At 65.9% G+C, this 53,858-nt stretch carries 64 protein-coding genes (2 of these 64 only partly in view); 45 read left to right on the top strand and 19 right to left on the bottom strand.

The genetic code is table 11. The annotated features are described in order from the left end of the window. On the bottom strand, window positions 1-937 hold the 5' end (the start) of the coding sequence (ptsP, locus tag AC5P8U_RS08870; RefSeq protein ID WP_495214100.1) for a phosphoenolpyruvate--protein phosphotransferase. Its footprint begins 1,577 nt before the window's first position; the window shows 937 of its 2,514 coding nt (coding positions 1-937); the start codon lies at window positions 935-937; its stop codon lies beyond the left edge, outside the window. Between the two features lie 157 nt (window positions 938-1,094). Here ptsP and AC5P8U_RS08865 point away from each other — a divergent pair, with 157 nt between their 5' ends. The 4 genes from AC5P8U_RS08865 to AC5P8U_RS08850 all read left to right on the top strand — a co-directional run bounded on the left by AC5P8U_RS08865 (window position 1,095) and on the right by AC5P8U_RS08850 (window position 3,692). After that, window positions 1,095-2,078 (top strand): LacI family DNA-binding transcriptional regulator, encoded by a 984-nt coding sequence (locus AC5P8U_RS08865; RefSeq protein ID WP_495214099.1) that lies wholly within the window; start codon window positions 1,095-1,097, stop codon window positions 2,076-2,078. 54 nt (window positions 2,079-2,132) lie between these two features. Further along, a complete protein-coding gene (locus AC5P8U_RS08860) occupies window positions 2,133-2,819 on the top strand; it encodes a hypothetical protein (RefSeq protein ID WP_227836717.1) in 687 nt (228 codons plus the stop codon). A gap of 45 nt (window positions 2,820-2,864) precedes the next feature. Further along, window positions 2,865-3,311, top strand: coding sequence for a Rap1a/Tai family immunity protein (locus AC5P8U_RS08855; RefSeq protein ID WP_495214098.1), 447 nt, complete (start codon window positions 2,865-2,867; stop codon window positions 3,309-3,311). Window positions 3,312-3,458: 147 nt separating this feature from the next. Next, a complete protein-coding gene (locus AC5P8U_RS08850; protein WP_111007731.1) occupies window positions 3,459-3,692 on the top strand; it encodes a metallothionein in 234 nt (77 codons plus the stop codon). A gap of 15 nt (window positions 3,693-3,707) precedes the next feature. Here AC5P8U_RS08850 and AC5P8U_RS08845 read toward each other — a convergent pair whose 3' ends face one another. The 3 genes from AC5P8U_RS08845 to AC5P8U_RS08835 all read right to left on the bottom strand — a co-directional run bounded on the left by AC5P8U_RS08845 (window position 3,708) and on the right by AC5P8U_RS08835 (window position 5,189). Beyond that, on the bottom strand, window positions 3,708-4,259 hold the full coding sequence (locus AC5P8U_RS08845) for a cysteine hydrolase family protein (RefSeq protein WP_005416582.1): 552 nt from the start codon (window positions 4,257-4,259) through the stop codon (window positions 3,708-3,710). Between the two features lie 3 nt (window positions 4,260-4,262). Further along, on the bottom strand, window positions 4,263-4,901 hold the full coding sequence (locus AC5P8U_RS08840) for a DUF6766 family protein (RefSeq protein WP_227836715.1): 639 nt from the start codon (window positions 4,899-4,901) through the stop codon (window positions 4,263-4,265). A 99-nt stretch (window positions 4,902-5,000) separates the two neighbouring features. Then, complete coding sequence (locus tag AC5P8U_RS08835) at window positions 5,001-5,189, bottom strand: hypothetical protein (RefSeq protein WP_005409707.1); 189 nt, start codon at window positions 5,187-5,189, stop codon at window positions 5,001-5,003. Window positions 5,190-5,337: 148 nt separating this feature from the next. Between AC5P8U_RS08835 and AC5P8U_RS08830 the strand changes: the two genes are divergently transcribed. The 8 genes from AC5P8U_RS08830 (at window position 5,338) to AC5P8U_RS08795 (ending at window position 11,227) form a co-directional block, all read left to right on the top strand. Further along, window positions 5,338-6,501, top strand: a complete 1,164-nt coding sequence (locus AC5P8U_RS08830) for a zinc-dependent alcohol dehydrogenase (protein WP_495214097.1) — start codon at window positions 5,338-5,340, stop codon at window positions 6,499-6,501. A gap of 10 nt (window positions 6,502-6,511) precedes the next feature. Next, window positions 6,512-7,009, top strand: a complete 498-nt coding sequence (locus tag AC5P8U_RS08825; protein WP_072167064.1) for a hypothetical protein — start codon at window positions 6,512-6,514, stop codon at window positions 7,007-7,009. A gap of 109 nt (window positions 7,010-7,118) precedes the next feature. Next, entirely contained in the window at window positions 7,119-8,060 is a 942-nt protein-coding gene (locus AC5P8U_RS08820; protein ID WP_188241008.1) for an acyl-CoA dehydrogenase, read from the top strand. Then, window positions 8,048-8,806 (top strand): PIG-L deacetylase family protein, encoded by a 759-nt coding sequence (locus AC5P8U_RS08815; RefSeq protein ID WP_088497170.1) that lies wholly within the window; start codon window positions 8,048-8,050, stop codon window positions 8,804-8,806. The genes AC5P8U_RS08820 and AC5P8U_RS08815 overlap by 13 nt, the downstream gene beginning before the upstream one ends. Further along, the gene (locus tag AC5P8U_RS08810) at window positions 8,803-9,390 is read left to right on the top strand and encodes a class I SAM-dependent DNA methyltransferase (RefSeq protein WP_065196295.1); all 588 of its coding nucleotides are present in this window, start codon (window positions 8,803-8,805) and stop codon (window positions 9,388-9,390) included. Before AC5P8U_RS08815 ends, AC5P8U_RS08810 begins: the two co-directional genes overlap by 4 nt. After that, on the top strand, window positions 9,387-10,076 hold the full coding sequence (locus tag AC5P8U_RS08805; protein WP_495214096.1) for a glycosyltransferase family 2 protein: 690 nt from the start codon (window positions 9,387-9,389) through the stop codon (window positions 10,074-10,076). The genes AC5P8U_RS08810 and AC5P8U_RS08805 overlap by 4 nt, the downstream gene beginning before the upstream one ends. Window positions 10,077-10,261: 185 nt before the next feature. Beyond that, window positions 10,262-10,690: a BLUF domain-containing protein gene (locus AC5P8U_RS08800; protein ID WP_447900059.1), complete on the top strand. Its 429-nt coding sequence runs from the start codon at window positions 10,262-10,264 to the stop codon at window positions 10,688-10,690. A gap of 138 nt (window positions 10,691-10,828) precedes the next feature. Beyond that, entirely contained in the window at window positions 10,829-11,227 is a 399-nt protein-coding gene (locus AC5P8U_RS08795; protein WP_072167058.1) for a BLUF domain-containing protein, read from the top strand. Window positions 11,228-11,242: 15 nt separating this feature from the next. Here the strand turns inward: AC5P8U_RS08795 and AC5P8U_RS08790 are convergent, their stop codons facing one another. Beyond that, window positions 11,243-11,635: a response regulator gene (locus AC5P8U_RS08790; RefSeq protein ID WP_072167057.1), complete on the bottom strand. Its 393-nt coding sequence runs from the start codon at window positions 11,633-11,635 to the stop codon at window positions 11,243-11,245. 307 nt (window positions 11,636-11,942) lie between these two features. On the opposite strand from AC5P8U_RS08790, the gene AC5P8U_RS08785 reads away from it, so the two are divergent. From AC5P8U_RS08785 to AC5P8U_RS08775, 3 genes are all read left to right on the top strand, one after another. After that, window positions 11,943-12,182: a hypothetical protein gene (locus tag AC5P8U_RS08785; protein WP_447896929.1), complete on the top strand. Its 240-nt coding sequence runs from the start codon at window positions 11,943-11,945 to the stop codon at window positions 12,180-12,182. A 158-nt stretch (window positions 12,183-12,340) separates the two neighbouring features. Further along, entirely contained in the window at window positions 12,341-12,862 is a 522-nt protein-coding gene (locus AC5P8U_RS08780; protein WP_069138513.1) for a ferritin-like domain-containing protein, read from the top strand. Between the two features lie 39 nt (window positions 12,863-12,901). Continuing rightward, window positions 12,902-13,810, top strand: a complete 909-nt coding sequence (locus tag AC5P8U_RS08775) for a manganese catalase family protein (RefSeq protein ID WP_495214094.1) — start codon at window positions 12,902-12,904, stop codon at window positions 13,808-13,810. A 121-nt stretch (window positions 13,811-13,931) separates the two neighbouring features. Here the strand turns inward: AC5P8U_RS08775 and AC5P8U_RS08770 are convergent, their stop codons facing one another. Continuing rightward, window positions 13,932-14,261: a KGG domain-containing protein gene (locus tag AC5P8U_RS08770; protein WP_111007728.1), complete on the bottom strand. Its 330-nt coding sequence runs from the start codon at window positions 14,259-14,261 to the stop codon at window positions 13,932-13,934. Between the two features lie 303 nt (window positions 14,262-14,564). On the opposite strand from AC5P8U_RS08770, the gene AC5P8U_RS08765 reads away from it, so the two are divergent. The 3 genes from AC5P8U_RS08765 to AC5P8U_RS08755 are packed head-to-tail and all read left to right on the top strand — an operon-like array spanning window position 14,565 to window position 16,523. Continuing rightward, window positions 14,565-15,032 (top strand): BLUF domain-containing protein, encoded by a 468-nt coding sequence (locus AC5P8U_RS08765; RefSeq protein WP_088497443.1) that lies wholly within the window; start codon window positions 14,565-14,567, stop codon window positions 15,030-15,032. Beyond that, complete coding sequence (locus tag AC5P8U_RS08760; protein WP_495214092.1) at window positions 15,029-15,796, top strand: DUF72 domain-containing protein; 768 nt, start codon at window positions 15,029-15,031, stop codon at window positions 15,794-15,796. Before AC5P8U_RS08765 ends, AC5P8U_RS08760 begins: the two co-directional genes overlap by 4 nt. Further along, window positions 15,789-16,523: a DNA-formamidopyrimidine glycosylase family protein gene (locus AC5P8U_RS08755; protein WP_495214124.1), complete on the top strand. Its 735-nt coding sequence runs from the start codon at window positions 15,789-15,791 to the stop codon at window positions 16,521-16,523. Before AC5P8U_RS08760 ends, AC5P8U_RS08755 begins: the two co-directional genes overlap by 8 nt. Window positions 16,524-16,562: 39 nt before the next feature. Here AC5P8U_RS08755 and AC5P8U_RS08750 read toward each other — a convergent pair whose 3' ends face one another. Next, complete coding sequence (locus tag AC5P8U_RS08750; protein WP_005416567.1) at window positions 16,563-17,060, bottom strand: YciE/YciF ferroxidase family protein; 498 nt, start codon at window positions 17,058-17,060, stop codon at window positions 16,563-16,565. A gap of 248 nt (window positions 17,061-17,308) precedes the next feature. Here AC5P8U_RS08750 and AC5P8U_RS08745 point away from each other — a divergent pair, with 248 nt between their 5' ends. The 3 genes from AC5P8U_RS08745 to AC5P8U_RS08735 all read left to right on the top strand — a co-directional run bounded on the left by AC5P8U_RS08745 (window position 17,309) and on the right by AC5P8U_RS08735 (window position 20,636). Beyond that, window positions 17,309-17,485: a DUF3606 domain-containing protein gene (locus AC5P8U_RS08745; RefSeq protein WP_065426543.1), complete on the top strand. Its 177-nt coding sequence runs from the start codon at window positions 17,309-17,311 to the stop codon at window positions 17,483-17,485. A gap of 13 nt (window positions 17,486-17,498) precedes the next feature. Further along, on the top strand, window positions 17,499-20,048 hold the full coding sequence (ligD, locus tag AC5P8U_RS08740) for a DNA ligase D (protein WP_495214090.1): 2,550 nt from the start codon (window positions 17,499-17,501) through the stop codon (window positions 20,046-20,048). 138 nt (window positions 20,049-20,186) lie between these two features. Continuing rightward, the gene (locus AC5P8U_RS08735; protein WP_088497447.1) at window positions 20,187-20,636 is read left to right on the top strand and encodes a BLUF domain-containing protein; all 450 of its coding nucleotides are present in this window, start codon (window positions 20,187-20,189) and stop codon (window positions 20,634-20,636) included. Between the two features lie 9 nt (window positions 20,637-20,645). Here AC5P8U_RS08735 and AC5P8U_RS08730 read toward each other — a convergent pair whose 3' ends face one another. Next, window positions 20,646-20,876 carry a hypothetical protein gene (locus tag AC5P8U_RS08730; protein ID WP_495214089.1) on the bottom strand — a complete coding sequence of 77 codons (231 nt, stop codon included), beginning with the start codon at window positions 20,874-20,876 and terminating at the stop codon, window positions 20,646-20,648. A gap of 222 nt (window positions 20,877-21,098) precedes the next feature. On the opposite strand from AC5P8U_RS08730, the gene AC5P8U_RS08725 reads away from it, so the two are divergent. Beyond that, window positions 21,099-22,592 carry an FAD-dependent oxidoreductase gene (locus AC5P8U_RS08725; protein WP_495214088.1) on the top strand — a complete coding sequence of 498 codons (1,494 nt, stop codon included), beginning with the start codon at window positions 21,099-21,101 and terminating at the stop codon, window positions 22,590-22,592. A gap of 27 nt (window positions 22,593-22,619) precedes the next feature. Here AC5P8U_RS08725 and AC5P8U_RS08720 read toward each other — a convergent pair whose 3' ends face one another. The 3 genes from AC5P8U_RS08720 to AC5P8U_RS08710 all read right to left on the bottom strand — a co-directional run bounded on the left by AC5P8U_RS08720 (window position 22,620) and on the right by AC5P8U_RS08710 (window position 23,695). Next, window positions 22,620-23,042, bottom strand: a complete 423-nt coding sequence (locus AC5P8U_RS08720; protein WP_019336571.1) for a low affinity iron permease family protein — start codon at window positions 23,040-23,042, stop codon at window positions 22,620-22,622. Continuing rightward, window positions 23,039-23,293 (bottom strand): hypothetical protein, encoded by a 255-nt coding sequence (locus tag AC5P8U_RS08715; protein ID WP_495214086.1) that lies wholly within the window; start codon window positions 23,291-23,293, stop codon window positions 23,039-23,041. Before AC5P8U_RS08715 ends, AC5P8U_RS08720 begins: the two co-directional genes overlap by 4 nt. Window positions 23,294-23,416: 123 nt before the next feature. Next, window positions 23,417-23,695 (bottom strand): hypothetical protein, encoded by a 279-nt coding sequence (locus AC5P8U_RS08710; protein WP_111128470.1) that lies wholly within the window; start codon window positions 23,693-23,695, stop codon window positions 23,417-23,419. A 177-nt stretch (window positions 23,696-23,872) separates the two neighbouring features. Between AC5P8U_RS08710 and AC5P8U_RS08705 the strand changes: the two genes are divergently transcribed. After that, window positions 23,873-26,557, top strand: coding sequence for an excinuclease ABC subunit UvrA (locus AC5P8U_RS08705; protein ID WP_495214085.1), 2,685 nt, complete (start codon window positions 23,873-23,875; stop codon window positions 26,555-26,557). Here AC5P8U_RS08705 and AC5P8U_RS08700 read toward each other — a convergent pair. Next, window positions 26,554-26,802: a hypothetical protein gene (locus AC5P8U_RS08700; protein WP_227836711.1), complete on the bottom strand. Its 249-nt coding sequence runs from the start codon at window positions 26,800-26,802 to the stop codon at window positions 26,554-26,556. The genes AC5P8U_RS08705 and AC5P8U_RS08700 overlap by 4 nt on opposite strands. Window positions 26,803-26,989: 187 nt before the next feature. Between AC5P8U_RS08700 and AC5P8U_RS08695 the strand changes: the two genes are divergently transcribed. The 3 genes from AC5P8U_RS08695 to AC5P8U_RS08685 all read left to right on the top strand — a co-directional run bounded on the left by AC5P8U_RS08695 (window position 26,990) and on the right by AC5P8U_RS08685 (window position 28,096). Beyond that, window positions 26,990-27,205, top strand: coding sequence for a hypothetical protein (locus AC5P8U_RS08695; protein ID WP_072167045.1), 216 nt, complete (start codon window positions 26,990-26,992; stop codon window positions 27,203-27,205). Window positions 27,206-27,263: 58 nt separating this feature from the next. Then, on the top strand, window positions 27,264-27,533 hold the full coding sequence (locus AC5P8U_RS08690; protein ID WP_088497450.1) for a hypothetical protein: 270 nt from the start codon (window positions 27,264-27,266) through the stop codon (window positions 27,531-27,533). Window positions 27,534-27,796: 263 nt separating this feature from the next. Continuing rightward, window positions 27,797-28,096 carry a hypothetical protein gene (locus tag AC5P8U_RS08685; RefSeq protein ID WP_353762378.1) on the top strand — a complete coding sequence of 100 codons (300 nt, stop codon included), beginning with the start codon at window positions 27,797-27,799 and terminating at the stop codon, window positions 28,094-28,096. A gap of 43 nt (window positions 28,097-28,139) precedes the next feature. On the opposite strand, the gene AC5P8U_RS08680 is transcribed toward AC5P8U_RS08685, so the two are convergent. Further along, complete coding sequence (locus tag AC5P8U_RS08680) at window positions 28,140-28,451, bottom strand: hypothetical protein (protein ID WP_026346984.1); 312 nt, start codon at window positions 28,449-28,451, stop codon at window positions 28,140-28,142. Window positions 28,452-28,688: 237 nt separating this feature from the next. Beyond that, on the bottom strand, window positions 28,689-29,642 hold the full coding sequence (locus AC5P8U_RS08675) for an alpha/beta fold hydrolase (protein WP_353079987.1): 954 nt from the start codon (window positions 29,640-29,642) through the stop codon (window positions 28,689-28,691). 168 nt (window positions 29,643-29,810) lie between these two features. Between AC5P8U_RS08675 and AC5P8U_RS08670 the strand changes: the two genes are divergently transcribed. The 8 genes from AC5P8U_RS08670 (at window position 29,811) to AC5P8U_RS08635 (ending at window position 37,349) form a co-directional block, all read left to right on the top strand. Beyond that, entirely contained in the window at window positions 29,811-30,380 is a 570-nt protein-coding gene (locus AC5P8U_RS08670) for a TetR/AcrR family transcriptional regulator (protein WP_072167042.1), read from the top strand. 62 nt (window positions 30,381-30,442) lie between these two features. Then, window positions 30,443-30,919: a nuclear transport factor 2 family protein gene (locus tag AC5P8U_RS08665; protein ID WP_021202431.1), complete on the top strand. Its 477-nt coding sequence runs from the start codon at window positions 30,443-30,445 to the stop codon at window positions 30,917-30,919. A gap of 79 nt (window positions 30,920-30,998) precedes the next feature. Then, window positions 30,999-31,583, top strand: coding sequence for an SEL1-like repeat protein (locus AC5P8U_RS08660; RefSeq protein ID WP_095377603.1), 585 nt, complete (start codon window positions 30,999-31,001; stop codon window positions 31,581-31,583). Between the two features lie 253 nt (window positions 31,584-31,836). Further along, the gene (gene paoA / locus AC5P8U_RS08655) at window positions 31,837-32,484 is read left to right on the top strand and encodes an aldehyde dehydrogenase iron-sulfur subunit PaoA (RefSeq protein ID WP_241885109.1); all 648 of its coding nucleotides are present in this window, start codon (window positions 31,837-31,839) and stop codon (window positions 32,482-32,484) included. Then, a complete protein-coding gene (locus AC5P8U_RS08650; RefSeq protein ID WP_495214084.1) occupies window positions 32,481-33,431 on the top strand; it encodes an FAD binding domain-containing protein in 951 nt (316 codons plus the stop codon). Before paoA ends, AC5P8U_RS08650 begins: the two co-directional genes overlap by 4 nt. Beyond that, entirely contained in the window at window positions 33,431-35,635 is a 2,205-nt protein-coding gene (gene paoC, locus AC5P8U_RS08645) for an aldehyde oxidoreductase molybdenum-binding subunit PaoC (protein WP_495214082.1), read from the top strand. The genes AC5P8U_RS08650 and paoC overlap by 1 nt, the downstream gene beginning before the upstream one ends. Window positions 35,636-35,643: 8 nt before the next feature. Then, entirely contained in the window at window positions 35,644-36,705 is a 1,062-nt protein-coding gene (locus tag AC5P8U_RS08640) for an XdhC family protein (RefSeq protein WP_495214081.1), read from the top strand. Then, window positions 36,681-37,349, top strand: coding sequence for a nucleotidyltransferase family protein (locus AC5P8U_RS08635; protein WP_447896919.1), 669 nt, complete (start codon window positions 36,681-36,683; stop codon window positions 37,347-37,349). The genes AC5P8U_RS08640 and AC5P8U_RS08635 overlap by 25 nt, the downstream gene beginning before the upstream one ends. A gap of 61 nt (window positions 37,350-37,410) precedes the next feature. On the opposite strand, the gene AC5P8U_RS08630 is transcribed toward AC5P8U_RS08635, so the two are convergent. Together AC5P8U_RS08630 and AC5P8U_RS08625 are read right to left on the bottom strand one after the other, a co-directional pair. Then, a complete protein-coding gene (locus AC5P8U_RS08630) occupies window positions 37,411-37,881 on the bottom strand; it encodes a hypothetical protein (protein ID WP_495214080.1) in 471 nt (156 codons plus the stop codon). Continuing rightward, the gene (locus AC5P8U_RS08625) at window positions 37,882-38,238 is read right to left on the bottom strand and encodes a hypothetical protein (protein ID WP_188241035.1); all 357 of its coding nucleotides are present in this window, start codon (window positions 38,236-38,238) and stop codon (window positions 37,882-37,884) included. Between the two features lie 585 nt (window positions 38,239-38,823). Between AC5P8U_RS08625 and AC5P8U_RS08620 the strand changes: the two genes are divergently transcribed. Further along, window positions 38,824-39,348, top strand: coding sequence for a transporter (locus tag AC5P8U_RS08620; RefSeq protein ID WP_065196272.1), 525 nt, complete (start codon window positions 38,824-38,826; stop codon window positions 39,346-39,348). A 60-nt stretch (window positions 39,349-39,408) separates the two neighbouring features. On the opposite strand, the gene AC5P8U_RS08615 is transcribed toward AC5P8U_RS08620, so the two are convergent. Continuing rightward, the gene (locus tag AC5P8U_RS08615) at window positions 39,409-40,164 is read right to left on the bottom strand and encodes a tetratricopeptide repeat protein (RefSeq protein ID WP_445391122.1); all 756 of its coding nucleotides are present in this window, start codon (window positions 40,162-40,164) and stop codon (window positions 39,409-39,411) included. A 167-nt stretch (window positions 40,165-40,331) separates the two neighbouring features. Here AC5P8U_RS08615 and AC5P8U_RS08610 point away from each other — a divergent pair, with 167 nt between their 5' ends. From AC5P8U_RS08610 to AC5P8U_RS08575, 8 genes are all read left to right on the top strand, one after another. Then, window positions 40,332-41,048 (top strand): hypothetical protein, encoded by a 717-nt coding sequence (locus AC5P8U_RS08610; protein WP_252744706.1) that lies wholly within the window; start codon window positions 40,332-40,334, stop codon window positions 41,046-41,048. Between the two features lie 272 nt (window positions 41,049-41,320). Then, window positions 41,321-41,905, top strand: a complete 585-nt coding sequence (locus AC5P8U_RS08605; protein ID WP_088476134.1) for a fimbrial protein — start codon at window positions 41,321-41,323, stop codon at window positions 41,903-41,905. 60 nt (window positions 41,906-41,965) lie between these two features. Next, window positions 41,966-42,706, top strand: coding sequence for a fimbrial biogenesis chaperone (locus AC5P8U_RS08600; RefSeq protein ID WP_197638671.1), 741 nt, complete (start codon window positions 41,966-41,968; stop codon window positions 42,704-42,706). Between the two features lie 35 nt (window positions 42,707-42,741). Beyond that, window positions 42,742-45,423, top strand: a complete 2,682-nt coding sequence (locus AC5P8U_RS08595) for a fimbria/pilus outer membrane usher protein (protein ID WP_495214078.1) — start codon at window positions 42,742-42,744, stop codon at window positions 45,421-45,423. Next, complete coding sequence (locus tag AC5P8U_RS08590) at window positions 45,420-46,475, top strand: fimbrial protein (protein WP_143592547.1); 1,056 nt, start codon at window positions 45,420-45,422, stop codon at window positions 46,473-46,475. Before AC5P8U_RS08595 ends, AC5P8U_RS08590 begins: the two co-directional genes overlap by 4 nt. 1 nt (window position 46,476) lies before the next feature. Then, window positions 46,477-46,971 (top strand): fimbrial protein, encoded by a 495-nt coding sequence (locus tag AC5P8U_RS08585; protein WP_088497465.1) that lies wholly within the window; start codon window positions 46,477-46,479, stop codon window positions 46,969-46,971. 8 nt (window positions 46,972-46,979) lie between these two features. Then, window positions 46,980-47,459, top strand: a complete 480-nt coding sequence (locus tag AC5P8U_RS08580; RefSeq protein WP_143592548.1) for a fimbrial protein — start codon at window positions 46,980-46,982, stop codon at window positions 47,457-47,459. A 62-nt stretch (window positions 47,460-47,521) separates the two neighbouring features. Beyond that, complete coding sequence (locus AC5P8U_RS08575; protein ID WP_088497467.1) at window positions 47,522-47,965, top strand: fimbrial protein; 444 nt, start codon at window positions 47,522-47,524, stop codon at window positions 47,963-47,965. Window positions 47,966-48,048: 83 nt separating this feature from the next. Here AC5P8U_RS08575 and AC5P8U_RS08570 read toward each other — a convergent pair whose 3' ends face one another. Beyond that, complete coding sequence (locus tag AC5P8U_RS08570; protein ID WP_172412151.1) at window positions 48,049-49,242, bottom strand: TIGR00341 family protein; 1,194 nt, start codon at window positions 49,240-49,242, stop codon at window positions 48,049-48,051. Beyond that, a complete protein-coding gene (locus AC5P8U_RS08565; RefSeq protein WP_172412152.1) occupies window positions 49,239-49,424 on the bottom strand; it encodes a hypothetical protein in 186 nt (61 codons plus the stop codon). The genes AC5P8U_RS08570 and AC5P8U_RS08565 overlap by 4 nt, the downstream gene beginning before the upstream one ends. A gap of 273 nt (window positions 49,425-49,697) precedes the next feature. On the opposite strand from AC5P8U_RS08565, the gene AC5P8U_RS08560 reads away from it, so the two are divergent. Continuing rightward, window positions 49,698-52,358 (top strand): ATP-binding protein, encoded by a 2,661-nt coding sequence (locus AC5P8U_RS08560; protein WP_111007719.1) that lies wholly within the window; start codon window positions 49,698-49,700, stop codon window positions 52,356-52,358. 157 nt (window positions 52,359-52,515) lie between these two features. Continuing rightward, on the top strand, window positions 52,516-53,858 hold the start of the coding sequence (locus tag AC5P8U_RS08555) for a hybrid sensor histidine kinase/response regulator (protein ID WP_353079995.1). The gene runs 1,900 nt beyond the window's last position; only the first 1,343 of its 3,243 coding nucleotides appear in the window; it begins with the start codon at window positions 52,516-52,518; its stop codon lies off the right edge, out of view.

The raw sequence follows: 53,858 nt of genomic DNA, 5'->3' as shown, positions 1-53,858 counted from the left end.
CGCCGCCCTCGCCAAGCGGGGCAGGACGGTCGGCGACTTCCGCCTGCGTGCTGGCCAGCACATGCACCGGGCCGATCGCCAATCCGGGGCTGGCGCCGATGCCAATGATCGTTGCCTGCGCTTCGGGTGGTTTCCACCCGGCGACAGGGGCTGCTGCCTTGTGCTGGGCTGCACGCTCGGCATCAGCCCTTTCCTGTGCGACCAATCCATCCATGACCTTGCGCAGCGCAGCCAACAGCGCGGGGGCATCGGCGCCCTCGGCAGAAACACGCACGGCATCGCCCTCACGCAGCCCGAGCTGAAGCAGCGCTACCAGACTCTTGGCATCGGCCGCCTGATCGCCTGCGCGGACCTGCGCGCGGGCCGCGAAGCCGCGCGCCGTCTCGGCCCAGCGCGTGGCAGGACGGGCGTGCAGTCCGTTGGGGTAGGCGATGGTCCATTCGAAGCGCTCGGCCAGATCCACCGCTGGCGCGTGGGTGGCGGCAATCGCAACATCGCCGGCCAGCGCGTTCATGATCTCATCCGCCTCGGTGGTGGTGAACAGCCGCTGCAGCGTGGACTCGTCCTGGATCAGCCGGGTCAAGCGGCGCAGCACCGTGATGTGGGTATCCGACTGGGCAGCGATGCCGACCACCAGACGGGTGACCTGTCCCGGGTTCCATTCCACGCCTTGCGGCAACTGCAGCACGGCGATGCCATCGCGGTGCACCAGATGGCGGTCCTCGCCAAGCCCGTGCGGGATTGCTACGCCGTGTCCAAGGAAGGTGTTCGCCAGCGTTTCGCGCCGCCCCATGCTGGCTTCGTACCCCGGCGCCACGCAGCCGGCCGCGACCAGCATCTGCGCGACCTGGGCAATGGCATCGGTCTTGTCCTGCGCCCGCGCGTCCAGGCGGATCAGTTCCCGGCTGGCCGGGGAAGGGAAGGTCTGGGGCGACAAAGGGGGCTCCGCGGAAGGGGTGGCTGGGACGTATTGGGAACGTTCCCACTCGCCATTTCAATGTGCAGTGCACAAAAATCCAATAGTCCTTTGGCGCTAACATGGTGCTGGAGGGCCGTCCGGCCCAGAAAAGCGCTCGATTCCGGGAACGTTACCAGTGAGCATCAGCATCAATGACGTCGCACGCGTGGCGGGGGTATCCAAGTCCACCGTGTCGCGGGTGCTCGGCGGCGGCCCGGTCAGCGAGGCCGTGCGCGGCCGGGTGGAGGCGGCGATCCGCCAGACCGGATATCACCCCAACCTGCAGGCAAGACGCCTGCGCGCCCGGCATACCGGCATCATCGGCCTGATCGTGGCCGATATCCGCAACCCGTTCTTTACCGCGCTGATCCGCGCCGTGGAGGAAGTCGCGTACCGGGAAGGCCTTCGCGTCACCCTCTGCAACACCGATGAGGACCCCGAGCGCGAGGCGCTGTATCTGCAGTTGATGCACGAGGAACGCATCAGTGGGCTGATTTTTGCGCCCACCCGGACCACGGTGGGGCGGCTGGACCGGCTCACGCTGGATTACCCCACGGTCCTGGTCGATCGTGCCGCACCCGGTGGCTCGATCGACAGCGTGGTCCTCGACAACGCAGCGGCGATGGCGGGCCTGGTCGAACACCTGGCCGAGCGCGGCTATTGCCGCATCGGTGGCCTGTTCGGCAGCACCAGTACCACGGCGGCCGAACGCCGCGACGGCTATATCGCTGCAATGCGTAGGCACGGGCTGGAACCGGACTACCGCGAGGTAGAGCCCACGGCCGAGGCCGCCATCGCAACGGTCGAGCAGTGGTTGACCAGTCCTTCGCGTCCCGATGCGCTGGTCGCCAGCAACAGCCTGCTGCTCATGGGCGCATTGAAAGCGGCCCGCAGCGCTGGGCTTGCGATTCCAGGAGAGCTGGCGCTGGCAGGCTTCGACAATGAGCGATGGACCGAACTGGTCGAACCCGGGGTTACCGTGGTCGAGCAGCCGGTTGAAGAGATGGGGCGGGCCGCGATGTCGCTGCTGCTGGAGCGCCTGCGCATGCCGGATCTGCCGGTACGCAGACTGGTGATGACGGGAAGATGCGTGGTGAGAGGGTCAACGGCTGCGCGATAGTCCGGCGCCGCGTCTGCGGCAGTAGCAGTCGCAGTCCATGAGGCTGGCACTGGGGTGTTGGCGGGTCGCGCGTTGTCTGCTAAAAGCCATCTGGACACGCAGACCGGATGGGTCATCGCCTTGTCAGAGCCTTATTCAGCGCTGTTGCGCCTGCAGTTGCGCCACGAAGATCTCTCCAGATGGCTGGCGGCGCCCCTGCCTTCGCCATCCCGATGGTCCGACTGGCGATGCATCGCCGGGCCGTGGCGCTTGCGCAACGGTGAATGCCTGGCGTCTTCAAGCGACGAGGCGTTGGATGAACTGCTCATAGACTGCCAGGCCCTGCTGGCCCGCCACCCCGACAATCGCGCCGCATTGAAGGCCTTCCTTGCATCCGCGCAGGCCGAGAATATCCAGGTTGCCGCCTATGACCGCACTGGTACGCACTTTGTTGCGGGATCGCTGACGTATTCGGAAAGCCTCTACGATCTCATCGCGTTTCTGGCTGTGGCACGGGGCGCGGCCGATTTCCTGAAGGCGGGCGACCACGGGGTGGCACTGGTCCACGACTATCTCTGGGCAGAGGAAGGTGAGCGCGAGACCGTTGCCGCGATTGCCCTGGCCGGCCAGGGGGAATCCGGATTCCTTTCTTCCACGGACCTGGATACCGCTGCCGCGCCCTTCGACGCCTTGGTGGACGCCATGCTGGAAGCTGAGGACGACCCGGCGTTTCAACCACGCAACCAGCTTGATCAACTCTGACCGGCACCGCGTGGAATCCAGAAAAACGACAGCCAGGACCCCGATATGAAAGGACATCACGCCCGCCTCACGCACCGCCGCATGCGTTGGCTCCTGACACTGTGCCTCGGCGCCCTCGTGGGACCCGCCGTGGCAGGCACAACGCAACCGGAACGCACCTGGTTTGTCAGTGGTGCGGAGCTCATCACGCTGCTGCAGGGCAAAGGCGCTGACGGGTTCTGCGATGGCGAACACTGCCGGGGGCTGTCCAGCGCCCGGGCCAGCAGCTATATCCTGGGTGTCGCCGATGCCAGCCGCGGTCAGTGGTGTGGGCAGGGCCGGATCCTTCCGCATGAACTGGTCGATCAGGTGTCTTCCCAGCTCCGGCAGCTGCCCCGCGAGCGATTGCAACAGGATGCGTCTCCCCTGGTTGTCGAAGGGCTGCGCGCGGCGTTTCCCTGTGGTCGCGGCACATCGCCTGGTGGCAGTGCCGAGCCCGGCAAGGCACGCTGAGACGCGTGGGCTGGGCGTTGGCAACGCGGGCTGCAGCCTGCGTAATGAACACATCGGTGTTCTGCACGCTGGCGACACGATGCATTCACCACCGCCGACACCCGCGCCCGCGACACTGCATCCTCCTTTCTCCGCATGAGGTGCCCCATGGCTACCTGTGATGTCTGCGGCAATGACTACGACAAGAGCTTCACCCTCCAGCAGGGTGGACGCAGCGGCACCTTCGATTCGTTCGAGTGCGCCATCCATGCGTTCGCACCGCGCTGCGCACATTGCGACTGCGCGATCATCGGGCATGGCGTTGAAGGAAACGGTCAGATCTTCTGCTGCGCACATTGCGCCGGTCACGCCGGTGTAAAGGGAATCGCAGACCGCGCCTGAGCCCGCTCCGGCCGGTCATGCCGGGACCAGCGAGGCGAGCCGTGCGACCCGGGCTGCACCCGAATCGGCGAGCAGCGCCATCGCACGCTGTTTCCGCGCCGGCGTCCCCGCCACGGCCTCCCGTGCCACCACTACGTCGAATTCCCTGGCGTTGGCGTCCAGCGCGGTAGCCAGGACACATGAATCGGCCGTCATCCCGCTGAGCCAAAGGCTGCGCACGCCAAGCTTGGCCAGCAGAATCGGCAACGGGCTGGCCAGGAACGCCGAATGCTTGGGCTTGAGCACGAAGTAGTGACCGGGCAGGGGAGAGAGGAGGTCGGCAATCCGCCCGGCCGGTCCTCCATCCCGCTGGCACTGTGCTACCTGTTGGCGGAAGTCACGCTTCCAGTCCGAGAAATTGTCATTGGCGTAGATGACCGGCCATCCGTGGCCATCAAAGTGGTCTCTCAAGCGTCGGATCTGTGCGGCCGCCCGCTCCGCTGCTGGCGCCAGCGCCTGCGCGCCTGGGAAGTCGAAGCGACTGAACATATCGATGATCAGCAAGGCGGTTGACGGAGCATTTCCCATGGTTCAATCCCCTGTCTGCGCGTGCGGAGCTTCGACCGGCTTGGATTGCGGTGAGTCCTTCTGCCGCAGGAAGATCGTAAGTACAACCAGGGACAGCACCGCAAGAAACTCACTCTGCCAGTTCTGCATCGATTCGAACCAGAACGTGCTGCTGCCCAGATGCTCCAGGAAACCCGGCACCGGCAACCCCTGCAGCTGCTGCTCGACCTGCTCGGCGCGCCAGCTACCCAATGCATGCAATGCAAAACTGAGCAGGAACAACAGCCCGAAGGCAATCGCAAGCGAGTGACCGTAAAGCACCTTCCATGCGCCGCCGCGACGAACCGGCCACGGCGCAGGGCCCGGCTCGACGCGGTTCTGCTCCTGCGCCGGGTCCAGGGGCCGGGATTCGGCCGAGCCACGCTGGCGCAGGGTGACGGTCAGAAGAACGTACATTCCCATCTGCAGGAACTCGCTCTCCCAGTTCTCGAATGTAGCGCTCACGAAATGCCCGGTCGCCAGGTAGTGCCAGAGGTCGATCGCCGCGCGCCCGTGCTGCGTCAACTCCTGATTGTGCACGTCATGTCCCGCAACTGCCTGCCCGACAATGAAGACGACAGTGAGTGCGAGCAGTACCAGCGAGAGACCGTTGCGTTTCCACATGCAACACCTCTTTCAGCCTGACCAGAAACCGTGCATGCAGCTTGCGCCGGCAGCGCACCATGACGCGTGAACCCGGCGCATCCAGGATGTGAGGCGGCCTCAACGCTTGCCCGTCGGATCGGGATCGGGACGCTCGTAGTCCTCGGGTACGGCCTTGGGGCCATCGCCGTCGTCCGGCATGTCGTGCTCCTTCCACTTCGCTCGATCATTGCGCCGCTTGTCCGGCGTGTGTGCTTTCGATTGATCGTCCACGTCTGTTGTTGGATTGAAAGGCAGCTTGTCGTTCATGGTGAGCTCCTGTGGCGGGTGTTCGCAGCGTGCCCCGGGCCGGGTTAACACCACGACGCCGCGGAATGAACGCTGCGCACACCTGGATGTCACCGGGGCAGGAGGACGTCCCTGCAATGCTGTCCTTCCGATCTTCTGGAGAAGCACGATGCAGGCATTGACCTATCACGGCCGCAAGGATGTGCGCGTCGAGACCGTGCCGGACCCGGTGCTGGCAGCTGAGGACGACCTGATCCTGAGGGTTACCGCCACCGCCATCTGTGGCTCGGACCTGCACCTGTACAGGGGCAAGATTCCCGATCTGCACGACGGCGATGTGCTGGGGCACGAATTCATGGGCGTGGTGGAAGAGGTCGGCAGCGGCGTAACCCAGGTGAGGCAGGGCGATCGCGTGGTGATCCCTTTCGTGATCGCTTGTGGCGAGTGCTTCCACTGCCGGCTGGCCGAGTATGCCGCCTGCGAGACCACCAACCCGGGCAAGGGCGCTGCGCTGAACCAGAAGGGCCTTCTGCCCCCGGCGGCGTTGTTCGGATACAGCCATCTGTATGGCGGCGTGGCAGGCGGACAGGCCGAATTCGTGCGCGTGCCCAAGGCGAATGTGGGCCCACTGCGCATCCCGGAAGGCGTGGCCGACGAACAGGTTCTGTTCCTGTCGGACATTCTGCCCACCGGCTATCAGGCCGCGCTGAACGCAGGGGTCAAGCCGGGCTCGACAGTGGCGATCTTCGGTGCCGGTCCGGTTGGGCTGATGAGCGCGGCCTGCTGCCGGCTGCTGGGAGCGGAGACCATCTTCATGGTCGACCATCTTCGCTACCGCCTGGACTACGCGCGCCGTGCCTATGGTGTGACGCCGATCGACTTCAAGGAGATCGAGGACCCGGCCGACTACATCCTGACCCAGACCAGTGGGCGCGGCGTGGATGCCTGCATCGAGGCCGTCGGTTTCGAGGCCGAGGGCAGTGCCCTGGAGTCAGCGCTGACCGCCGTGAAACTGGAAGGCAGCAGCGGCGTGGCCATCCGTCAGTGCATCGCAGCCGCCCGCCGCGGCGGCGTGGTCAGCATTCCCGGTGTCTATGCCGGTTTCATCCACGGGTTCCTGCTGGGCGATGCGTTCGACAAGGGCCTGACATTCAAGATGGGGCAGACTCACGTGCAGGGACTGATGCCGGAGCTGCTGGACGCAATCCTGGAAGGAAAGCTGGATCCGGGGGACATCATCTCGCACCGGATGCGCCTGGCCGACGCGGCGCAAGGTTATGCGATGTTCGATGCCAAGGACGACGACTGCCGCAAGATCGTATTGACTCCCTGAGCAGGCCGTCATGAGTTGGATTGTCATGGCATGTGTCTACGCAGTCTGGCTGGCCGCCGGTGCGCTGGACTTCCACTTTCACCGGCGTACCGACCTGCCGCACACGTCCGCGATGCGCGAGAGCCTGCTGCATGGGCTGCAGCTGCTGCTCATCGGCAGCGGCGTGCTGGCGTGGCTCGTGCTGGAAAGCACGTGGTTGCTCGTCACGCTGCTGGCAGTCCTGGTCATCGCGCACGCAATCGCCGGCTACCTCGACACTGTCAGCGCGGACGGGCGGCGACGCATCAGCCCGGCCGAGCAGCACGTGCACAGTGTGCTCGACGCCGCTCCCTGGGTGCTGCTGGGCGGGGTGGCGTGGCAGGCCGAACCTCGATGGGCAGTCAATGTGGCACCGGCAGCACCGGCGCTGTGGGGGTTCGTACTGCTGCCGGCGCTTGGCCTGGTGGTGTTGCCCTGGCTGTGGGAGCTGCGCCAGTGCGTGCGTGCCAGCGAACAGCGCCAGCGGTGAGCGCGTGAGGAACACTGCGCCGGGTATTCATGTGGCCGCCACACCGCCAAGACAGTGATGTGACCGCAGGGCGCCTACGTTCATGACCTATCTTCATTGCAGATCGGCCATGCAGGATGTGACGTTGCCTTCTTCGCTGTTCAACCGCGCGCGCCAGGTTCTCGCCCAGCAGCCCGCACTGCCTTTGCCCGGAAGTGGCCACACGCTGCAGCGTTGGCGGGCGCTGGCGGCGTGGGGGGCAGAGGACCTCTGCCTGGCCAAGGTACTGGAAGCGCATTACGACGCCCTGGCGATCATTGCCGAGCTGAACGCGCCTATGGTTGCTGAGGGGCAGCTGCTGGCGGTGTGGGCCGCAGAAGGCCCAGCCAACACCCTGCGCATCGACGCCGGCGGTGGACTGTATGGTGACAAGCCCTGGTGTTCAGGCAGCGCGTGGGTGGATGCGGCACTGGTAACCGTGCGGAACACACACGGCGTGTGGCTGTGCCATGTGGCGGCGGAGCATTGGTGCACGCTTTCGGGTGAGCCCTGGCCGGCGGCTGGCATGGCCGGCATTCCGTCCACGACGGTGCGCTTCGACGGCGCACCGATGACGATTCTGGGGCCGCGCGACGCCTACCTGCAACGGCCGGGCTTCTGGCATGGCGGAGCCGGTATCGCGGCGGTCTGGTTTGGCGCAGCGGTGGCACTGGCTGAACGCATGCGGCCGGCCTGCAGCGACGGCAACCGCGCACGGCTGCTGGGTGCAGCGGACCTTGCCCTGGGGCCGGCTGCGGCGCTGCTTCGCGAAGTGGCCGCGCGCATCGACGACGCGCCCCAATCGGCACATCGGGAAGACGTAGTGCGGCTGCGCTGCGTGGTCGAGCGGGCGGCGACGCGCGTCCTGGACCTTGCAGGTCGGGCGCTCGGTCCGGCGCCGATGTGCCTGGAAGACGGGCACGCCCGCCGCTGGGCGGACCTGACGGTGTTCCTCAGGCAGTGCCATGCCGATCGCGATTGGCAGTGGCTGGGTGAGCAGCGGGCAGCCGAGGAGACCGCATGGGCGCTGTAGCCAGCACACCCCTGCAAGGACAGGGAACTCAGGAACAGGCCTGGCTGCGCTGCGATTGGCTCTGGCAGCAACCGTCCACGCCCGCCCGCTCGCTGTGCGCCGACCATCACCGCCTTGTGGTCGTTGCGCCGCATCCCGACGACGAGATCCTTGGCTGTGGAGGGCTGCTCCATCAAGCCGCGGCACAGGGCATGGAGATTGGCGTCATTGCCGTGACCGATGGTGAAGCGTGTTATCCGGGTGAACCGTGGTGGACACCGGACCGCCTGCGGTCGGCGCGTCGGGCAGAGCTTGCAGCGGCGCTGGCGGAACTTGGGATTGCAGCCGACGCGACGTTTCATCTCGGCATCGGCGATGGCGCGGTCAGCAAGCACGAACAGGGCCTGCAGGACCGGCTGCAGCAGCACCTGCAGCCGGGCGATCTGGTACTGGCGCCCTGGCGCTTCGATGGGCATCCCGATCACGAAGCGGCAGGGCGTGCAGCCTGCCGCGCCGCGCGCGCAGTGGGTTGCCGTCGCCTGGAGTACCCGGTATGGGGCTGGCACTGGCTGGATCCGGCCTGCGCGCATATGGCGTGGGAGTTCCCGCAGCTTGTCGACATTTCCGCAGTGGCGTCGGTGAAACGAAGTGCGATCGCCCGGTTCCGGACGCAGACGGGCAACGTGCCGGGCCTGAACAGCCCGCCGGTGCTGCCTTCCCATGTACTGGCCCGATTTTTCCGCGATTACGAGGTATTTCTGGCATGAGCGCGCAACCGTACTTCGATGAACTGCATGAGCAGGAAGACCCTTTTGGCTACCGCAGCCGGTGGTATGAAGAACGCAAGCGTGCGTTGCTGCTGGCCAGCCTGAGCCAGCGCCAGTTCAATCGTGGCTGGGAGCTGGGGTGCTCCAACGGCGTGCTGACCGAGGCCCTGGCGGCCCGCTGTGAGCGCCTGCTGGCCACCGACATCAGCCCGCGCGCAGCGTTCCGGGCCCGCCGCAACCTGGCCCACCTGCCGCACGTGCAGGTCCACTGCGCCAGCCACCCCGAGCAATGGCCGCCGGGGCGCTTCGACCTGATCGTCTGCGGTGAGATGGGCTACTACCTGGGGACGAGCGCTCTTCGCGAGCTGCGTGCCGGAATCGATCAAGCACTTCGTGACGACGGATTGCTGGTCGCGTGCCATTGGTTGCCCTCGTTCCCCGGGCGGGTGAGCCGGACCGAAGTCGTGCATCGGTGCCTGGGCCACGGCCTGCACGAAGCCTTCCACTATCGCGATGCGGACTTCGTGCTGCAGGGCTGGACGCGCGGCACGCTGTCACTGGCCCGCAACGAGGGCCTGCGGTGATAGGCGTTCTGGTCCCCGCGCACAACGAGGCAGCCAGCATGGCGCGCTGCCTGCAATCGATCCGAAGGGCGGCCCTGCACCCGGGCCTGGGCGGCGAAGCGGTCGAAGTGGTGGTTGCACTGGACGCTTGCTCGGATGCGACGGCGTCCATCTGCCATCAACAGCGCGTCGGCATTGTGCGGCTGGATGCACGCTGCGTGGGGATTGCCCGCGCAGCGGCCGCCGTCGAGCTGCTGGGGTGCGGCGCCAGGTGGCTGGCCAGCACCGACGCCGATAGCGAGGTCCCTGGCGATTGGTTGGTTGGACAACTGGAGCAGCCGTGTGACGCCTTCTGCGGACTGGTGGACATTGCGGCGCGCTGCCCGTCCGAACATCGCCTGCGCAGGGTATTCCAGGGGCGGCAGCAGTGGGGGGAAGGTCACGGGCGCATCCATGGTGCCAACCTGGGTGTCTCTGCCCATTTCTATCGTGCGGTCGGCGGTTTTCCTGCCTTGCGCTGCGGGGAAGACGTTCAGATCGTGAGGGCGCTGCAGGCCTGCGGCGCGGATATACGCTGGGCCGGTGCTCCCGTCGTCTTCACCAGTGCGCGTCTGGAAGGGCGCGCCGCAGGGGGATTTTCAGCCTATCTGGCGGAGATGGGAGCGGCGGGTGCCCCTGCCGTGCTGACCGGGCCGGCCATTGCGTAAAGACCCGCCGTTCTGCCGTTCTGCCGCACTGCAGCATGCGGTCGCGCCGTCAGTCATCTCCGATCCAGCCCGAATCCATGAAACCCGTGCACATGGGCCCATGCGTGACGCGCTCCCTGTACGCGTTTACGGCGTGTGAACGCTGTCGGCTCTAGATTGATCGGCTGGGAGAGTAGGAGCAGCCGATGCCGAACAGCGCGATTGTCTACGCCAGCCGGGCTGTCCCCGGGTTCACGCCGGAACGCCTGGCTGCACTGATGGAAGATGCGGCCCGCTTCAATCGATCAGCGGGCGTGACCGGGGTCCTGTTGTTTGACGGGCAGCGCTTCCTGCAATACATGGAAGGCCCGGCCGACGGGCTGGATGTTGCCTTCTCCCGCGTAAGCGGCGCCCGCAGCCACACCGAACTGACCGAACTCGGGCGTGGCCGTGTCGGGCAGCGGCGGTTGCCGTTCTGGCCAATGCGCTGCCTGTCGGTCAGCGCGGGCGAGCTGCAGATGATCGCCCTTGCGGACTGGAGCGGTTTCATCCAGCGGGCGGTAACCAGCCAGAACGAAGCCGAGGCGATGCAGAAGCTGCTCGCAATCGTTGAGCCCTACGCGAACGCCGCTTGAAGTCCGGGACGGGTGTTAGCGTAGTGTGCAGCCGAGGAGAGGCGGCGGTGCCTCAGCGCCTGAAGGCCCTCATCGCCGCCTACAACGGGACAGCGATCATTGCCGTGCAGGAAACCTCCTGCGCCAGAAGGAACGAATGTGCCCCTCCGCGCGATCGCCTACGCAAGTGAGGCGATACCGGGGCTTTCCATGGACCATGTGGACGACCTCGCCAGGGCCGCCGCCGGCTTCAACTTCGAAGCCTGCGTTACCGGTGTGCTTCTTTACGATGGGCTCCGCTTCCTTCAGTACATCGAGGGACCGGAAGACAGCATCAACGTGGTGTACAGCCGAATTCTCAGTGCCCGCAGCCATCGCGAGCTGATCGAACTGGGCCGTGGCAGGGTTTCAGGCCGATTCTTTCCTGATTGGTCGATGCGGTTGCTGTGGGTTGAGGCCTCCGAGATCCGCAGCGTGGCGCGTGGCAACTGGGACGGGCTCTCCCGTGGTGGTGCGCTGCGCCAGCTGAGCCTGGTGGTGGCCCCGCACCTGGGTTGACCGCTGCAGTCGGGGTCAGCGTGCCGAAGAGGGTGCGCAGGCGTCGCCCACCACGCGCCGCACAGTCTCCTGCAGCTGGTCGACGTGGAACGGCTTGGCCACGAAGGCGGCGCGGCGGTGGCGCTGCGGCACCAGCTGGTCATAGACCGCAGAGACGAACAGAAAGGGGATGCCAAGTTCGGCCAGGCGATCAGCGACTGGAAACACCACGCCGTCACGAAGCTCGACATCCAGCACGGCGCCGTCGAATCGCTGGGTGTCCAGCAGTCCCAGCGCGTCGAACACGCTGTAGGCGTGCGTCACCTGGTCGCCTGCGTCCTCAAGTGCATGTTCCATCAGTGCTGCCAGGTCGAGCTGGTCTTCCACCAGCAGCAGGTTGCATCTGCGCTGGCTCATTCCGGATTGCATGTGTACAGCCTGTATTGCTTCGGGAGTGCCAGTCTGTGCTGTGCAGCATCAATACGGCGCGTGCGGCTTGTCAGCCCGGCGCGAAGCCCGTGAAGCGCGCCTCCAGCACCGTCGAGGCAGCGTGCAGGGCCGGATGGAGCTCGTTGACGGCGCCTTGGCACGTGGCATGGATACTGCCGCCGTCCCCCGCATTGGAGCTTCTCTCATGCCGCTATCCGGAACCGATTCTGCTTCTCCACGCGTGCTGCGTGTCGAGTGCATGCCGCTGGACTGCGGTGGCACTGCCATCGTAGTGGAACTGGACCGCATGCCTGAACGCACGTGGATGAAGTCGCTCAAGCGGGCGCTGCAGGCCGACGATCTCCTGGAGGGCGCGCACGCCAAGTTCGATGGGCGCTTCGTGTATGTCGTGGGCGTGGAGGGCGGCGCTCATCGTATGCAACATCGTGTGGTACAGGCGCTGGTGGCAACGGACGCTCCGCGCGCGTCGGGTGGCAGCCTGCAAGGTCGAGCCGGCGGCGCGGCACTGTCCAGCCCGATGCCCTGATCGCGGAGCGGGGCCAAACCACAGTCCCTGCATGTTATCGCCGCATCAGGGCCGCGTGCAGCGGCCACCTCCAGCGGTTCACACCGCCCGACAAGGCGGTGATCGCCAGCGCTTCACCATGTTCTCCGGAGGCATGTCGCCCCAGACCGGAGATCGAAATGGCAGACCACAACGACACCCGACGCGAACGCCTGCTGAAATGGCTGCAGGATGCCTACGCCATGGAACAGGAAGCGGAGACCATGATGAAGGCCATGGCTTCGCGGATCGAGAACTACCCCCAGCTTGCTGCCCGGATCGGCCAGCACGTCCAGGAGACACAGGGGCAGGCCGCTTCCCTGCGGGAGTGCATCGAGGCGCTGGGAGGAAGCGTGCCCACCGCAAAGGGATTGTTCGCCAGCATGACCGCCGCCATCCACGCCGCTGGTAACACCCTGATGGAAGACGAGGTGGTCAAGAGCGTGGGCCTTTCGTTCGGCTTCGAGAACACCGAGATCGCCACGTACCGGGCGCTGGTGATCGCTGCCGAGCGCGCCGGCGCGCCCGACATCGCGGCGGTGTGTGGCCAGATCCTGCAGGAAGAGGTTGCCATGGCGCGCTGGCTGGAGGACCACCAGGACGGCCTGGTCGGTGCGTTCCTCAACCGTGACGAAACGCCTGGCGCCCAGGCCAAGCGTTGACCGCAAAGCCAGCCCACGCCAGCCACTGGAGAAATCCTCATGTTCTTTCATCACAAGAAACTGATGTATACCGTGCGCGTCCGCGAATCCAATCCGCAGCTCGCCAGCCTCATGCTTGAGCAGTTCGGTGGCCCGCAGGGCGAGTTGGCCGCCGCGATGCGCTACTTCACCCAGGGACTTGGCGAATGCGATCCCGGGCGCAAGGACCTGCTGATGGACATCGCCACCGAGGAGATCAGCCACCTGGAGATCATCGGCACCATCATCGCCATGCTCAACCGCGGGCCCAAGGCAATCCAGTCCGAAGCGCTTGCCGAGGCCGAGGACATGCGGCTGCTGGGCCAGAACAGCACCAGCCACACCGAACAGATCCTGTACGGCGGCGGCCCGGCGCTGGTCAATTCCAGCGGGGTGCCGTGGACAGCCGCCTACATCGACTCGATTGGTGACCCCAGCGCCGACCTGCGCTCGAACATTGCGGCCGAAGCGCGCGCCAAGCTGGTGTATGAGCGCCTGATCAACGTCACCGACGACCCGGGCATCAAGGATGCGCTGCGCTTCCTGATGACCCGCGAGATCGCCCACATGAAGTCGTTCGAGAAGGCGCTGCACAGCATCCAGCCCAACTTCCCACCGGGCAAGCTGCCGGGGGATCCTGCGTTCACCGATCTGTACATGGACATGTCGCAGGGCGACGGCGCCGACGACCTGCAGGGCAGCTGGAACAGCGGCGAGCTCTGGGAGCGGGTCAGCGACCGCGGGGCACAGGCTGCGGTGGACGGTGGCGACGGCAGCGGCACGGTGGACCTCGATCCACGCGAACAGGCCGCGGTGCAGGCCATGACCCTGCGCACGCTCTCCGACCCGGAAGCGCGGCCGACCACTGGGGCCGAGCTGGGGGCCGGCCCGGGCGCGGGCGCACTGGACCTGCCGCCACGCGAGCCGTGAAAAACCTGGGGCGCCCACCTGCGGCGTCCCAGTTGAAACGCCCGTGAGTGACGCGAGGGCGCACGAAAGTGGGCGGACATCACGTCCGCCCACGAAGGGGTACATCGGGTTTCAATGCCGATCAGCGCTGCTGGCCACCGCGGTTGTTGCCGCCGCCACGTTCCTGCTGTTGCTGCCCGCCTCCCTGGTTGCCGCCCTGGTTGCCACCACCGCGACTGTTCTGGCCGCCTTCGCGGCCGATGTCAGCCATGTGCTGGCGGTCCTGGCTCACTGCTTCGCCGCCCTTGCGGCCGGCTTCGCGTGCTTCTTCCGAGCTGAATTCATGGGCGTTGCCTGACTCGTGCGCGGCACGTCCACCCTTGGCGGCGATCTCGCGCTGCTTGTCCTCGTCCATCGAAGCGAAACCGCGGTTGCTGTTGCCCTGGTTCTGGTTCTGGTTCTGGTTGGCCATGGAAAGTCTCCTTGGGTTCAGCCGCCCGATTGGCGGCAGCGACCATCTTCCAGATCCGGCGCTAGATGGCGGTGGCATGGCTGCCAACGTGGCGTCATCCGGAAGCCCGCGATTCCTCATCCTGCCTCCACGAACCATGGTGCACGCGTGTGCGCACAGGCAGACACTTCTTCCGCAACCCAACCGCGCGTCAACGCGATGCGGATGGGCCACGCGACAGTTCGACGCAGCCTCCACACCGATCTCACCGCGCGTACGATCCGCGTGGCTAAGGTAGAGCCGTCTGCAACAACCGGTGGTGCCATGCCTTTTCGAGCAATTGCCTACGTAAGTGAAGCCTCCCGCAACCTGACGGAACAACGGCTGCAGCAGCTTGTGGCGGAGGCGGTGCAGTTCAACGAATCCGTCGATGTGACCGGCACACTGCTGTTCGATGGCTCGCGCTTCCTGCAGTACCTGGAAGGCCCGGAGGCAGGAATCAAGGCCGCTTACACGCGTGTTTTGGCCGCCAGCAGCCACAGTGGGATCGTCGAACTGAACCGGGGCAGGGTGGGGCGTCGACAGTTTCCGCACTGGCGGATGCGCAGCGTGCGGGTGGACGAGCTGGCGCTGGGAAAGATCGCCATCTCCGACTGGACCGGCTTCGTGCGCAGCGCGTCGGCGCTGCAGTCGGGCACCAGTGCCCTGGATCGACTGCTGTCGGTTTCGCAGTCGCACACGGAGGCAGCTGCGGCCAGCATCACCGAACCGGACGGGCAGCTGGCACGATGAAGGCCACAGCCGCCCCGGTTGCGCCCGCCCCACCACGCGTCGGTTGTGCGGGATGGTCGCTGCCGCGGGCGGATCAGGAAGCGTTCGGCGCGGGCGACAGCCTGCTGCAGCGCTATGCCACACGCCTGTCGATGGTGGAGATCAACTCGTCCTTCTATCGACCGCACCAGCCCAGGACTTACGCGCGATGGGCCGCGAGCGTTCCGGAGGGCTTTCGGTTCGCGGTGAAGCTCCCGCGCGAGATCAGCCATGAGCGTCGGCTGCGCGATGCAATGCAACCGCTCGAACAGTTCCTTGAAGGCGTGCTGGCGCTGGGCGGAAAGCTCGGTCCGTTGCTGCTGCAGTTGCCGCCCAGCCTGGTGTACGACACGATCACGACCGAAACCTTCCTGCGGGGCCTGCGCGCACGCACGCAAGCCGACCTGGCGTGCGAGCCGCGCCACCCGAGTTGGTTCACGCCGGAGGTCGATGCGCTGTTGAGCGCGCATGGCGTTGCACGGGTCGCCGCGGATCCGGCACGTGTGCCGGCGGCAGCGATCCCCGGCGGTGACCGCACGTGGAGCTACTGGCGCTGGCACGGCCAACCGCAGATCTATCGCAGTGCGTACAGCGAGCAGACCCTGGCGAAGCTGGCGCAACGGCTGCAGCGCGAAGCCGATGGGCAACGACCCGCCTGGTGCGTACTGGACAATACCGCACTCGGCCACGCCACCCGCAACGCCCTGGGCCTGCAGGCGCTGCTGCAGGAGAACGCCCATGCCTGAAGGTCCTTCCATCGTGCTGTTGCGGGAAGCGGCGAGCCATTTCAAGGGGCACGTGGTCCGCACCGTGTCCGGTAACAGCCGCATCGACCTGTCACCGCTGCAGGGCCGCCGGGTCAAGGCGGTCCGCAGTTGGGGCAAGCACTTCCTGCTGGAGTTCAGCCGCCACACGCTGCGCATCCACCTGATGATGTTCGGCAGCTGGCGCATCGACGAACGGAAGCCAACCCCGCCGCGTGTATCCCTGAGGTTCGACAATGGCGAGCTGAACTTCTATGCGTGCTCCGTGCGGCTGATCGAGGAGCCGTTGGACGATGTCTACGATTGGCGCGCGGACGTGATGAACGAGGCCTGGGATCCAAAGCTGGCCCGGCGCAAGTTGAAGGCCATGCCGGATGTCATGGTCTGTGATGCGCTTCTGGACCAGACCGTCTTCGCCGGCGTGGGCAACATCATCAAGAACGAGGTGCTGTTCCGGATAGGCGTGCATCCGGCCACCCGGCTGGGCGACCTGCCGCCACGCAGGCTTACCGCCATGATCGAGCAGGCCCGCGCCTACAGCTTTGATTTCCTGGAGTGGAAGCGCCGTTTCGAGCTGAAGAAGCATTGGCAGGTGCACACGAAAAAAGTCTGCCCTCTGTGCGGTGGCCCGATCAGCAAGCTCTACATGGGGACCACGCTGCGACGCACGTTCTTCTGCCCGAATGATCAGGTGCTGTACGGGTCCTGAGGCGACCATCCGTGGCCGCCTGGCTCCGCGGTGCGCCGGTCAGGCGGCCTGCGCGGCCTTGGCGTTGCCGCCGCCCTTGGCCAGCAGGGTCAGCTTTTCGTCGGTGGCCTTCTCTTCCTCCAGCGTCTCCAGCAGCAGCGGCAGGGCATCCTTGTAGCCCAGCTGCTTGGCCAGCGCGGCGATGGTGCCGTAGGACGCAATCTCGTAGTGCTCGACCTTCTGCGCGCCGCCGATCAGGGCCGCATCCCGCACCGGCCCCTTGTCGATGCTGTCGATCACTTCCTTGCCTTCTTCCACCAGGCCCTCCATCGCCGCACATTTGATGCGCTTCAGGCGAATGCCAAGCACCTCCACCACCTGATCGATGCGTTCGATCTGGCCCTGCGTTTCTTCCAGGTGCGTTTCGAACGCTGCCGCCAGGTCCGGGTTCTCGGCCGCACGGGCCAGGCGCGGGAGGGCCTTGGTCAGCTGCTTCTCGGCACTGTAGATATCCGAGAGTTCGTGGATGAACAGGTCTTCCGCCGTCTTGATAGCCATACTGGGCTCCGCAGTGAGTGGAGTGCCCAGCGTAGGTTCTGACCGGTTGCGATCGAGCAGGGGCCAAGTGAAGGCGGCATGGGAACGTCCACGCGAACTCTGCGCGCTGTCTTCACGATGCAGGATCTGTCGGCGTCTGTTGCCGCCGATGCATCCAGCCTTCGCCATGGCTTCACAATGGCATCGCTTCGTGCCCATGCACCGGCCGGTACGGTCACTTCACGCCCGATCACGCGTGGAGACCCCCCATGAGCGATGACAAGAAGAACACCGGCAGCCCGGACCGGGATCGTATCAACGTCAACGAAGATTACGAGCTGCAATACTGGACCGCGACGCTGGGTGTGTCCGCCGCAGAACTTCGTGCCGCTGTCGCTGCGGTCGGCCCCACCGCCGTTGCGGTCCGCAAGCATCTGGGAAAATAGCGCGGAGTTGCCCATGTCCCTGGTCGAGTACCGCCGCAAGCGTCGTTTTGACCAGACCCAGGAGCCCGAGCCGGGCAAGGCGCTACCGAAAGGCCAACGCGCCATCTTCGTGGTGCAGTTGCACCATGCCAGCCGCAGGCACTACGACTTCCGCCTGCAGGTCGGCGACGCGCTGAAGAGCTGGGCCGTGCCCAAAGGACCCAGTTACGACCCGAAGGTCAAGCGCATGGCGGTGGAGGTGGAGGATCATCCTGTCGACTACGCGAGCTTCGAAGGCGAGATCCCCAAGGGCCAGTACGGCGGTGGCCATGTCGCCCAGTTCGACCACGGTGTATGGGCCACGCAGGGCGACCCGGAAGCCCAGCTTGCCAAGGGTCATCTGCGCTTCGAGCTGTTCGGTGCCAAACTGAAGGGCGGATGGCATCTGGTCCGCTCCGGGAAGCCGGCGCGCCAGCCGCAGTGGCTGCTGTTCAAGGACGACGACGAATTTGCCGGCGATATCGAGGCGGACGATCTGCTGGCCGATGTCGCTCAACCCCCTGCAGAGGATCTGAAGCGGTCGGGTGCCGGCAAGGCTGCAAAGAAAAGGCTCGCCACAGTACCCGCCAGGCGCACCCGGCCAAAGAACTGGGCGAAGAAGGCCCTGGCGCTCAGCAGGGCAAGAAAGGCCGCAGCGCCGTCCGGTCCATTCGAACCACAGTTGGCCAAGCTGGGAGACGCGCCGCCCCAGGGCGGGCAGTGGGTCCATGAGATCAAATGGGACGGGTACCGCATCCTTGCCACGGTCGCCGAGGGCAATGTGCAGCTTTGGTCCCGGAATGCACTGGAGTGGACCGGCAAGATCCCCGAGATACGTGACGCTGTGGCGGCGCTGGGCCTCACTTCAGCCGCACTGGACGGCGAGCTGATCGCCGGCGCTGGCACCAAGGAGGACTTCAACCTGCTGCAGGCCACGCTCTCCGGCGAGCGCCAAGGCGTGCTGACGTATGCACTGTTCGATCTGCTGCACCTCGATGGTGTGGATGTCGCTGATGCGCCCTTGCTGGAGCGCAAGGCCTTGTTGCAGTCCGTGCTGGAAGGACAGGGCCGCCCGTTGGCGTTCAGTTCGCATGTGCAAGGTGATGGCGATGAAGCCTATCGCGTGGCCGGCGAGCAGCATTTCGAAGGCATCATCTCCAAGCGCGCCGACCGCAGCTACCACAGCGGCCGCAGCGAGGATTGGCGCAAGACCAAGCAACTGGCCAGCGACGAATTCGCGGTGGTCGGATATACCGCGCCCAAAGGCAGCCGCACCGGCTTCGGCTCACTGCTGCTGGCCCGGCCGGATGCGAAGCATGGCTGGCTCTACGCCGGCCGCGTCGGGTCCGGGTTCTCGGACGAACTGATCGGTGACATCAGCAAGCGCATCAAGGGCGGTGGCGGCCGCAAGCCGACCGCCTACGTGCCCACGCAGGACACCGACCTGCGCGCTGCGACCTGGTTCGAGCCACGTTTCGTGGTCGAGGTCTTCTACCGCGGGATCGGCGGGCAGAAGCTGTTGCGCCAGGCGTCGCTGAAGGCGGTGCGGGCCGACAAGGATACCGCCGACCTTGCCGATTCCGATCGCGCTGGAACGTCCCCGGCGGCGGCGCGCACACCGGCAGCCTCGCGACCTGCGCGCAAGACCAGGAAGGCACCGGTGGCGGATCGCGTGCCGCCGTCGCTGTCGTCTCCGGGCAAGATCCTGTTTCCCGGCGACGGTTACACCAAGCAGGACGTGTGGGATTACTACACGGCAGTGATGGATCATCTCCTGCCCGAGGTGATTGATCGCCCGTTGTCGATCATCCGATGCCCCGGTGGCACCGCAAAACCCTGCTTCTTCCAGAAACACCATACGGCCGGACTGGAATTGGTCGACGCGGCAAGGCTGAAGGAAGAAAGCGGCATCAATGCCCATTACCTGGTCGTGCGCGACCCGGCCAGCCTGCTCGAACTGGTGCAGTTCAACGCATTGGAATTCCATCCGTGGGGCAGCCACGCCGAAGCGCCCGAGCAGGCCGACCGGGTGGTGTTCGATCTGGATCCAGGACCGGACGTGCCCTTTGCCGAGGTCAAGAAAGCGGCCACCGACATCCGCAAACTGCTGGCGCAGCTGGAGCTGGAGTCGTTCCTGCGTGTATCCGGCGGCAAGGGCCTGCACGTGGTCGTGCCGCTCAACCCGGGATGCGATTGGGACCTGACCAAGCGCTTTGCGAAGGGTTTCGCCGAAGCACTGGCGCAGTCCGAGCCGCAGCGGTTCCTGGCAACAGCCACCAGAAGCCTGCGCAACAAGCGGATCTTCGTTGACTATCTGCGAAACGGGCGCGGAGCAACGGCGGTCGCGTCGTACTCGTTGCGGGCCAGGCCGGGGGCACCGGTGGCGCTGCCGATTGCATGGGGGGATCTGTCCAAACTCAAGCGCGCCGACGCGTTCACGATCAGGGACGTGCCAGCAAAGCTCAAACGGCGCCGCAGGGACCCGTGGGCCGGCATCGACAAAGTGAAACAGAATCTTGCGCGATGGGCGCAGGCAGACGGGTAGCCCAGGCGCACTCTGCGTACCGTCTGTCTGTCTGAACCCAACTGATCCACAAAATACACAGCGTCGGAACATACCGGCGGGGCGGTTGGCCTATGCTTTCGACACGGAATCTGGGGGGATTCGCTACAGGAGCAGCCAATGCCGATCAGGGCAGTCGCATACGTGAGTGAAGCGGCCCCAGCCGTTGCGGGTGACCCGCTGGGTCTGGGCAGTGGGAAGCTGGACGAACTGGTGGACGACGCCGCCCGCTTCAACCGAAATGCCGGCGTCACCGGGGTGCTGCTGTTCGATGGAGCCCGATTCCTGCAGTACATGGAGGGGCCCGAGGACGGCTTGAGCGTGGCGTACTCACGGGTGCTCGGTGCTACCAGCCACACGGGACTGATTGAATTGCAGCGCGGCAGGGTAGGCAACCGGCGTCTCCCGTTCTGGCCGATGCGCTGGCTCCCTACGCAGCCGGCGGCGTTGAGACGCCTGGCCTGCGCAGACTGGCTTGGGTTTGTGCAGCACAGCGACGGCCAGGCCGAGGCTGAGACGGCGATGGACGTCCTGGCCAGGCTGGTCGAACCCTATGCCATCGCGGCCTGACGTACTGGCTCAACCATCTCCATAGCGCGCCGCCCACGGGATCTCTCCGCTGCACACGTTGAGGTGCCCGGTGCGCATCACGCAATACATCCGGGCATCGGAGTCGGCACTGGCGGCAATGAAGTCCAGCGCCTCGGCGAGCATTCGGATGAACTGTGGCTCGGGGTAGAACGCCGCCCATTCCGGCAGCATTTCCTCCAACTGCGCGATCATCAGGTCGATCTCCAGGTGCGTGCTCACAGCGGGTTCCTCCTTCCAGGCAAGCTAGCGACCGCACTGCAAGGGGGGCGTCGTCGCCCGCACAGCGGGCGCAGGCGTGTCGCCCACGCGATGTTCACCCGTCCTTGATCGGCATCGCTGCTGCCACGCGTGTGAGCATTTCCTGCACGGCCGCACCACTGCTGTTTCACCCGCAGCGGCGTATCAGGGAAGGCTTCCAGCTGACTCTGCAAGGGTGTATTCATGGCCGACCCGTTACCGCGCGCCAGCCTCTGGTCCCGTGATGCCGAATCGAACAGCTTCTGCCCACTTGCCGGAACCACGCAGGCGGACGTGCTGGTGGTTGGTGCTGGCATGACTGGCCTGCTGACAGCGGCCCGCCTGGCCGATAGCGGCCTGGATGTGCTGGTGGTCGATGCGGGGCCCATCGGCGGGCGCAATACGGTGATGTCCACGGGCAATCTTTACGCGCCCGTTTCCCGGCTGGCAGACCTGATCGCGCGTTGGGGCGGTGACACGGCCAGTCGTATCGTGCAGTGGCGGCAGCAGGCGCTGCGGTCCATCGAAACACTGGTTCACCGCTACGATCTGCGCTGTGGCTTCGAACGCGTGGCCATGCAGTACGGCATGCAGGAGCGCACCCGCGAGGTCACTGCGCGATTCGAGCGTGAGGTGCAGGCCTATCAGCGCGTCGGCCTGCAATGCGAACACCACCAGTCCGGGCTGCCGTTCACCTTGGGCCACGCCTTCCGCGTTGCAGATCAGGCGCAATTGGATCCGGCGGCGTTCTGCATTGAGCTGGCGCGACATCTGGCGGGCCGGGTGCGCATCCACGACTGGACCCGGATCAACAGCATCGAGGCATCCGCCGGCGTTGCGACGGCCGACGGCGCCCGCATCCACGCCAGGCACTTCGTGCTGGCCACCCATTCGCCAGCAGGTTTCAACCTGGTGCAGGCCGAGATGGAGGTCTACCGCGAATACGGCGTGGCGGTACCGGTTGCCACGCCGCCCGCGGCAGGCATTCATTGGATTGCCGATCGGCACCGATCGCTGCGCGGGGTGCGCGGTACTGATGGCCGTGACTGGTTGGTGCTGGTCGGCGAGACCCACCGCACCGGCGAAACGCCGCCGATGGATCCAGCCCAGCATCTGGTCGCCGACGCGCATCGCAATTTCACCGTGCAGGGAGAGCCGCTGTGCTGGTCCGCGCAGCAGTTCCGCGCAGCCGACCAGCTGCCCTACATCGGCAGCAGCGCGCACGACAATGTGTGGCTGGCTACCGGCTATGGGCCGGACGGCTTGACCTGGGCGGGCGTGGCCGCGCGTGCGATCACCGAGGGAATCCTCGGTACGACCAGCGAGATCGAGCAGCTGCTCAGCCCCATGCGCTTCACACCGGTGCGCTCGGCGGCCAGCTGGGCCCGTACCAATGGCACCGTTGCGCGGCACATGGTGGGAGATCGCCTTGCTGCTGTGCCGTCGCACTCGCCCACTGAGCTGGCCCGTGGTTGCGGCGCACTGCTGGACGTGGATGGAAAGCGCACTGCGGTCTACCGCGACGAGGGCGGGCGCCTGCACACGATGTCGGCGCTCTGCCCGCACCTGAAGTGCGTTGTTCAATGGAATGGTCATGAGCGCACATGGGATTGCCCTTGCCACGGCAGCCGCTTTTCCGCCACCGGAACGCTGCTGGAAGGCCCTGCCAGGCAGGGCCTCACACCAGAGCAGCGATAGGTGCAGGTAGCCGCCGGAGCAGCGACCTCAGGCTTCGGCGGCCGCGTCCGCATCGCAGGGCATGCAGCGCTCCTTCTTGGACTTGATGTCTGCAGCGGTCTTCGCCAGTGCCTCGTAGCGCTGGCGTATCTCTTCAAGGTGGGCCGGCTCCATCGACTCCAGGTTCAACAGCTCCTGGTTGGCGTCCTTGCTGACACGGATCAGTTCATCCAGTTTGATGTGCAGCGCTGCGGTGTCGGCGTTCTGCGTATGCTGGATCAGGAACACCATCAGGAAGGTCACGATGGTCGTTCCCGTATTCACCACCAGCTGCCACGTGTCATTGAAGTGGAAGGCCGGCCCGCTGGCAGCCCAGGTGATGATCACCCCCAGCGCTGCGACGAATGCCCCCAGGCTGCCGGACAATCGCGCCGTCGCGGCCGCGACACGGGCGAAGCCGCGCCGGATCACTCGTCACCTCCCGCGGCCTCCTCATCCGTGCGATGGTCTGGCAGCCTGACCCGCTCCCCAAGGCGCTTGGCCTGCTCGTCCGGCGTGGGTGCAGCGACGAAGGGAGAGATCGGGTCGCTGGCGGGGAAGGTTTCCTGCAGCGCTTCGTCATGATTGCGGTGGTTGTGCAGCTTAGCCTGCAGCGGACTGACAGGATCGGGGCGCTGCGCCTCCGTGTCCGGATGGGGAAGGTCTTTCTGGTCGCGTTGCATGGTGCATCTCCAGGTTGATCACCACCTCGCAGGTGGCGGGCCCAGCATAGGAATGCGTTGTGGGCGCCCCCATCAAGGGCGGGGCAACGTGATGTCAAACCTTCAGGCAACGCGCATTAACAATCAGCAGGGCGGGGGAGCCCGGCGTCGGCCACGGCGGCGCCAGGCCATCACCTGGCCCACCACCGCCGTCAACAGCAGCATCGCATTGGTCACCACGAAGACCACGCTGCCCAGCATCGCGCTGTACACCGTGAACAGCGCAGACGCGGTCATCTGGCCTGCGAACAGCCACCTGGACACGGCTTCCGGGTTGGGCGACTGCCACTGCTTCACCATCTGCCGGATCAAGGTTGCCATCAGTACCGCCGTGGCGGCCCAGCCAAGTACGTCGGGGTGCATGACGGCCTCCGGTGTGTGGGCACCCAACGCTAGCCCTTGGCTGGGCAAGGCCGTACGAACGGGAGGTGAAGACAACATCCCGCTTCCGGCGCCCTCACGCCATTCACTCCGCAGCGGCGACAATGGCCCCTCGGGCGCACCATGCGCGATCCGCCCACCGAATGCAGGAATGCTGAGATGTCCAACACCGCCTTCGGCGAATCGTCATGTGCTGCGGCAGCCAGCGGCTGCATCGAGGTCCGCGGTGCGCGCGAGCACAACCTGAAGAATGTCGATGTCTCCATTCCACGCAATGCACTGGTGGTGTTCTCCGGCGTGTCGGGGTCCGGCAAGTCCTCGTTGGCCTTCGGCACGGTCTTCGCCGAGGCGCAGCGGCGCTACTTCGAATCCGTAGCCCCGTACGCGCGTCGCCTGATCGACCAGGCCGGCGTGCCCGACGTGGATGCCATCGACGGCCTGCCGCCGGCGGTGGCCTTGCAGCAGCAGCGCGGCGCGAGCAATGCGCGCTCGTCGGTGGGCAGCGTGACCACGCTGTCCAGCCTGGTGCGCATGATGTACTCGCGAGCGGGGGCCTACCCGGCCCACCAGCCCATGCTGTACGCCGAAGACTTCTCGCCCAACACCCCACAGGGTGCCTGCAGCACCTGCCACGGCCTGGGGCACGTCTATGAGGTGACCGAAGCGCTGATGGTGCCGGACCCATCGCTGAGCATCCGCGAGCGCGCCATCGCCTCCTGGCCACCGGCCTGGCATGGCCAGAACCTGCGCGACATCCTGGTCACGCTGGGCTACGACATCGATGTGCCGTGGAAGAAGCTGCCGAAGAAGGACCGGGACTGGATCCTGTTCACCGAGGAAACCCCGACCGTGCCGGTCTATGCCGGGTTCACGCCCGCCGAGACCCGCGCCGCGCTCAAGCGCAAGCTCGAGCCCAGCTACATGGGCACGTACACCGGCGCACGCCGCTACGTGCTGCACACCTTTGCCAACACCCAGAGCGCGCTGATGCGCAAGCGTGTTTCCCGCTACATGGAGGGCCGGCTGTGCCCCGCCTGCCACGGAAAGCGCCTGAAGCCGGAAGCACTGTCGGTCACCTTCGCCGGCGTGGACATCGGCGAGTTCATGCGGCTGCCGCTGGACCAGCTGGCGGCCTTGCTCGAGCCCATCGCGCAGGGCGACTTCAGTGCACACAGCCACGGCGCGCGTACCAGCAGGCGTGCAACAACGCCCCGCGATCGCGCCAAGCGGGCAGCAAGTGGCCGCGCGACCCACGAGGGCGCCCCCGACGTGCGACTGACCTCGGCCCTGTCAGAGGAAAAGCGCCTGGCTGCACAGCGGCTGGCGGGCGGGGTCATGGCACGGGTACGGCAACTGCGCGAGCTCGGCCTGGGCTATCTCTCGCTGGATCGCGCCACCCCCACGCTGTCGGCCGGCGAACTGCAGCGCCTGCGCCTGGCCACGCAGCTCAGCTCGCTGCTGTTCGGCGTGCTGTACGTGCTCGACGAACCCTCGGCCGGCCTGCATCCGGCCGACAGCCAGGCGCTGTACGACGCGCTGGAACGGCTGCGCAACGGCGGCAATTCGGTGTTCGTTGTTGAACATGATCTGGAGCTGATGCGCCGCGCGCAGTGGCTGGTGGATGTGGGCCCACAGGCAGGGGAACATGGCGGACGCGTTCTCTACAGTGGCGAGCCCGACGGTCTGCGCAACGTTGAGGATTCGCGCACGGCGCAGTACCTGTTCGACCGGGTGCCCGCACCGGCCAGCCGGCAGCGCAGCGTCAACAGCTGGCTGGCGCTGAAAGGCATCCACCGCCACAACCTGCACGGTGTGGATGCGCAGGTGCCGCTGGGGCTGCTGACTGCAGTGACCGGCATTTCCGGATCGGGCAAATCCAGCCTGATGGCGCAGGCGCTGCCCGAGCTGATGCTGCTGCACCTCGGGCATGAGACGGCAGACGACGGCGCCGACAGCGCACCTGCCGAAGGACCCACCGTAATCGAAGCAACGCGGGGCCAGCTGGCCGGCGACGTGGACGCCATCCAGCGCGTGGTGCAGGTGGACCAGAAGCCCATCGGCCGCACGCCACGCTCCAACCTGGCTACCTACACGGGCCTGTTCGACCACGTGCGCAAGCTGTTCGCCGCGACACCCGACGCGCGCCGTCGCCGATTCGATGCGGGCCGCTTTTCGTTCAACGTAGCCAAGGGGCGATGCGAGACCTGCGAAGGCGAGGGTTTCGTCAGCGTCGAACTGCTGTTCATGCCCAGCGTCTATGCGCCGTGCCCCACCTGTCACGGCGCCCGCTACAACGAGGCCACGCTGAAGGTGCAGTGGAACGGCCGCAACATTGCCGAGGTCCTGCAGATGACGGTGGACCAGGCCCATGCGTTCTTCGCCGAAGAAGAGGCCATCGCCCGCCCGCTGCAGCTGCTGCAGGAGATCGGCCTGGGCTACCTGCGGCTGGGCCAGCCAGCCACCGAACTTTCAGGTGGCGAGGCGCAACGCATCAAGCTGGCCACAGAGTTGCAGCGCAGCCAGCGCGGGCGCACGCTGTACGTGCTGGACGAACCCACCACCGGCCTGCATGCAGCAGACGCGGACAGGCTGCTGATGCAGCTTCAGCGGCTGGTGGACGCAGGCAACACGGTAGTGATGATCGAGCACGACATGCGTTCTGTCGCGCAGGCCGACTGGGTGATCGACGTCGGCCCGGGCGCTGGCGGCGCGGGCGGCACCATCGTGGCGGCTGGGACGCCGCATCAGGTGGCCCACGCCAAGGGCAGCAGGACGGCACCGTTCCTGGCATCCGAGCTGGGGCAGGGTGTGCGCGAGCGGAATCATCCGGCAGGAGGCGCCTAGCCGCAGGACAGCAGCGTCCAGCAACGATCGGCAATCTCCGCCGCGCCAGGGTGGCCGCGCAGGCTTGATCGTTTCGCAAGGCGGCACTGCAGATCGTCCATCCAGGCTGACCGGGTACCGTGCGGATCTCTCACATAGATGTCGCAGGCAAGCCGGATGACCGGCGCCACTTCGTGCCGGAAACTCACCGCGGGCAACGCGCCCAGGTTGAACGCGGTTTCCCAGTGGGCCAGCTCGCGCTCCACATCGACAACGTGCTTGCTTCTTCCGCGGCTCACGGCGCCTACCCCTGTTCGAAACCTCACTGTACACGCTTGCTGCCGGGAGCCTGTTCATCACAACCGTTCATACAACGCGCTTGCCGGCACGTTCCCGTAACGGCAACAGGCCCACAGTCAATCGGCAGCACACTTGCTGCGACGGAGAATCGAAATGAACAGCGTCCCCGAACAGAACAGGAATGACCGCTCCAACGCTTCCGCTGAAGCAGAACAGCCCGTGCAGCAGGGGCAGGTCGAGGGGGGCGAGCCCAGCGCGGAGGAGCCTGGCCGGCAAGGCGAACAACAGCAGCAGGACAAGAAGGATCGTAGCGACTCGAATCCAACGGACCAAAAGAAAGGCGGTCCCGGCGGTGATACGCGTCGCTGAAGAACAGGAGGAGCCGCGCGCCGCGCGGCTGCTTCCGCGCAGCAGACAGGGAGCGCGCATGTCCTCGCAAAGCCAGGCGATCAGCCTGATGACCAAGATCATGTACCAGTGCCGCCCGGAGAGAACGACGACGATGGCGCAATGCCGTTGCTGCGATGCGCCCAGTCCTGGCGGGATGGAGTGCGCACGGTGCCTGACCGGAAGGCTTGGCGAAACGATTCACAGTCGTGGCGCAGCGTTCGGCTGGCTGGAGTCGTTCCGCAGGGTCCAGCAGGACGAAGCACACGTATTCGAATGCGCAAAGCGCGCCGATGCGGCATCTTCCTAGGCGTCGCATCCAGACCTGACATCGCGCAGGCGTATGCTCGGGTCATCCAGGAGCAACGCAATGACTTTTCCGATCTGCATCTACGATAGAACGGGCACGGGGCTCCGGCTGCCCACGGGGTGGTGGATCGACCTTCAGTCCGATCTGCCCGCGCTGCTGAACGGCGCCGCACGTATCGACCTTCCGCGCTCTTCGAAAGACGAGCATCCACGCTTGGATCCAGAGGTCCTGAGGGACCTTTTCCGGCGCATCGGGGGTTCGCAGTGGCTAGCTTGAATCCGGTGCGTTCCCTGGGAGTGCGCTGGCTGTTCTTCCGTCTTCGCAACGGCCAATCCATCAGTCCCGCCAGGTTGATGTCCGTCTGGTCCGAGGCTGCCGAATCCAATGAGTGCGCCGTGCGCCGCGAGATCATCGACGGCGCAGGCTACGTCTATGCCCTGTACGCGCCCAACAGCCTGCTTTCTCCCCGGCGTGTGGAGCTGCGCATGAGAGCGCTGCTGGAGGAGGCGGGCTACGCCTTCACGATGGGTAGCCTGGCAGGGCGTCACCCCGGCGACGGTTGAGGCGCGGCGCTGAGGCGCCGGCCGGACAGTCCATGCGTCGCTCTCATTCGGGGCCATCAGGCTCCAGAGGTTCGTCAGGTGCGGGATCGAAGAGCGCCAGCATCCGCTCCCGCCGGCACTGTTCGAGCCAGTGGTGCCATATCTCCACCTCGTCCATCAGCCCCGTGGCACCGCACGCGGGGCACGTGAGCGTCGTGCCCAATGGACTCGTCTTGATGCCCTCGTCCTGAGTCATTGATGAGCGCAAGCCGCAGCTCTTGCAGGTGGATCGCAATTGATCGAGGCGAACGATGGCCCCATTGCGCGCAAGAAGGGGCTGGATCGCGTGGATCCGGAAGGCATTGGGAGGATGCATGGCCGTGTCGTCTGGGGCTGGACACGGGAGCAAAGGATTCTGCGCCGGAGAAGAGCCGTGAGAGCCCAGTATGCTTTGTTGGAGGTTAACCCTTCATCAAGGTGCACCCCGCGCGCCATGACTGGCTTGAAATCCCACGGCCGCAATCGTGCACTGACGTGGCAGCCGGCGCTCGTCCGGTGCCGGCCCTGCCTCTGGGCAGGAAGGGCTCCGCCATCACGACGGAGCCCCGTACACTCACTTTTCCTGCAGGAACGCCAGCAGATCCTGGTTGACCTTGTCCTTGTGGGTGTCGGTCAGGCCGTGCGGCGCACCCGGGTAGACAATCAGCTTTGCGCCCTTGATCAGCTTTGCCGACTGGCGGCCCGAGATATCGATCGGCACGATCTGGTCGTCGTCACCGTGGATGACCAGGGTAGGAACATCGAACTTCTTCAGGTCGGCGCGGAAATCGGTGGCCGAGAACGCAGCGATCGAGTCGTAAGTATTCTTGTGGCCGCCCTGCATGCCCTGTGCCCACCACGCATCGATCAACCCCTGCGACACCTTCGCGCCCGGGCGGTTGAAGCCGTAGAACGGGCCCGACGGAATGTCCCGGTACAGCTGCGCGCGGTTATCCATCTGTGCCTTGCGGATGCCATCGAACACTTCGATCGGCAGGCCGTTTGGGTTGTCGGCGGTCTTCAGCATGAACGGCGGCACCGAGCTGATCAGCACGGCCTTCTTCACCCGCCCGGTGCCATGCCGGCCGACGTAGCGCGCCACTTCGCCGCCACCGGTGGAGAAGCCCACCAGGGTCACATCGTGCAGGTCCAGCGTATTGATCACCGTGGCCAGGTCATCGGCGTAATGATCCATATCGTTGCCGTCCCACGGCTGGCTGGAGCGGCCGTGGCCGCGACGGTCATGGGCAATGACGCGATAGCCGTGGTTGGCCAGGAAGATCATCTGCGACTCCCAGCTGTCCGAGTTCAACGGCCAGCCGTGGCTGAAGGTCACGACCGGGCCGTTCTTCGGGCCCCAGTCCTTGTAGTACAGCTGCACGCCATCGGCGGTGGTGATGTAGGTGGCGGTGCGCGCGATGCTGGTGACTGCCGCCGGCGTGGCCGGTTCGGCGGCCTGCGCGGACAGGCTGGCCTGGACCGAGAGGGCGAGGGCGGCAACGGCCAGGGTACGGGCGAAGGTGTTCATGCGGGAACTCTCATGGGTGGGTGGTGAGACGTACTTTGCGCCTGCAACCAGGCGTCCGGGTGATGAACTGTCCTGATTTCTTGATAGATCGTCTTGCACGGATGTGCGCACGCGAATCGCTCGCGATCGCCTGTTGACAAGGGAGAACGCTCATTCTATCTTGCAGCCATGAGCAAGGGCAGCACCGACACCCAACAGAAGATCCTGGCCACGGCCGAGGCGCTGATCTACCAGAACGGGATCCACGCCACCGGCATGGACCTGCTGGTGAAGACCTCGGGCGTGGCGCGAAAGAGCATCTACCGCCACTTCGAGAACAAGGACGACGTGGCCGCCGCCGCATTGAAGGCGCGCGATGTGCGATGGCTGGCCTGGTTCCGGCAGGAGTGCGATAAAGCGGACACCCCGGAAGCACGCATCCTCGGCTTGTTCACCGTGCTCAAGAACTGGTTCCAGTCCGAGGGCTATCGCGGGTGTGCGTTCATCAATACCGCCGGGGAGGTCGGCGACCCGGCCGATCCGATCCGGGAAATCGCGCGGAATCACAAGCAGAAGCTGCTCGATTACACGCTGGAACTTACCGAACAACTGGATGTGGAGCAGCCGGCGGATCTGGCCCGTCAGCTGCTGATCCTGATGGAAGGCGCCATCACCCTGTCGCGCGTGATGGGTGATTTCGACGCCGCAGACACCGCGAAGGATGTCGCGAAGCTGTTATTGGAACAGGCCAAGCGTTAGCGCCTGGGTACCCCAGATCCCTTGAAGCAACCCGTATATCCATTTCGATTGGAGGTTTCCCCGTGTCCGCTGAACAACCCCGTCCGCCGCTTCCTCCGTTCACCCTTGAATCGGCCACGCAGAAAGTGCGTCTTGCCGAGGATGGCTGGAACTCCCGCGATGCCGACAAGGTCTCGCTTGCCTATTCGCTCGACACCCAGTGGCGTAACCGTGCCGAATTCACCAACGGTCGGGAGGAAGCCCGGCAGTTCCTGGCACGCAAATGGAACAAGGAGCTCGAGTACCGCCTGATCAAGGAGCTCTGGGCCTTTACCGAAAACCGCATTGCGGTCCGCTACGCGTACGAATGGCACGACGACTCCGGCAACTGGTTCCGTTCCTATGGCAACGAAAACTGGGAATTCGGAGAGGATGGCCTGATGCAGCGCCGCTTCTCCTGTATCAACGACATGCCGATCAAGGAGAGCGACCGCAAGTTCCATTGGCCGCTGGGGCGTCGCCCGGATGATCACCCGGGGTTGTCGGAGCTGGGTATGTGATTCCCGCTGAGGCGCCATCCGAAGCACGCTCAGGTACGATGGGGCGGCCGGCATCCGCGCCGGCGGGGCAGGGGGCGCAATGGACATGCAGGCCGGGGGCGGATTCGAACCGCCAGCGAAGACCGATTCTCAGGAACTGGGATTGATGATCCTATTTAAGAGAGCCGGTCTTCTCTTGTGCCTGGCGGGCGCAGGGTCGGTTAATGCGCAGGTGCCGCCTCAACCGGACAGGCCGAAAGTTGAGCTTGACGGGTCGATCGCAACGGATGATGGCGCGGAGCTTGATGACAAGCAGCTACGCACGCTGGTCGGGCGCGCAGATGCAGGCGACGCCGAGGCGGCGTTTCGACTTTCGCGCCACTTTGAGGGCAAAGGCGTGGCCGGCAACTCCCATATGTGGCTTGCCTATGCCGCAGCGCTGGGACACCCGATCGCACAGTACAACGTGTTCTTCATATTGAGGGACAAACAGGACTGTGAGTCATCCAGTGAGGCATACGCATGGCTCAAGAGTGCCGCGCTGAAGGGAGTGAAGGCCGCGCATTCCGAACTTGAGCAGGCGGCACGCATGGCGTCTCTGCGATGTGCCAGCAAGCGAGAGGAAGAGAGAAGCCATCTACCTACGAGAGAAGCGAGCGTGGCAACTCAGTCAAGCCCGCCGTAGTTGGCCTGCAGGCTGGGAATGAGTCCGGGTGTCCATGAAAGGGCTGGATGCAGTCGATTTCTTCGGACTTGCTACAACATGTTCTTCTGGGCACTCAGGCTGACTGCCTTGGCAGGTTCGTACATTTCGCCGACTTCACAGATCTGTACCCCGCAGATGGGCATAGTGGCCCTTCGGTAGTGTGAGCGCGTCCATCCAGCCACGGGGTTTCCCCGAACGCCAGGAGGTCACTGTGCCAAGTTGTGATGAAGGAATGAAGTTGACGCGTCGCCAGGTGATCGCTGGCGGCGTCACGACCGTGGCGATGTCCGCCGCACCGGGGGCATCATCGCTCGCCGCCGAACTGGCGGCGCCCCCGCCGCCCAGGCCGCCGGTCATCAGCACGGTTGCCTTGACCGTCAACGGCGAGCGGCGGGAGCTTGAGCTCGACACCCGGACCACGCTGCTCGATGCCCTGCGCGAACATCTGAAGCTGACCGGGACCAAGAAGGGCTGCGACCACGGTCAATGCGGTGCCTGTACCGTGCTGGTCAACGGTGAGCGCATCAATGCCTGCCTCAGCCTGGCGGTACAGCACCAGGGCGATGCCATCACCACCATCGAAGGCCTCGGAACTCCCGATGACCTGCATCCGATGCAGGCCGCCTTCATCAAGCATGATGGCTACCAGTGCGGGTATTGCACGCCGGGGCAGATCTGTTCGGCGGTGGCGGTACTGGACGAGATCAAGCGGGGTGTCCCCAGCCATGTACAGGCGGACGTCAGCGCACGGCCCCGGGCCACCAACATGGAAATGCGCGAACGCATGAGCGGCAACCTCTGCCGCTGCGGCGCCTATTCCAATATTGCCGAGGCGATGGCAGAGGTCGCTGGCGTCACCTCTGCAGGGAGGCGCGCATGAGGGCCTTCAGTTACGAACGCGCGAAATCCCCGGCCGAGGCCGCCAAGGCCGTCGCCGGTACCGAGGGCGCGAAGTTCCTGGCCGGAGGGACCAACCTGCTCGACCTGATGAAGCTGGAGGTCGAGACGCCAGCGCATCTGGTCGATGTGCAGGACATCGGCCTGGACAGGATTGAACCCACCGACGAGGGCGGCCTGCGCATCGGCACGCTGGTCACCAATACCGCACTGGCCTCGCATGAGCGCGTGCGCCGCGACTACGCGGTGCTGACCCGCGCGATCGTGGCAGGCGCCTCCGGGCAGCTGCGCAACAAAGCCACCACCGGCGGCAACCTGCTGCAGCGCACGCGCTGCCCATATTTCTACGACCCCAATCTGCCTTGCAACAAGCGCCTGCCCGGATCCGGCTGCGGCGCACTCGAGGGGTTCTCCCGGCAGATGGGCGTAATCGGCACCTCGGACAGCTGCATCGCGACCTATCCGGGCGACATGGCGGTGGCCCTGCGGGTGCTGGACGCCTCGATCCAGACCGTCAGGGGTGACGGCAGTACGCGCAGCATCCCGATTGCCGATTTCCATCGTTCCCCCGGCGACAAGCCGCAGCAGGACAACGTGCTGCAGCGCGGTGAGCTGATCACCCACGTCACGCTGCCACAACCCCTGGGCGGTCGGCACGTGTACCACAAGGTACGTGACCGCGCGTCCTATGCGTTCGCGCTGGTGTCGGTCGCCGCGGTCGTGCAGCGTGACGGCTCGGCGCGGTTCGCCTTCGGTGGGGTCGCGCCGAAACCGTGGCGCGTCGAGGCAGCCGAACCGCTGCTGCGCAATGGCGTAAAGGCCGCGACCCGGCAGGTGTTCGCCGGTGCCCGTCCGACGTCAGAGAACGCGTTCAAGATCGCGCTCGCCGAGCGCACCCTCGCAGCGGTGCTGGTGGAAGGAGAGCGCTGATGCCCCTTGAATTCAACGCCCCCGCCGGCGACAACCTGTTTGACAAGGCCAAGGTGGTCGGCAAGTCGACGCCGCGCATCGACGGCCCACGCAAGACCACCGGTACCGCCCCCTATGCCTACGAGCGCCATGACGTGGCGCCGAACCAGGCCTACGGCTACATCGTCGGTGCGGGCATCGGCAAGGGGCGCATCATTTCGATGGATGCCTCCCGCGCACGTGCCGCGCCCGGCGTACTGGCGGTCATCACCGCACCGGAAACCAAGCCGGTCGGCACATCGAACTGGAACAATGCACCGTTGTTCGGCGGAGCCGAGGTGGCCCACTACCACCAGGCCATCGCCTGCGTGGTGGCAGAGACCTTCGAGCAGGCCCGCGCCGCCGCGGCGCTGATCCGCACCCGCTACGAGCGCAGCAAGGGCCGCTTCGATTTCCCGGCCCTGGCACCGTCCGCGCCGCTGGCAAAGGGGCGTGACGGAAAGCCCGACCGGCAGGCGCTGGGCGATTTCGACACTGCCTACGCGAGCGCCGCGGTCAAGCTCGACGAGACTTACCACACCTCCGACGAAAGTCATTCGATGATGGAGCCGCACGCCACCATCGCCGCCTGGAAGGGTGACACGCTCACGCTGTGGACGGCGAACCAGATGATCGACTGGGCCAGGCAGGGCATGGCGGCGATCCTCGGCATCGATCCTGCCAAGGTGCGCGTGGACTCGCCCTATATCGGCGGCGGCTTCGGCGGCAAGCTGTTCATCCGTGCCGACGCGGTACTGGCCGCGCTGGCGGCCAAGCAGGTCGGGCGGCCGGTGAAGATCGCGCTGCAACGCCCGTTGATGCCCAACAACACCACGCACCGGCACGCCACCCTCCAGCGCGTGCGGATCGGCTGCGGAAAGGATGGCCGGATCTCCGCCATCGCCCACGAGAACTGGTCGGGCAACATCAACGGCGAGGACGGCGAAAACGGCACCCTGCAGACGCCCAAGCTCTATGCAGGCGCCAACCGTCTGGTGGCCAACTACATCGCCACGCTCGACATGCCCGAAGGCAATGCGATGCGCGCACCGGGCGAAGCACCGGGCCACATGGCGCTGGAAGTGGCGATGGACGAAATGGCCGAGAAGCTGGGTCTCGACCCGATCGCGTTCCGCATCCTCAACGAGCCCGAGGTCGTGCCCGGCGATCCGTCCAAGAAGTTCTCCGACCGCAACCTGGTGCGCTGCCTGCGCGAAGGCGCGGAGCGCTTCAACTGGAACAAGCGCAACCCCAGGCCGGCGCAGGTCAGGGAAGGGGACTGGCTGATCGGCATGGGCGTATCTGCGGGCTATCGCGGTGCACCGACGATGAAGTCGGCGGCGCGGGTCAGGCTTGACGGCCAGGGCGGAGTGATTGTCGAGACCGACATGACCGACATCGGCACCGGCTCCTACACAATCATCGCGCAGACGGCAGCCGAAACCATGGGCGTGCCGCTGGAGCGGGTCCAGGTGACCCTCGGCGACTCCCGTCATCCCGCCTCCGCCGGTTCCGGCGGCCAGTGGGGCGCGGCAAGCTCCACCGCAGGCGTGTACGCGGCGTGCGTCAGCCTTCGCCGCAAGGTGGGCGAGAAACTGGGCTTCGACGGCGACACCGCAGACTTCGCCAATGGCCGCATCCAGGCGGGTGGGCGGACGATCAAGCTGGCAGAGGCGGGGACACTGTCGGCGGAGGACGGCATTGCCTTCGGCGACTTCAAGCAAGGCTATGACGTGGGCACCTATGCAGGGCATTTCTGCGAGGTTGCCGTGCATGCCTACACGGGAGAGACGCGCATCCGCCGCATGCTTGCCGTATGCGATGGCGGGCGGATCCTCAATCCGCTCTCTGCGCGCAGCCAGGTCATCGGCGGGATGGTGATGGGCGCGGGCGCGACCCTGATGGAGGAGCTGGTGGTCGACAAACGGCTTGGCTTGTTCATCAACCACGACCTGGCCGGCTACGAGGTTCCCGTGCACGCCGACATCCCGTACCAGGAAGTGGCCTTCCTCGACACGCTGGATCCGGTGATCTCGCCGATGAAGGCCAAGGGTGTGGGTGAACTGGGCATCTGCGGGGTCGGCGCCGCGATCGCCAATGCGGTCTACAACGCAACCGGCGTGCGCGTGCGCAACTATCCCATTACCCTGGACAAGCTGCTGCCCGGCTTGCCCGACGTAGGCTGACGGTGCGCATGGACCGACCCGCAGCCTCGCCCACTCTGGAGGTCTCCGCCGCAGGCGGAGGGGAGCCCGGCGATCTTGCCGAGGACCTGTCGGCAGCGCCGGGCTTCCTCGCCGAAGGCAGCCCGCGCGGCGTACTCGAGACGGCATTGACGCGCGTGCGCGCGGGGGAGTACGCCGTGCTCGCGCTGGTGCTGGAAACCGATGGCTCCACCTACGCCGGTGCCGGCGACATGGTGCTGTTCTGCAACGGCAGCCAGGTCGGCTGGCTGAGCGGCGGATGCCTGGAGCCCGAGCTCGCGCGACGCGCGGAGCAGGTGAGCGCTGCAGGCCGGGTCGACTGGATCGAGATCGACACCCGCAGTGACGACGATCTGTTGAGTGGGTCCGCGCTCGGGTGCCGCGGCCGGCTGCGGATTGCGCTCCTGCCATTGCGTGCCATGGCCGGCATCGACGCCGTGATCGAGGCTTGGTTGCGCGAGGGTGTGTCACTCCAGCGCGACCTTCGCACGTCGGGGCAGGTCATTTTCCGTGCCGGCCATCACGAGCAGGCGTGGCAGCTGCATCCGATGGAGGGTACGCAGCCCTTTGGCGAGGGTGCGTGGCGTTTGCCGTTGCCCCGGTTTCCGCGGGCCTTGGTGTTGGGGGGCGGTCCCGAAACGCCCCTCCTGGTTCCGTTGCTGCGGGGCCTGGGGTGGCGGGTCAGCGTGGCCGAACGGCGAGCGCGCTGGGCCTCAGCCGGGCAGTGCGCAGATGCGCATCTTCAGACCAGCCCGGCCGAGGCCCTTCATGGCGACCCGTGCGACGCGGTACTGGTGATGCATCACGATTTCGAACTGGACCGGGAGGCGCTGGTGGCCCTGGCTGATACCAAAGTTATGTTCATTGGACTGCTGGGTCCGCGGCGAAGGCGGGAGGACCTGTTCAAGTTGCTGACACCGGATCAGCGCCACCGCCTTTCCCCGAGACTTCGATCACCTGTCGGCCTGGACATCGGCGGCCGAGGGCCAGAGGCGATTTCGCTCAGCATCGCCGCGCAGCTGCAGCAATGGCGAAGCGCGCACGGCAGGTGACCGACGCGCATGCGGTCGTCGTGCTGGCTGCCGGCGGGAGCACCCGACTTGGCCAGCCCAAGCAGCTTCTGACCCGGCAGGGCGAGACCCTGGTACATCGCGTGGTGCGGTTGGCGCGGGAGCTCGCGCCAGCGCAGGTCCTGGTCGTGGTGGGCGCGAACGCACAGGCCGTGACATCCAGCATTGCCGGCCTGGATGCCACCCCGGTAACCAACCAGCACTGGGAACGCGGCCTGGCGAGCAGCCTGCAGGTTGCCAGCGCACACCTGCTGCCCACGGTGACTGCGGTGATGGTCGTGGCATGCGACCAGCCCGCAATCGAGCGCTCCCATCTGCAGGCGCTGCTTTCGGGTGCCCGCGCCTCGGCGTCAGGGTGCGCTGGCACCCGTCATGGAGGCGCGCTTGGCATTCCTGCAGTAGTGCCGCACGCATGGTTCAATCAAGTGGGTGCAAGCGGTGACCGCGGCTTCGGAGCGCGCCTGCGGCAACTTCCTGCCGATACGGTGCATGTCCTAAAGGCACCGGCACTGGGCCTGGATATCGATACGCCAGAAGATCTTGCGCGTGCGCGCGATGCGGGCTGGATCGATGCCGAGGTCGAGTCGCACGATCACGGTGCCAACGCCCGTCAAGCAGATGACTAGCGGCAGAGCCGGACCCCGAACCCTCGCTGCCCGCAGCCCTGTAGAGTCGAGCCATGCTCGACTACGGCACGCCACATCGCGCCCCATCAGGCACATCACCAGCAAGAATCTGCAGCACCCGATCCAACAGAACTGGTTCCGGCACGCCAGCCAGGACCTGCTCCGGGTAATCCAACGGCTCCAACTGCCATTGGAGGAGCGCCCGCAACCGCATAACGGCAGGCGCCCGCTGCTTCGCGTCCAGTGAGACCTGCAACAGCAGATGTTGCGAGCGCCTCTCCAGCCACAGCACGGGTATGCCTCGGCAATGAACCTGGAACTCGGCATCTCGGCGCCGCTCAACGAACTGGAAGCCCTGTAGTGGCCGATCCTCCACGAACTGCATGGCTTGGCGGCGCAACTGCAGAAAGCGATCGCCGGGGATGCTGTGGAACGCGACAGGCGAGGGCTTGGGCGGTGCCAGCCACTGCGTCTGTGCCGCAACCACCACCACAAGACAGAGCGCGGTGGCCGCCCAGCGCCACCAGGCCACTCAGCCCTCCGGATGCAGTCGGGTACTGGCGTGTGCGGTAAGGCCGATTCCGGCCATGATCAGCCCCTCCATCACGCGCGGGCCGACGTATTGCTCCAGCTCGCCGTTCTCGCGGGCACGCTGCGCGGCCAGCAGGATCTCCAACACCACGCGAAGCCCGGCCAGCGAGCAATCGGTATCCGCCAAGGCAATGCGCCGGCCCGGCATCTGGTGGCGCTCCGGCCAGGGCTGACCATCGGAGGCGGCGCCGGAGCCGATGCTGTGCAGCAGGGCGATGAGGGTGTTCGGGTCCAGCGCAGGGCCACTCGCAGGCGCGTCGTGGATCGGGTGCGGGGCAGGGGAGTGGGGCTGGGTCATGGTGGGGCTCCTTGCGTGCATGCAGAAGCCGCCACCGATAAAGGTGGCGGACGATGCGAGGTTCGAAACCCGGTCTACGCTAAACCGGCAGGCGCAAGGCCTCCACGCACCGCCCGCCATAGCAGGCCGACGGATTGCCAGCCGGCACCACCTGATGGGTGATGCCGGCTGGCAAGCGTTTACTTCAGCGTAGAACCGGGGTTTCGAATCCCGGCCACCTGTTCAAGGTGGCACGGCAAGGAATACGCCCGGTTGTGCGCGATGCCAATGCAGTAGGGCTGATGACGTCACTACTTTCAACATTTTCAGAATCGTTGCATACGACGAAACCAAGCTGGAGCCTTGCGCTGCAACGCTATCGGCCATGTCGGTGGTGCAGCTCTGCGCGCTGTCGGCATCCGCCCGGTGGGGCTCTGAGCAAGGCAGATGCGACATGCCTGTCCAGCAATGCGCTTCCGATTGCGTGTGACGCGTCACGTTAATACGTGAAATCCGCGAAATAAGGCGCTGCATGTCACCATGTGGCGAATCATCTGCACAATGCCCCTTGGTACCTCATGGACGCATCCGCCCAAAAAGGTTTTCATGTCTGGCATGACTGACGGGCAGCAACTACGCAACGCGCAATGGGGCAAGGTGTCGCGCCTGTTCAAGCCTGCGATGATCATTAGCGCGGCGCTGGCGGCAAGCGCAGAAACGCTCTATCGCACAGGGGTATACCCGCGAGCCATCTTCGAGGCGGGCAGCGCTGATGCTCGAACCTGGTTGTATGTGGCATTGATGTACCTGATCGCCTTTCCAGTACTGTTTCTTTGGATGAGGCGACTGCTCGCAGGCTACCCCATGCCATGGAACCCGCCACTCAAGCGCTGGTTGCTGGGCGCGTTCTCCCTGATCCTCTGCAGCGGAATGATCATGCTGCCGGTCATCGTGCTGACTGTTGGGGGCAGCGCTGCAGGTCGCGGCAAAGGGCTGTATCAGCTGTTCACCGGCAGCCTCTTCGGCACATTCCTTGTGGGAACGGTGCTCGCCTACGGAGCGGCCCTGGGTGCATGGCTGCTGTTTATCGGAACCCCCAAGCTGCTCTTCCCCAAGCTGGGCTCGCGCTAGACCCCTGCGATAGTTTCCTGGAAGTGCAGGTGTTCGAGCCCGCCACCTGCTGCCGGGTCGTCAGTGGCCCTTCAACGCCGCCTTGGTTCGCTCCAGCCATGCGGCATTGTGGCTGCGCGCGTGGCGCGACCAGTGCTGGGCATCGTCGATGATGCTGGCGAACAGGCTGCGGGCTTGCTCGCGATCGTCGGGTTGCGGCTGCGCCATCAGCCATTCGGCGTAGAGGCAGCGGGCGGCCGCGTCGTTTCCGCATTCCAGGGCGCGCTCGAATGCGGCGCGGGCTCCGGGGGCTTGCGCGGTTGCCAGTGCCTGCGCGTACAGCAGGGTCTGTTCCGGCTTGCGGCGCACGTCCGGGTGGCGTGCGAACAGGCCGTCCAGCGTCTCCACCGCAAGCTCGGGTTGCCCGGAATCGAGGCGGGCACGGGCAAGGCCGGTCAGGATGTAGGCATCGTCGCCCAGCGGCGAACTGGCTGCCTGCTCCAGCAGGGTTCTGGCTTCCTCCGCCTGGCCGGCATCCAGCAGCGTCATGCCCAGGCGAACCCGGTTCTGCACGGTGGGCGTGCGCGCCAGTTCGGCACGGGCGTTGCGAAGGTCCTGGCCCGGGTCCATGAGCTGCTTGGCGGAACGGACGACCTGTCGGGCGCCCCGCGAGTGGCGGACTTCCGGGAAGTAGATCGCCAGGAAGTAGACGACGCTGCCGAGCAGTGGGAACGAGAAGAGCAGGATGAGCCAGTAGAGGTTCTGGCCCGAGCGGATGGCGTGCACCGCGAAGTAGATGGCCGCCAGTACGTGGAGTCCGATTCCGATATAGGGCATGTGTGCCGCCTCGTCCTTGTGAGGGGTGGAACTATAGTCGGGGAGGGGTAGGGCGCCAATGGAGTGGCAGCGATCGAGCGTGACGCGTCACGTTAATAGGATGAGTTCTGCAGGGTCGAGCGCTGCATGCCACTATGTGGCGGGGCTGCATTGACGGAAGGCGATACATGGAACGTACGCAGAAGACGCTAACCATGGCCGATGTTGCGGGGTGGGGTTCGGCGCTGGTTACGTTTGGCTTGGTGCAAGGGGCTTTCTATCTGAAGGCTTACTGGGGTCACTTCGGCCTGGATCCTTTTCAGTTTGTTGCGGTGAGTGAGCTTGCACTGGCAGGGCTTGCGGGGATCGGCATGGTGTTGTTCCTTATTCTGATTGCGCTGCTGTTTGGAGGGTGGGTTGAGGGGAAGGTGACAGCGACGCCGTCCCAAGCCAATCTGCTGATGTGGCTGACCCTGGCTCTTTGTCTTGTTGGAATGGGTGCCTTGCTTTGGTGGACCAATGCCTGGCCCGTTTTGATAGGTGTGGCGCTGACGGGCATATGTGCAATGGCAGTACGCCTGTCCCCAGTGTTGCCGGCCGCCGTGAAGGACTCGCCGTGGCTGGTCTATGCGCTCGTGATGATTGTCTATGTCCCGATCTCGTCAAACTGGCTTGGCTTCGAGCGCGCCAAGGCGATCACTTCTGGCGCCAGCAAGTACACGGTCAATGTGACTATTGATGAGAAGGTGCAAGGCGGCCTGGGCCTAGTGGGGCGTTTGGGTGATAGCTATGTACTTTGGGACCCGGTACAGAAAGCTGCAGTTCTTATGCCAGTGGACGACGTGAGTAGGCTGGAGATTGCGCAAAAATCCGTTCTGCCTGCCAAACCAGTTCAGTCGCGATAAGGGCTCGTTATCACGGCTACAACCGTACCCCTGTCGTGGACCTGTGCCGTACGGGAGCCAGTCCACGTGTTTCGTGGTTGGCCCTTAACAATCATGCGCGGCAAATCTAGGCGCAGTCCGATAGAGCGCTCCGGGGGCCTTACCTAGGATTCTCTCCGCCAGCCGTGCACCGGCTGGCCGGACAGGACCTTCTCCCCAAGTGTCCGATCCGTCCCCGGCCACCGCCGCTTCGGCGGCGGTGGTTTCTTGCCGCCCGCGTGCGGATCACATCTGTGAAGAAGAACACCACCATCATGAAGCTCATTCCGATCGCTTCCGCTGCAAGCCTGCTGCTGGCCGCTTCGGCCGCCAGCGCCCAGTCCTATGGCTCGGGCACCATCGAGTTCACCGGCGAAGTCACCGACCTGACCTGCACCATTTCCGGTGGCGCCGGCGCCATCGGCACCACCAACGTCACCGTTCCGATGAGCGCGGTGCAGGCCAACCAGCTGGCAGCAGCCGGCGACGTTGCCGGTGAACACCCGTTCCAGCTGATCATCGGTGGCCCCGGCCAGGGCACGTGCCTGGACGGCAAGGTCGCCGAGCTGTACTTCGACCCGGCTGCCGGCCAGGTCGACGCCAGCAACGGCAACCTGCGCAACCAGGAAGCCAACGCGCCGGCAGCCAACACCCAGATCCAGGTGAAGTACAAGAATGCCGTGGTCGACCTGCGCGATCCGTCGTTCAAGACCGATCCGGTGACCATCACCAACAACACCGCCACGATCGACATGGCCAGCCAGTACGTCGCCAACGGTGGCGCTGCGGCCCCGGGCTTCGTGCAGTCGTACGTCAACTACAAGGTTGTCTACAACTGATCGCGGGAGGTCGCCGGCAGGCGCTGGCGGCCTCCTTCCTTCCCCGTTCCGAGGTGACCCATGAACGCCCTCCATCGCATCATCGCTGCTGCATTGCTGTCGCTCGTCGCGCTGGCTTCGCCGGCGGCCCATGCGTCGGTCGTGATCGGCGGTACCCGCGTGGTCTATCCCGCGCAGGACAAGGAAGTCACGCTCAAGTTCATCAATGAAGGCGAGCGCGCGACGCTGGTCCAGGTCTGGCTGGATGATGGCGATGACCAGTCCACGCCGGATACCGCCAAAGCCCCCTTCGTGGTCGCGCCACCGGTGTTCCGCCTGGACCCGAAGAAGCAGCAGACCACCCGCATCATGTTCACCGGCGCGGGCCTGCCGGCCGACCGGGAAACGCTGTACTGGCTGAACATGCTGGAAATCCCCCCGAAGAATGGCACTGCCAGCGCCAACATCCTGCAGTTCGCCTTCCGCACCCGCATCAAGGTGTTCTACCGGCCGTCGAACCTGGCAGGGGAGCCGGTGCTGGCTTACCAGAAGCTGCGCTGGACCCTGCACGCCGGTAAGGACGGCCTGGTTCTGCGTGCCGACAATCCGACCCCGTTCCACGTCAACTTTGCCAACGTCAGCCTCAATGTCGGCGGCCAGGAACAGGGCGGGCAGGGCGGCGGCATGGTCGCGCCGTTCTCACAGGCCGAGTTCCCGCTGAAGGATCTACGCGCGCGCCCGTCGGGCCAGCTGAAGGCTGCCGTTACGGTCATCAATGACTTCGGCGCGCTGGTTCCCACCGAGGCCGTATTGCAGCCCTGAGCCGCGCACCGCACCGCACCGCCGGAGAATCCATCATGAACGCCCGTTCCCGGGCGCCGGCCGCCGGCGCCCGCCGGTTCCAGCGCGCCCGCCTGCCGGGTGTGGTGGCCGCCATCCTGTTTGCCCCGGCCGTCGCGAGCGCCGGCAACGAAAGCCCGGACGATGTCGAGTTCGACGCCGCGTTCCTGCCGGTGGGGGCGTCCTCGCGCCTGGACCTGCAGCGGTTCTCGCAGGAAGACTACGTTGCGCCCGGTACCTACCGGGGGGACGTGCGTCTGAACGGCCAGTGGCAAGCGCGTGCGGACGTTGTCTACCGCGAGGTGGACGGCGTCTCGCGGCTGTGCCTGGACCCGGCCGCGCTGAAGCGCTACGGCATTGCGCCGGAGCGCCTGCACGCCGACCAGGCCCGGCAGCCGGCCCTGGCCTGGCCGGACGAACCCTTCTGTGGTGACCTGGGCGAGCGCGTGCCCGGTGCCACGGCGTCCTTCGATGCAGGCAGCCAGACCCTGGATCTGCAGGTGCCGCAGCTGTACCTGCGCAGCGAGGCGCGCGGCCATGTCGACCCCAGCGAGTGGGATGCCGGCGTGGCGGCGCTGTCGCTGGGCTACAACGCCAACGTCTATCGCTACAGCAATGGCGCTGCCCCGACCTACTCCGGGTTCCTTGGCCTGAACGCCTCGGGCCGCGTGGCGGGCTGGCAGCTGGTGCACCAGGGCGCGATGACGCGCGGTGGCAGCCAGTCGCAGCGCTACCGGTCAGCGGCCGCCTACCTGACGCACGACATCGTGCCGTGGAAGGCGCAGCTGATGGTCGGCGACACGTCCACTGCGGGCGACCTGTTCGAGAGCGTGCGCCTGCGTGGCGCCCGCCTGGGCAGCGACGACCGCATGCTGCCGCAGTCACAGCGCGGTTTCGCACCGGTAGTGCGTGGCATCGCCGAGACCAACGCCCGGGTGATCGTGCGCCAGCGTGGCAACGTCCTGCTGGAAACCAGCGTTGCACCTGGACCGTTCGAGATCAACGACCTGTTCCCGACCGGGTATGCCGGCGATCTCGACGTGGAAGTCGTCGAAGCCGACGGCCGCTCACGGCGGTTCACGCTACCGTACTCGGCGGTGCCGCAACTGCTGCGTCCGGGCCAGTCACGGTGGTCGGTAGCGGCCGGTCGTGTTGCCGAGGCCTCGCTGCTCGATGCGCCGGACGTCCTGCAGCTGCAGTACCAGCGCGGCCTGTCCAATGTGGTCAGTGCCTACGGCGGCGCCGTGGTGGGCGACAACTACCACTCGGTGCTGGCCGGTAGTGCGGTCAATACACGATTCGGCGCGCTGGCAATGGATGCGTCGTTGTCACAGGCCCGTGTACGCGGCCTGCCTGAGCTGTCCGGCAGCAGCTTCCGCGTGGCCTACAATCGAAGCATCGCCAGCACCGGCACCTCGTTTGCCATCGCGGCCTACCGCTATGCAACGGGTGGCTACGTGAGCGTGCGCGACTGGGCCAGCCTGCGTGACGCACAGGCACGTGATCTTGGCATCGATGCGGTGGCGCGCCAGCGCAACCGCATGGACCTGAGCGTCAACCAGCGCCTGGGGGAGCGCGGTGGCCAGTTGTTCGTCATCGGGACGCGGCGCGACTTCTGGAACACGGCAGGCCGCCAGCTTGACCTGAGCGTGGGCTACAGCAACCAGTGGAAGTCGCTGAGCTACAGCCTGAACTTCCAGCGCACGCGCGATTCGATCGATTTCATGCCGGGCTTCCTGCAGGATCGCATTCCCGGCGCGGATGCCGCGCCGCGTCCACAGTTGGCGCGGGCTGACAATCGCCTGATGCTGATGCTGTCGGTGCCCCTGGGGCGCACGCCCCGTGCGCCACAGCTCAATGCCACCCAGACCCGCAGCGACAATGCCGATCCCTCCACGCAGCTGTCGGCCAGCGGACTGTGGGCCCGCGACGACCGAGTCAATTACGGCGTGTCACTGGCGCGTATCGGCGGTGGCAACGCCCTGGACGTCAACGGCGGCTATCGCGGCGGCCGCGGCCAGGTGGCGGCCAATCTCAGCCGGGGGCCCGGCTATACCCAGATGGGCCTTGGCGCGTCGGGCGGGCTGGTGCTCCACGCGGGTGGGCTGACCCTGTCGCCGCCGCTGGGCGACACGGTCGCGCTGGTGCACGCGCCCGGCGCGGCGGGAATGCGGGTGGAGAACAGTGGCGGATCCCGCGTGGACAGGCGTGGGTTTGCGGTGGTGCCGTACCTGACGCCGTACCAGCTGAACACGATTTCGCTCGACCCCAAGGGGGCCGGCTACAGCGTGGAGCTGCAGGAAACCGCACGCGCGGTGGCGCCGCGTGCCGGCGCCCTGGTGAAGCTCGATTTCAGTACGCGCGCCAGCCGTGGGCTGATGGTCGACACGCAGACCGAAGATGGGCGCCCGCTGCCGTTCGGCGCGCAGGCCACCGATGCCAGCGGCGCCACGGTCGGCGTGGTGGGGCAGGGTAGCCGCCTGCTGCTCAGTGGCCTTCAGTCGTCCGGGCCGGTGCAGGTGCAATGGGGCGAGGGCGCCGACCACCAGTGCGTGGTGGACGTGCAGATTCCCGACGGCCCTGTCAGCGGCCAGTACGCCGTGCTCAGCGCGCAATGCCGATCGCCGGTCGTCCATGCCAACGGTGACGCGCCGCCCGCGCGCCGGATTACCACCACCTTCCAGGAGAACGCACCGTGATTCGCTTGCCTCTGGTCGCGCGATTGATCGCGCTTGTCCTGTTGATTGCCGCAGCGCCTGCGCTTGCGCAGAACTGTCGCTTCAACGCCGGCACCACCACGCTCACCAACATCGCCAACCTCAGTGGCAGCATCACCGTCGGTCCGGATGTGCAGGTCGGCACCGAAATCTATCGGGCCACGTATTACGCCGGGCCCACCAACGAGATCTACTGCACACCGGGCAGGGCCGATCGCATCCGCCAGTACACCGCGCTCCCGTACGGGCCTTCGGGCTACGCAGACGCGCGCTACGGAACCGTATACAACACGAACCTCCCCGGCGTCGGCGTGGCAGTCTGGTTCAACGGTAGCCCATTCCCGATATCTACGTCCGTAGAGGTCGTTACGGGCACGGTGATCTGGCCCGTTCAATCCTTTGACGTCAGCCTGATCAAGACCGGACCGATAACGGCCGGCACGGTCACAGGTGCGAACCTGCCGCGCTTCGAATACCGCATGACCGGCGCCAACAGCGCACTCCAGCTCTGGAACGGCCTGGTGCAGGGCTCGCTGTCCATCGTTGCCCGCACCTGCACCACTGCAGATGTATCCGTGAATCTAGGCGATCACCGCGTGACGGAGATTCCCACCGTGGGCAGCGGGACACAATGGGTCAACGTACCAGTAATGCTGAGCAATTGCCCGGCGTTCTATGGCCGCTACCGCGGCAACCTCACCACCGGAACGGTACAGACGGCCAATGGGCGCGTCGACAACACCGTCCGCTTCCGCGTGGATCCGGTCACGGCCGTGGCGGATAGCGCGCGCTCGGTGATGATGCTGCAGAGCGACGGCGTGAATACCACGGCGACCGGCATCGGTATCCAGATCGGGACCGCGGCCGACGAGTCGGTAGGCTTTGGCAACATGCGTGATTCCGGGCTGGCGTTAAGCGAAACCAACAACGCGTCCTACACGCTGATGCTGCGTGCGCGCTATACCCGCTACGCCGCTGCCGCGTCATCGGGACAGGCGAACGGTGCCGCCACCATTACCCTGGAGTACTACTGACATGCACGCACGATGGCTGCTGCTGGCGCTGCTGTGCGGGGCCGCCCTGCCGGTGGCGGCGGCGGACCTCACCGTCCGCTTCACCGGCAGGTTCCTGGCCGGGACCTGCCAGCTGAGCGTGCAGGACGTCGATCTGGGCACGTTCCAGGCAACGTACTTCACCACCAGCACGCAGTCACCTGCCGTTGCCTTCGTGCTGGAGCGCAAGAACTGCACCGATGACCTGCGAACCCTGCACGTCCGCTTCGTCGGCGCCGCCGACAGCAGCAACGCCAGCTATTTCGCCATTCCGCCGACGGGCGGCGTGCAGGGGCTGGCCATCCGCCTGCAGAGTGCCACCGGCACGCTCTACGCACCCAACCAGCCCGCGTTTGACTGGCCCACCGGCGGCGATGCCGCAGGCCAGCGCGCACTCGGCGCGCTACTGGTCCGCACCGGCAATGTCACTGCAGGCGCGGTCCGTACCCCCATCACTGTCCAGGTCACCTACAACTGAGGTCTCCCATGTCCCGTCCGCTTCTCTCCCTGAGCTTGTTGCTTTGCGCTGCCACAGTGCACGCGCAGGACAGCCAGGTTTTCACGATGTCCGGTGAAATCCTGCCAGGCGTCTGCAAGGTCGCGTTCCCCGATGTGGATCTGGGGTCCCATCAGGCGTCATTGTTCACCGGCAGCTATGCCACGGCCTATATTGATTTCAGTGGCACCGTCAGCGACTGCGACGCGCAGGTGCTGCGGGTGGCCATGACCTTTACCGGTGCAGCCGACAGCGGCAACGCGTCACTGTTCCAGGGGGTTTCCGGCGTGGGCATCGAACTGGTACGCGTGGTCGGTGCCGTCAACGTGCCGATTGCACCGGGTGGAAATACCCAGTATGCGACCGCCGCCGGTGTGTATCCCTTCCGTGCGCGCTTCCGGCAGTCCGCCACGACGGTTGGCGCAGGCCGCGTGACGCGTCCCATCACCGTTTCGCTCACCTACAACTGAGGCTGCAGCTGATGTGCACTGTCGCCCTCCGCCTGCGTCCCATCCTACTGGCGCTGACCTCAATGTTCGCTGCTGGCCACGCGGCCGCGCAGACGACCACCACGTTCAACGTCACCGGCACCATTCTGCCGGGTGTCTGCCGCATCGCTGTGGCCGACGTCAGTCTTGGCACCTATCAGGCAACACTGTTTACCGGCGCATATGCCTCGCCCTTCCAGCCAGTGAATGTTGTGGTCAGCCAGTGTGACCCGCTGGTGACCCGGGTCGCGTTGCGTTTCGATGGCAACGCCGACACCAGCAATGCCCAGCTGTTCCAGGGTGTGCCTGGCATCGGCATCGAGCTGCAGTACACCAGCAGCGGGGCCCGCGTCGCACCTGGCGGAACGGCCCAGATGGCCACGGCTGCGGCGACGCACGCATTCCGCGCACGCTTCGTGCAGAGCCGCGCAACGGTATCGGCCGGTACGGTCAGCCGACCGATCACGGTAACCATGACGTACAACTGATCACGCGGGTGGGGGACGGCACCCGGGGCCGTCCCCTCGCGTTTCAGGCGCAGGACAGGGCTGCTGCGCGCAGCGGCGCCTCGCTAGCGGAGACTGTCCGCGCTGTGCGATCCTTGGCCCTGCTCCTGCGCAGCGCTCTCCTCGCGCAGCACGCGTGAGCGTTCCGCCACGATCTCATCCATCTCGACACGAAGCGCCCTCGTCTCGGCGGACAGGCTGGCAACGTTGAGCCGCAGGCCATCGATATCTGCCCGGTTGCGCAGTTCGTCCTCGTTGGCCTCCAGGGTCTGTCTGACGCGAAGGGATACCGGAGCCGCCAGCCGCGCGGACAGCCGTCCTTCCAGATTGGTCTGGGCATTGTTGATATAGGCCGGGACCAGCGCCACCACCTCGATGACATAGCGATGCTCGGCACGCACTACGGACATGTGTTCAATCGACGCACGGCGATCGCCCAGGTACCGGGTAACCACGGCGCGGGCCTGGTTTGCAGCCCAAGTCTGCTGCCCGATCTCGCGCAGGGCCAGTCCCAGTGGCAGCGCTAGCAGAATGAACGTGGTGGCGATCACCCCCGCCTGCCAGGCGGTGTGGCGAGGTGAGTTCTCCATCCCGAACCTGTACCACTTGGCAATCAGTGTCACGCTGAGGGCAATCGCCAGCAGGTTGGTCATGAAAAGGAACATCGCGCCCCCGGCCACGCGCACGTCGCCCGTCGCCAGCCCAAACGCGACCACTGCCAACGGCGGCATCAGGGCGGTAGCAATCGCAACGCCCACAATGGCCTCTCCCTTTCGGGTAATCACTGCGTAGCCGCCGGCCAGCCCTGACAGCAGCGCCACCAGCAGGTCGAACAGGGTGGGCTGCGTGCGTGCAAGGATCTCACTGGTCGCCTCGCGTAGCGGCGACAGCCATACGATGCACATGGCGGTCAGCAGCGCCAGCGCCATGCCCACAAGCAGCGCAAGCAGTGCACGGCCCATCATCCGGAAATCGACCACGCACAGCGAAAAACCCAGCTGCACGATGGGGCCCATCAGCGGCGAGATCAGCATCGCACCGATCACGACGGCCCCGGAGGACTGAAGCAGCCCCAGGATCGCGATACCGCAGGACATCACTGCCATGAACGTGAAGCGCGGGCTGAGCCCGCCACCGTCACTCACGTTGGCGATGACGGCATCGTGGTCGACGGCGGCAAGCATGCGGTTGCGCCACCGGCTCCAGCCATGGTGGGCGGATGCCAGGACACTCACCAGCAGCGTTGGCACGGCACTCATCGATCCGCTCCCGGCTGCGCGGGTGAATGCAGCGCTTCGGCCCGTTGCAGCCGGTGGAAGTAGTCCAGGAGGGCCAGCGCCTCTGCGAGGCAGGTACGGCCGCCAAGCAGCTGACGGCCGCGCATGACATTCCAGTGGCCGTACTCGGTGTAGATGAGGGTGTGTCGGGAAAGATCTGCCATGGAGATGCCTGGGAAATAAAGAGGGTCGAACGCGTATCGTCAGCCAGCGTGGTGCGGTAGCCCATCGGACGACGCCCATTCCGCGGGGGATCCGAAGCGTGACACGGACGTCCACGCACCCACGCCAGCCGTGCGGCCGCGTTGCGCCACAGCGCGGCAGAAAGTCAGCCGCGTCCTATGTGGCTGTCTGCCAGGGGCCGATAGGGTGGCCGCTCCCTTTCACTTTCTCCGGTATGGCCCGCATGTTCCTTGGCGGGCGCATCCACAGCAACAATGTTCCGTTTCTTCCGCTCCGCACACCTGCGCCAGGACGCCTCGCCTGATGCTACCGACGATTGCGACCTCGCTGCGCTCCGCAAGTACCAGCGCGGCGTGCTGCTGGGCGGCGGCTGCCTGCTCAGCATCGCTATCGTGGCCGGGCTGATCGCGCTGGCGCTGTTCCACGCAGATGGCTTTGCGGCGCGGCGGTCGGAAGCGCTGCAGCGCAGCCGTGCCATCGTCGAGGCCCACTTGGCGGCGTCGGATGCGGCCCACCTTCGGCTGTTGAGCATGGCCGAGTACGCCTGGCGGCATCGCCCGGACAATGATGCGCGGACGCTGGAAGTGGACCGTGCCAACTATCTGCGTGCCGGACAGCGGGCCGTCATGACCGCTGGCACCGAGAGCGTGCCGCAGACGGTGCTGGGTGCCGGCACCGATGCCTGGCCCGTTGACCGTCTGGATCGCTATCTCATGCTGGCGCACTCGCTGTCGATCATCCGCCGGCTGGGCGGCGCCGGCGGCCGGTCCAGCGAATCGGAGTCGAGCTTCTTTCTTGATCCGCGCGGCCAGCTGCTGGTACTGGGCGAGGGCATGAGCGAACAGCATCTTCTGTCGGCCACGGGAGAAAAGGACCGTGCGCAGCTCATCGGTCGGCTCGCGGCGCTGTCCCGCACCGGCGTCGACGACGCGGAGGCGTATGGCACGCACGCCACCCGGATGGAACTGGTGCGCCATCCGGTGTCGGGGGCTCCGGCGATCGCCAGTGCCCTGGTGGCGCGTGACGGTGCCACGGTGATCGGTACGTTCGTCACGCTGGAATCAACGGCACCGCTGTCCCGGGCAATGCGTATCGCCGACGGTGGCGTGTCGTTCGTGCTGACTGGCGACGGCCGCGTGGTGGCGGGCACCGGCAGCCCCAAAGCGCTGGATCTGGGCGAGGTGACCCGGCATCTTCTGGACGCGGAGCAGAAGGGGCGCACGCTGGCCACCTTCCGCCAAGGGCTGCGCTTCTTCCAGGTGGTCCGTATCGAGGAGGCTGACTGGGCACTGGTCAGCACGTACTGCATCGCCGATGTCATTGCCGATGGGCAACGCCTGTACATCGCCGCCGCGTCGTTGGCGTTCGGCCTGTTGCTGGGTCTTTGGACGCTGCTGGCCTGGCTGCATTGGCGCGCCTTCGGGCCCGCGCTGGCACGCGCCGCGCGCGTTTACCAGGGCGAACAGCTCAGCCGCGCGTTGATCCAGCTGTCACCGGTGGGACTGTGCCTGCTCGATCGCCACAGCGGTGACCCGGTGGTGCAGAACGACATGATGCGTCAGCTCGCCGCCGCCGCCGAGCGACGCGGCGCCATGCTCTATGCCCGCATGGTCGACCAGGCCTCGGCGATCCTGCTGCTGCCTGATACCACCATCGCCGAGTTCGAGGTGTCGGTGCCGGATCCCCAGGGCCAGGCGCCTGTCGTGCTGCTGGTGGGGGCGACCAGTGCCAGCTATCAAGGGCGCATGGTACTGCTGTGCGCCGTGCGCGACTTGAGTGCGCGAATCGAACTGGAGCAGCAGCAGAAGCAGGCGCGCGAGTCGGCGGAGGCCGCCAGCCGCGCAAAGAGCCGCTTCCTGGCGGCCATGAGCCACGAGATCCGCACGCCGTTGCATGGCATCCTGGGTCACCTGGAGTTGCTCGGCCGCTCTGCGCTGGACGACAACCAGCAGGCACGGCTTCGGCGGATTACCCAGGCTGCGGACTCGCTGCTGCAGATCATCAACGACGTGCTGGATTTCTCCCGCGCGGAATCCGGGCACCTGGACCTGGTTGCGGAGACCTTCGAACCGGTGACGCTGCTGGAGCGGGTCGCGCTGCTGTTCTCGCCACTGGCCGAAGCAAAGGGCCTGGTATTGGACGTCATGGTCGATGATGCAGTGCCGGCCAGGCTGGTCGGGCCGCAGGCACGCGTCGAGCAGGTCCTGCGCAACCTGGTCAGCAATGCAGTGAAGTTCACCCCGTCCGGTCGTGTCGAACTGAGGGCTGACTGGGTGCCCGATACGGACGGTTCCCAGCTGCAGCTGCAGGTCATCGACTCCGGCATCGGCATGACGGAGACGCAGATGGCAAGGCTCTTCCAGCCCTATGTGCAGGCGGACGCCAGCATCATCACCCGTTTTGGCGGGTCTGGGCTGGGGCTTTCACTGTGCCGTGAACTGAGCAGCTGCATGGGGGGCACCATCCATGCCAGCAGCACGCCCGGCGTCGGCAGTGTCTTCACCTTCTGCATACCGGTCCAGGCGGTTCCGGCTGCCGGGACGCTGCCCTTGGCTGACCGCTCGGTGCTCCTGAGTTCCTCGGCCAGCGGGTGGCGGGACGAGCTGCGGCGCCGGCTTGAACGCTGGGGCGCCACCGTGATCATCGTGAGCGAGGCCGACGCCTGGCCCGCCGAACACTGGGAGGCGCACGTTCCGCTCGTTGCATTCGAGAGAAGTCCCGCGCGGACGGAAGTGGCGTCGCGGGCGGGACGGCGGCGGGTGATCCTGGTATCTGCCGACGGTCCGCTGAAGCCGCAGGTGCGGGGAAATGCGTGGCGCGTGTCCTGCTATTCCAGTGATGGCCTGCTGCAGGCCCTGCTGGTTTCCTCGCAGCGGGGCGTGCCGACACTGGCGGTGGAAAGGGGCATGCACTAGATTCATGGCCACCCCCTTGCCCGTGCGCGGGAATGCCATGCCTCCGGCCTCGCCTGACTTGCCTTCCGCCCCGTTGCAGGCACTCCACCGTTCACAGCGCCGGCTGCTGTTAGGGGGAGGGGGGCTGATCACGTTGCTGGTGCTGTTGACCACAGCGGTGAGCATTTTTGCCGGCGTGGGCGAATTCCATGACCGCGAGCGCCAGAAGTTCTTCGAGGCCCGCGGCGCGATCGATTACTTCCTGGTGCAACGTGACCGTGCCTATGCAGGAAGCGTGAACGCCAACGACGTGATGTGGAGCGGGCAGCGGGAAGAACTGCGGCGCCTGGGTCGGCCGATGGTGGCCAACTACCTGTCGCAGGACATGCGAACGGTGGTCCGGGCAGAAGGTCAGGCATCGGTGCCGTGGCTGGTGCTGGGCGATCCCGAGCGGCCGATGCCACAGCCTGAGCTGGAAGCCTATCTGGGCATGATCTATCAGTACTCGCTGTACACGACTGCGGCGATCAGTTCGATGCAGGGGAGCAGCCCGGCCATGGTGTATGGCTATGACCCGCAGGCGCGGCTGATGGCACTGCCCGGCGTGGTTGACGAGGCGCAGCTGCTGCGGGGGCTGCGCGCAGATTCGCGGGCACAGGCGTTCGCACTGTTGAAGGGCATCGAGCGCCAAGCACCGCTGCAATCTCCAGACCCCGGTCCGATGGAAAGCGCCGCTAGGGGCCATCGCCTGGCCTCGCTGTTCGGCCGCAACCCGCTGGATGGCCGGCCCTCGCTGGTGGGCATTCTCACCCTGGCCGAGGGCACCACGCCCTATTTCCGGCGGGTCACCTTCGAGCCGATCAGCAGCATCGGCTCGCGCCTGGAGGCGACCGCCGCCGGCAGCTATCTGCTGACCGGGCCCACCGGTGAAGTGGTGCTGGCAAAGGGCCCCCTCAGCCGGGAGGCCAATGCGCTCGGCCCGCTGCTGGCGCAGCAGGACACACGCAACGTGACACGGCTGTCCTTCCAGCATCTGTTTGCGGTAAGCGGGGGGCTGTCAGGGACGGACTGGCGCTTCACGCGTCTTTACGACTGGAGCGCGCTGTGGCGCGACCAGGGGATGGCCATCGTTGCGCGGCTGCTGACGGCACTGTCGATCATCGCAGCGCTCTGGCTGCTGCTCTGGCGGGTGGAGCGCAAGGTCATGGCGCCGGCCCTGGCCGAGGCATCGCGCGTCTACGAAAGCGAAGCGCTCAGCCAGACCATCATCGGCACGGCGCCGGTGGGCTTGGCACTGCTCAGCTGCGATGATGGTGCTCCCCTTCTGCAGAACCAGGTCGCACGCGAACTGGCGACGCAGCCGGCGGGCTATTCGACGACCCCGGCGCTCTATGCCGCGCTGGTAGAGCAGGCGCATGCCTTGCCCGGTGCGCGCAAGGAGTTCAACTGGACGCTGCACGACGCGGGTGCAGCGCCGATCCAGCTTCAGGTGGCGTTGGCCATCGCACGCTATCGCGACCA

It is taken from the genome of Stenotrophomonas sp. YJH_SMC_81, assembly GCF_059370875.1.
Note: the sequence above shows the minus strand (reverse complement) of the source record. Positions and strands in the feature narration are given on the sequence as shown.

Coding starts and splice junctions, on each gene's coding strand:
- AC5P8U_RS08855 (WP_495214098.1), top strand. CDS start 2,865: ATGAAAGGACATCACGCCCGCCTCACGCACCGCCGCATGCGTTGGCTC.
- AC5P8U_RS08850 (WP_111007731.1), top strand. CDS start 3,459: ATGGCTACCTGTGATGTCTGCGGCAATGACTACGACAAGAGCTTCACC.
- AC5P8U_RS08845 (WP_005416582.1), bottom strand. CDS start 4,259: ATGGGAAATGCTCCGTCAACCGCCTTGCTGATCATCGATATGTTCAGT.
- AC5P8U_RS08840 (WP_227836715.1), bottom strand. CDS start 4,901: ATGTGGAAACGCAACGGTCTCTCGCTGGTACTGCTCGCACTCACTGTC.
- AC5P8U_RS08835 (WP_005409707.1), bottom strand. CDS start 5,189: ATGAACGACAAGCTGCCTTTCAATCCAACAACAGACGTGGACGATCAA.
- AC5P8U_RS08830 (WP_495214097.1), top strand. CDS start 5,338: ATGCAGGCATTGACCTATCACGGCCGCAAGGATGTGCGCGTCGAGACC.
- AC5P8U_RS08825 (WP_072167064.1), top strand. CDS start 6,512: ATGAGTTGGATTGTCATGGCATGTGTCTACGCAGTCTGGCTGGCCGCC.
- AC5P8U_RS08820 (WP_188241008.1), top strand. CDS start 7,119: ATGCAGGATGTGACGTTGCCTTCTTCGCTGTTCAACCGCGCGCGCCAG.
- AC5P8U_RS08815 (WP_088497170.1), top strand. CDS start 8,048: ATGGGCGCTGTAGCCAGCACACCCCTGCAAGGACAGGGAACTCAGGAA.
- AC5P8U_RS08810 (WP_065196295.1), top strand. CDS start 8,803: ATGAGCGCGCAACCGTACTTCGATGAACTGCATGAGCAGGAAGACCCT.
- AC5P8U_RS08800 (WP_447900059.1), top strand. CDS start 10,262: ATGCCGAACAGCGCGATTGTCTACGCCAGCCGGGCTGTCCCCGGGTTC.
- AC5P8U_RS08790 (WP_072167057.1), bottom strand. CDS start 11,635: ATGCAATCCGGAATGAGCCAGCGCAGATGCAACCTGCTGCTGGTGGAA.
- AC5P8U_RS08785 (WP_447896929.1), top strand. CDS start 11,943: ATGCCTGAACGCACGTGGATGAAGTCGCTCAAGCGGGCGCTGCAGGCC.
- AC5P8U_RS08780 (WP_069138513.1), top strand. CDS start 12,341: ATGGCAGACCACAACGACACCCGACGCGAACGCCTGCTGAAATGGCTG.
- AC5P8U_RS08775 (WP_495214094.1), top strand. CDS start 12,902: ATGTTCTTTCATCACAAGAAACTGATGTATACCGTGCGCGTCCGCGAA.
- AC5P8U_RS08770 (WP_111007728.1), bottom strand. CDS start 14,261: ATGGCCAACCAGAACCAGAACCAGAACCAGGGCAACAGCAACCGCGGT.
- AC5P8U_RS08765 (WP_088497443.1), top strand. CDS start 14,565: ATGCCTTTTCGAGCAATTGCCTACGTAAGTGAAGCCTCCCGCAACCTG.
- AC5P8U_RS08760 (WP_495214092.1), top strand. CDS start 15,029: ATGAAGGCCACAGCCGCCCCGGTTGCGCCCGCCCCACCACGCGTCGGT.
- AC5P8U_RS08755 (WP_495214124.1), top strand. CDS start 15,789: ATGCCTGAAGGTCCTTCCATCGTGCTGTTGCGGGAAGCGGCGAGCCAT.
- AC5P8U_RS08750 (WP_005416567.1), bottom strand. CDS start 17,060: ATGGCTATCAAGACGGCGGAAGACCTGTTCATCCACGAACTCTCGGAT.
- AC5P8U_RS08745 (WP_065426543.1), top strand. CDS start 17,309: ATGAGCGATGACAAGAAGAACACCGGCAGCCCGGACCGGGATCGTATC.
- ligD (WP_495214090.1), top strand. CDS start 17,499: ATGTCCCTGGTCGAGTACCGCCGCAAGCGTCGTTTTGACCAGACCCAG.
- AC5P8U_RS08735 (WP_088497447.1), top strand. CDS start 20,187: ATGCCGATCAGGGCAGTCGCATACGTGAGTGAAGCGGCCCCAGCCGTT.
- AC5P8U_RS08725 (WP_495214088.1), top strand. CDS start 21,099: ATGGCCGACCCGTTACCGCGCGCCAGCCTCTGGTCCCGTGATGCCGAA.
- AC5P8U_RS08715 (WP_495214086.1), bottom strand. CDS start 23,293: ATGCAACGCGACCAGAAAGACCTTCCCCATCCGGACACGGAGGCGCAG.
- AC5P8U_RS08710 (WP_111128470.1), bottom strand. CDS start 23,695: ATGCACCCCGACGTACTTGGCTGGGCCGCCACGGCGGTACTGATGGCA.
- AC5P8U_RS08705 (WP_495214085.1), top strand. CDS start 23,873: ATGTCCAACACCGCCTTCGGCGAATCGTCATGTGCTGCGGCAGCCAGC.
- AC5P8U_RS08695 (WP_072167045.1), top strand. CDS start 26,990: ATGAACAGCGTCCCCGAACAGAACAGGAATGACCGCTCCAACGCTTCC.
- AC5P8U_RS08690 (WP_088497450.1), top strand. CDS start 27,264: ATGTCCTCGCAAAGCCAGGCGATCAGCCTGATGACCAAGATCATGTAC.
- AC5P8U_RS08680 (WP_026346984.1), bottom strand. CDS start 28,451: ATGCATCCTCCCAATGCCTTCCGGATCCACGCGATCCAGCCCCTTCTT.
- AC5P8U_RS08675 (WP_353079987.1), bottom strand. CDS start 29,642: ATGAACACCTTCGCCCGTACCCTGGCCGTTGCCGCCCTCGCCCTCTCG.
- AC5P8U_RS08670 (WP_072167042.1), top strand. CDS start 29,811: ATGAGCAAGGGCAGCACCGACACCCAACAGAAGATCCTGGCCACGGCC.
- AC5P8U_RS08660 (WP_095377603.1), top strand. CDS start 30,999: ATGGACATGCAGGCCGGGGGCGGATTCGAACCGCCAGCGAAGACCGAT.
- paoA (WP_241885109.1), top strand. CDS start 31,837: ATGAAGTTGACGCGTCGCCAGGTGATCGCTGGCGGCGTCACGACCGTG.
- AC5P8U_RS08650 (WP_495214084.1), top strand. CDS start 32,481: ATGAGGGCCTTCAGTTACGAACGCGCGAAATCCCCGGCCGAGGCCGCC.
- paoC (WP_495214082.1), top strand. CDS start 33,431: ATGCCCCTTGAATTCAACGCCCCCGCCGGCGACAACCTGTTTGACAAG.
- AC5P8U_RS08640 (WP_495214081.1), top strand. CDS start 35,644: ATGGACCGACCCGCAGCCTCGCCCACTCTGGAGGTCTCCGCCGCAGGC.
- AC5P8U_RS08635 (WP_447896919.1), top strand. CDS start 36,681: ATGGCGAAGCGCGCACGGCAGGTGACCGACGCGCATGCGGTCGTCGTG.
- AC5P8U_RS08625 (WP_188241035.1), bottom strand. CDS start 38,238: ATGACCCAGCCCCACTCCCCTGCCCCGCACCCGATCCACGACGCGCCT.
- AC5P8U_RS08620 (WP_065196272.1), top strand. CDS start 38,824: ATGTCTGGCATGACTGACGGGCAGCAACTACGCAACGCGCAATGGGGC.
- AC5P8U_RS08615 (WP_445391122.1), bottom strand. CDS start 40,164: ATGCCCTATATCGGAATCGGACTCCACGTACTGGCGGCCATCTACTTC.
- AC5P8U_RS08610 (WP_252744706.1), top strand. CDS start 40,332: ATGGAACGTACGCAGAAGACGCTAACCATGGCCGATGTTGCGGGGTGG.
- AC5P8U_RS08600 (WP_197638671.1), top strand. CDS start 41,966: ATGAACGCCCTCCATCGCATCATCGCTGCTGCATTGCTGTCGCTCGTC.
- AC5P8U_RS08595 (WP_495214078.1), top strand. CDS start 42,742: ATGAACGCCCGTTCCCGGGCGCCGGCCGCCGGCGCCCGCCGGTTCCAG.
- AC5P8U_RS08585 (WP_088497465.1), top strand. CDS start 46,477: ATGCACGCACGATGGCTGCTGCTGGCGCTGCTGTGCGGGGCCGCCCTG.
- AC5P8U_RS08580 (WP_143592548.1), top strand. CDS start 46,980: ATGTCCCGTCCGCTTCTCTCCCTGAGCTTGTTGCTTTGCGCTGCCACA.
- AC5P8U_RS08575 (WP_088497467.1), top strand. CDS start 47,522: ATGTTCGCTGCTGGCCACGCGGCCGCGCAGACGACCACCACGTTCAAC.
- AC5P8U_RS08570 (WP_172412151.1), bottom strand. CDS start 49,242: ATGAGTGCCGTGCCAACGCTGCTGGTGAGTGTCCTGGCATCCGCCCAC.
- AC5P8U_RS08565 (WP_172412152.1), bottom strand. CDS start 49,424: ATGGCAGATCTTTCCCGACACACCCTCATCTACACCGAGTACGGCCAC.
- AC5P8U_RS08560 (WP_111007719.1), top strand. CDS start 49,698: ATGTTCCGTTTCTTCCGCTCCGCACACCTGCGCCAGGACGCCTCGCCT.